The sequence below is a fragment of the Pseudomonas syringae pv. coryli str. NCPPB 4273 genome (assembly GCF_000972175.1).
Taxonomy (GTDB): Bacteria; Pseudomonadota; Gammaproteobacteria; order Pseudomonadales; family Pseudomonadaceae; genus Aquipseudomonas; species Aquipseudomonas syringae.
In genome coordinates this window covers 173,015-230,685 of sequence record NZ_AWQP01000019.1, presented here as the reverse complement: position 1 = coordinate 230,685, position 57,671 = coordinate 173,015, and the positions used below count along the sequence as shown (strand labels likewise).

The following is a 57,671-nucleotide window of genomic DNA, read 5'->3' as shown; positions in this document are numbered from 1 at the left end:
GCGCGCTGGCACCCGGCCTGACCCCGGAAATGGCCGCAGCCGTTTCAAAGATCATGCGCGTGCAGGATCTGGTGCTGGTGGCGCAGAAAATCCGTGTAGTGACGCGCTTCCGTAACACCATGGGCCTGCGCGGCCGGCTGTCGACACGCCTGCAACCCAATCACCCCACAGACGACCCGTCCGGCATTGCCGCCAGCGTGCTCGACGGTCTGCTGTATGGCAATGGCGATGCCATGATCGGCATCAACCCGGCCACCGACAGCACCTCGTCCATCGTCGCCTTGCTGGAAATGCTCGACGCCATTGTCCAGCGCTATGAAATCCCGACCCAGTCCTGCGTGCTGACCCACGTCACCACCTCCATTGAGGTGATCAACCGTGGCGTGCCGGTCGATCTGGTGTTTCAGTCGATCACCGGCACTGAGGCCGCCAACGCCAGCTTCGGCATCAGCCTCAAGCTGTTGCAGGAAGGCTATGAGGCGGGTCTGAGCCTGAACCGCGGCACCCTCGGGCAAAACCTGATGTATTTCGAGACCGGGCAAGGCAGCGCGCTGTCGGCCAACGCGCATCATGGCGTCGACCAGCAGACCTGCGAGACCCGCGCCTACGCCGTCGCCCGGCATTTCAACCCGTTTCTGGTCAACACCGTGGTCGGCTTCATCGGCCCCGAGTACCTGTACAACGGCAAACAGATCATCCGTGCCGGTCTGGAGGATCACTTCTGCGGCAAGCTGCTGGGCGTGCCGATGGGCTGTGACATCTGCTACACCAACCACGCAGAGGCCGATCAGGACGACATGGACACCCTGCTGACCCTGCTGGGCGTCGCGGGGATCAACTTCATCATGGGCATCCCCGGCTCCGACGACATCATGCTCAACTACCAGACCACCTCGTTCCACGACGCGCTGTACGCCAGGCAAAGCCTGGGCCTGCGTCCTGCGCCGGAATACGAAGCCTGGCTGGAGAAAATGGGCATCTTCACCCAGGCCGACGGCCGTGTGCGCTTCGGCGACAGCCTGCCGCCTGCCTTCCGTCAGGCGCTGGCGCATCTAGCATGAGTGACGAGCCGATGAACGAACTACAAGACAGCGCCGCCCCCGCCAATCCATGGCTGGAACTGCGCCGCCTGACCCCTGCGCGCATTGCGCTGGGGCGTACCGGCACCAGCCTGCCGACCTCTGCGCAGCTGGACTTTCAAGCCGCCCATGCGCAGGCACGCGACGCAGTGCATCTGGCCTTCGACCATGCCGCGATCAGCGCACAACTGACGGAAAAGGGTCGTGAAACCCTGCTGCTGCACAGCGCCGCCGCCGACCGGGACAGCTACCTGCAGCGCCCGGACCTGGGCCGTCGCCTGAATGATGAATCAGCGCAGACGTTGCGCGACTATGCTGCGGCTCATCCGGGCGGCCTCGATCTGGCGGTAGTGGTCGCCGACGGTCTGTCCGCCCTGGCGGTGCATCGGCACGCGGTGCCTTTCCTCATTCGCCTGGAAGAACAGGCCAGTGCAGAGGGCTGGTCGCTGTCGCCAGTGATCATGGTCGAACAGGGCCGCGTGGCCGTGGCCGATGAGGTCGGCGAACTGCTCGGTGCGAAGATGGTGGTCATTCTGATCGGCGAGCGCCCCGGCCTCAGCTCCCCGGACAGTCTGGGCCTGTACTTCACCTACGCGCCGAAGGTCGGGCTGAACGATGCGCACCGCAACTGTATTTCCAATGTTCGCCTGGAAGGCTTGAGCTACGGCATGGCCGCTCATCGGCTGCTGTACCTGATGCGCGAGGCCTGCAGGCGGCAGATTTCCGGGGTCAACCTGAAAGACGAGGCGGAACTGCAGACTCTGGAATCAGACGGCGCTGACGATCATTCAGACAAACCCATCGGCAACTTCCTGCTCGACGGCCCTGCCGCGCCACACTAGGCTCTGTACGAAAAGTCGGCGAGCGAAGGTCAGGCGAGGCAAAAACAGGCGAGGAACGGCCGGGGTCGCGTTCGACTCTACGTGTTGTAAATGAGCATTCCGATTGGACTCGCATCCGAGCCTGTTTTTAACGAAGCATCACCGAGCGCAGCCACTTTTCGTACACAGCCTAGGCACCACACTGGCTTATGCCGTTCACAGCCGCCGGGCAGATTCGCGTAATCATCCCGGCTTGCGGCATAAGCCCGGATGAACACTGCGGACTGCTCTTCCCTCCTCAAGGCTGTACCGCTCACGCCCCATTCAACCCCGCCGCTTATTCCAAAGCCCCTTCTGCGCATTCTGCTTCTATAATGCCGCGCAGTCGTTTCTTCCGCATGCGACCCCGGACAGGGTTCTCGCCTCAGGTGCCTTAATGGAATTCAACCCGCTCGACCTTATTCTGCATCTCGACGTTTACCTTGACCTGTTGGTGACCAACTACGGCACATGGGTCTACGCGATCCTGTTTCTGGTGATTTTCTGCGAGACCGGACTGGTGATCATGCCCTTCCTGCCGGGTGACTCGCTGCTTTTCATCGCCGGCGCCGTGGCTGCCGGTGGCGGCATGGACCCGGTCCTGCTGGCAGGGTTGTTGATGCTCGCAGCGATTCTGGGCGACAGCACCAACTACGTGATCGGCCGCACGGTTGGCGAAAAACTGTTCAGCAACTCGTCATCGCGAATCTTCCGCCGCGACTACCTGCTGCGCACTCAGGATTTCTACGCACGCCACGGCGGCAAGACCGTCACGCTGGCGCGCTTCCTGCCGATCATCCGCACCTTTGCGCCCTTCGTCGCGGGTGTCGGCAGAATGTCATATCCGCGCTTCGTGGGCTTCAGCGTGCTGGGCTCGGTGCTGTGGGTCGGCAGCCTGGTGACACTGGGCTTCTTCTTCGGCAACGTGCCATTCATCAAGCACAACCTGACCTTTCTGGTACTGGCAATCATCCTACTTTCACTGGTGCCTATGGTCATCGGCGTGGTGCGCAGCCGCACCGCGCGTCCGGTCGACGCGCGCTGAATCATGTGGTCATTCAGCCACTGGCGCAGGCAGCGCACGCTGGCCCGACACCCGGTTGCTGAAGAGCTATGGCAGAACGTCTGCGCACGTCTGCCGATCCTCGATGGCCTGAGCAGTGGGCAACATGCGCAACTGCGTGACGCCTGCGTGCTGTTTCTGCATGACAAACACCTCAGCGCGCTGCCGGGCGTTGATCTGGATGACGAGCAGCGGCTGTTCCTCGCCGCCCAGGCGCAGCTACCGCTGCTGAACCTCGGCGAACTGAACTGGTATCAGGGTTTTCATGAAATCGTGTTGTACCCCGACGACTTCGTCAGCCCGCAGCGCCATCGCGATGCCAGCGGCGTCGAACACGAGTGGGATGGCGAGCACAGCGGCGAAGCCTGGCTGCAGGGCCCGGTGATTCTGGCCTGGCCCGGCGTATTGAGCAGCGGCGGCTGGGAAGGCTACAACCTGGTGATCCATGAACTGGCGCACAAGCTAGACATGCTCAACGGCGACGCCAATGGCCTGCCGCCGCTGCACAGCGACATGCAGGTGACCGAATGGGCTCGCGTCATGCAAAGCGCGTTCGATGATCTCAACCGGCAACTGGACCATAACCCCGACGCCGAACCCGCCATCGATCCCTACGCCGCCGAAGACCCGGCCGAGTTTTTCGCCGTGACCAGCGAATACTTCTTCAGCGCGCCCGACCTGCTGCACGGCAGTTACCCGGCAGTCTACGAACAACTGAAAGCGTTCTACCGCCAGGACACCCTGGCGCGGCTCGACCTGCTGCGCCAACAGGACCCGGCTTACCGGGACAGCTGACGGCCGTCAAGGCCATGCGTGGCAACCAAAACAGAATATGCCTATAATCCGGACCACTTTATGGCGGTTCGCGCCACAATCTGTCTGTTCAACCAGGGGGGCAATGCCCAATGAGCTACAGCAAGATTCCGGCTGGTAAAGACCTGCCGAACGACATCTACGTCGCCATCGAAATCCCGGCCAACCACGCGCCGATCAAATACGAAATCGACAAAGATTCCGATTGCCTGTTCGTTGACCGTTTCATGGCCACCCCAATGTTCTACCCGGCCAACTACGGTTTCATCCCCAACACCCTGGCTGACGACGGCGACCCGCTGGACGTGCTGGTGGTAACCCCATACCCGGTTACCCCAGGTTCGGTTATCCGCGCACGCCCGGTCGGCATCCTGCACATGACTGACGACGGCGGCGGCGATGCCAAAGTTATCGCAGTGCCACACGACAAGCTGTCCCAGCTGTACGTCGATGTGAAAGAGTACACCGACCTGCCGCCGCTGCTGCTCGAGCAGATCAAGCACTTCTTCGAGAACTACAAGGATCTCGAAAAAGGCAAATGGGTGAAGATCGAAGGTTGGGGCAATGCTGACGCTGCCCGTGCCGAGATCACCAAATCGGTTGCAGCTTACAAAGGCTGATCATCGATTGGCGTTTCAGGGCACGCCACACCCGTGCCCTGAAACACGCGTCCCCCCTCCTCGCTGCACCTCCCCGCACACCTCGCTCGCCGAAACACAATCCATCTTTTTTGCAGCACGCACGTTTAAAAATGCGCCCGGCTTTTAGACATTCAATGAACAGTTCGTTAATGCCCGTATAGCGGGGGTAAACGCGCGATACCTCGTTTAGCGCCAAAAGCGCTATTACGGAATCCACCTACACGACATTCATTCCATCCGTAGTCCGGATAGCCACGCCCACCCTGGGATAACGTCGACGTCAACACCTCGTTCATTTAAACGCCCCGGCGACGCCCGTAGACTTCGACACTATGAATACATCAGGTGATCGACTCCGCATCCTCCTTCGGGAGTGCCATCTCACAGCGACTGATTTTGCCGCCAACCGCAAAATCACGCCGCAACACGTCAATAACTGGTTCAAGCGCGGCGTGCCCATGGCGCGGATTGACGAGGTGGCTGAACTGTTGACCGTCAACGCCCGCTGGCTGCGCACCGGCGAAGGCCCCAAACACCCTAACGAATGCGCCAATGAAAACACTGGCGGCGATACCCGCGTCATCATTCATCAGGCCAGAAACGTGTCGCGCGGCGACGTGGAAATCCAGATCTTCATGGAAGCCGAATCCACCCACGGCGTCGGCAAGACCGTCCTCGCCGAAGCCCCCGGACAGAAAATCCGCCTGCCCCTGCAAGTCCTGCAGAACATGGGCATCGACCCGAAAAACTGCATGTGCGTCGCCATGGTCGGCAACAGCATGGCCGACAAGATCCAGGACGGCTCGATCCTCGGCGTCGACCGCGAACTGACCCAGGTCATCGACGGCGAAATCTACGCCCTGGAACACGGCGGCATCCTGCGCGTCCGCTACCTCTACCGCCTGCCCAACGGTGGCCTGCGCCTGCGCAGCCACAACGACGCCGAATACCCGGACGAACTGTTCAGCGCCGAAGACATCGACCGGGAAAAAATAAGGATTCTGGGCTGGATATTCTGGTGGTCGACACTGAACAGCCGACGCAATGCCATGCTGCTGTTATGAGGTGTTTGCGGCTGAAAGGCATTCGGGCTGGGCATGGAAGGCGAAGTTCAGTATCCTGTTCGCCATCCAGAACACCTGACGCAGTCATGCGATGCGGTGTTTGAACGGGGCATGTGATCCGTTTGCCCTGTTGCCTATTCGCGCTTCTTCAAGAGGCGCATCTGTTGAAGGCGATTGCGGTCTATCAAAAATAGATCAGAACCGCCTACGAGAAGCCGGCCACAAGCCGGCTTTTTAATGTCTGCTGCTTTCTTCCTGCGGGTGGACAGTGAATATTCGCTATCTTAAGCAACATGAATCTCCGCCAGCACAAGGAAGCGTCCAGCGCAGCAGGCTTGACCTCCAATTTGCCGTGATCACGATTCATCGAAACTTCGCGCTCAAAAACCGCTGGAAGATCATCCCCCAACACCCCCAAGCTGATCATGCCATTCAGCTACCCGACTATGCCGAAGGTTTCGAAGCTATCAATTGGGCCGTCATGAATGTGAGGGACTATCATGATGCCGAATGTAAAAGCGTCTGCATGGCAGAGTGCCTATCGCCCAATATTGTTTCCCCTCAAGATTTCTTCAAGTTTTTTGTTTCGAATGCCGAGATTGAGGCGTTCTGCGGGGCTAAAATGCGCGACGCTGGTTTTAATGTGCAGCTCGGGGTGAACAGGGGAATGTTTCTTAGATGATTTATCGCAGTCTGAATCCAGCAAAGGCTCTGATTTGGCGGATCGTCCATCGCGATAATCTGCCCTGGATTCTGGATAACGGCCTACATTGCGCCAGCTCCGACGTGCAGGCACCGTATTATGTGAACATCGGCAACACCGACCTGATCGACAAACGCCGCAACCGCGTTGTTCCCATTGCTCCCGGGGGCGTATTGTCTGACTACGTGCCGTTCTACTTCACACCTTTCTCTGTGATGATGAAAAACATCCAGTCCGGGTGGAGCGTTCAGCAGCGTAGCAATGAAGAAATAGTGATTCTGGTCTCAAGCCTTCCCCGCGCCGAACATCTCGGTCTCGCTTTCGTCTTCACCAACGCACATGCCTATCCCGACTGGACCGACTACTACAGCGATCTGGCAGATCTTGACCGGGTCGACTGGTCTATAATCCAGCGACGCGATTTCAAGCGCGATGCTGATGATCCACGTAGGATGGAGCGTTATCAGGCCGAAGCGCTCATTCACCATCACCTACCGATCACAGGACTCCTTGGCATCATGTGCTACGACGATGCAACGAAAGAACGTATTGAGCAAGACGTTGCCGCCAGAGGTCTGACCTTGCCTGTCCACGCGCGCCCGGGATGGTATTTCCAATGATCAGATTCACCCAAGGCAATCTGCTGGAAGCAGATACCGAAGCTCTCGTGAACACGGTGAACACGGTAGGCGTGATGGGAAAAGGCATTGCACTGATGTTCAAGGAGCGCTTCACCGAAAACTACCGCCTCTATTCGGCGGCGTGCAAGGCTGGTGAGGTAGAGACCGGAAAGGTTCACGTAACGGCAGTCAACGAACTGGACGGGCCGCGCTGGATAGTGAATTTTCCTACCAAGCGTCACTGGCGTTCCCCCTCGCAGATGGCATGGATAACTGAAGGCTTACGGGACCTGCGCCGCTTTTTGATCGATAACCAAGTCAAATCCGTAGCAGTTCCACCTCTCGGTGCTGGTAATGGCGGTTTGAAATGGGTAGAGGTCCGTGAGCAGATTGTTGATGTCTTGAGTGATCTGGATGTCGATGTACTTGTCTTTGAACCCACCGATCAATATCTGAATGTCGCGAAGCGCAGCGGTGTCGAGAAGCTGACGCCTGCACGTGCACTCATCGCCGAACTCGTTCGGCGTTACTGGGTTTTGGGCATGGAATGTAGCCTGCTTGAGATTCAGAAGCTCGCTTGGTTTCTGGAGCGTTCGATAGAACAATTGCCAAGCGCAAAGAACCCCTTGGATCTCAAATTTGTAGCCCACAAATATGGGCCATACGCCAATCGCCTTGAGCATCTGCTCGACAATCTCGATGGCAGCTACCTGCATTGCGATAAACGCATCAGCGACGCAGGTATTAACGACGTGATCTGGTTTGACGAGGGCCGTAAGGCTTTTCTGCAAACCTATCTGAAAACAGAGGCCAAGGAATATTCCCAAGCTCTGGAGCGCACCGCAGAGCTGATTGACGGCTTTGAGTCGCCTTTCGGCATGGAGCTGTTGGCGACGGTTGACTGGTTATTGAGTAAGTCGGGAGTTTCTCCAACGGTTCCGGCAGTGCGTGAAGCATTGAAACATTGGGATGGAGGCGCAGGTGCGGCGGCTCGGAAAAGCAGGCTGTTCGATGATCAAGCTCTCGGCATTGCGTTAAAGCGGTTGACTGCCAGCAATCTCAGTCCAGAGATAGCCGCACCCTAGGTCTCATCTACTCTGTGTTTTGACTATCAAAATAGCAGTCCACTGCGAAGACAACGCTCATTTCAACTGGTAGGTTCGTGACGTTTTGCCCCAGCGTGCTGCAGCAGAGCAAAGCAGTCTGCCAGGCATAGCTATCGCGTTCTACGGCGCTGTTCAGTTTGGTCATCAGCTCGCTGACCAAATCGAAGATCCGGGTAATGCGGTGCACAGAAGCGCGGGTATTTGAGATTGCTGGCCGACCAGTCCCTCAGGTTCGAGAATAACTCTTTGAGATGTCGCGTTCGGCGCTCAATCACTTTCACTCCCCCAAACGCCTCCGCCGCGCCACCAGCGCCCTGCGCAGGGAAACATCCGCATACTCCATAAACAGCGTTGCCAATCGATTCAGCGCTGCCTCTTCCTCTTCACCGCCCACGATTGAATCGAAGCCAAGCGCACGCTTGTTCTGTTCGGGCAGTTCTTCCCAGCTGGTCATGAGATAGGCATACATTGCGCTGACGATTTGGCGCTGGGTCATGACATCAGGTACCGGGGCGGATGAGATGGCCTTAGAGCGTTGCTTTAGCGCACGACATTGTGGACATAGGTTTCGCGTAAGCGACAAGCCAAGGTAAAGACGCCTACGGCGCAGCAACTGGGGTTTTCTGATTTTCATAAGACCTCCGTGAACGTGTGCGTACATCCTTGAGGTACATATCTTAATCGAAAAACCTATTTTGGGATAATCCCAAATCAGGTTTATTTAGGTAGCCGGACTATTCAGACGGCGTGCCCAAGTGAAAACCATCCATAACGCTCGCTATCAGGTGTTGCTTGATCTTTTGCTGGAAGCGCGCAACGCAGCCGGTATGACGCAAAAAGAATTAGCCGTCAGGCTAGGGCGACCGCAGTCGTTTATCTCGAAGACAGAGAATGCCGAGCGCAGGCTCGATGTCATTGAGTTCATGGATGTCTGCCGGGGGATCGGGGCTGATCCATATGCGTTGCTCAGTAAGCTGGAATCGATGGCTCGCCCATGATCGAAAATCGCGACAGCAGCGCAATGGATCTGAGCAACGCAATCGGAGCGGCACTGAAAGAAGCGCGCGAAGCGAAGGGTCTCACGCAAGAGGATTTTGTTGGGGTCAGTGGCAGGACGTATCTATCCGAGATCGAACGCGGGTTGAAGAGCCCGACGCTTGAGAAGCTGGACCAGCTCGCGACCAGGATCGGAATTCATCCGCTTGAGCTGCTGGTCTCGTGCTATGCAAAGCAGGCTTCGATGAGTCAGCAAGCTTTGCTGGATATGCTGGATGAACGCTTGCGTAACGCGTGACGTATTTCGATACCTACACACGCCCAGCCCTCAAACCCGATAAGACTCCGCATGCGCTACCTTCCTGAGCGTGCGCCAGTACGAGCGGATGCGCTTGGCAAGGGTCGGTGAGGTGCTGAACAGTACGATGGTCGCAAAGGACACCCACCAGCCGGGGCGCAGGCAGGTCAGCAGGTATTGATTGAGCCAGATGCGCGCAATTCTCAGCCTGTAGCCCTTCGGGTCGAGCCTTTGCAATTGCTCTATCGCAGAGGCTTTGTAGAGCGTCGTCAGCACGCGGCGGCTGGTCAGAAAGCGTTCAGGGAAGTCGACGCCAGCCTCGCAGTGGTTCAGCACTCTGAAGTTGCGTCTCAAGACGTTGTCCCATAATTTCAGGTTGCTCAGCCCTACCTCGCAGGGTCGCGCAAGCCGGGCGTTGATGCCCTTCCTGTGCATGACACCCAGCATCAGTGCCTGCTCGCTGACTAGCCGCGCGGATGTGTAGCCAATGAAGTTGCCAAACGGGTTGCGAGACGGCCGGTCGTTGAAAAGCGCGTGCCTTTCGAACAGGGGTTGCTCCCACATGGCGAGCATCGCGTCGCGCGTGCCGAATTGAACGAGATCCGATATGTGGAACAACATCGGCAACCGTTCAGGGTCGCGAATATAAAGCGTCGTGGTAGTGATGGGTGTGTCGAACAGTTGGGTCTCGCCCGGCTCGGTATCATCAGACTGGCCTATGACAGCCAGTGACGCGCTGGTCAGATTGTGGTCGGCGCGCATTTTCATGACATAGGGTCTTGAAGCGCTTTGAATACCGCATAACGTCGATCGCAGCATGCGATTGATGTTGATCTGATTACCGGCATCATCGACGAAGGCACCCGGATCATCCGACATGACGATCTGGTCCGCCTTCACATCGGACGTATCTTCATGACGCCAGGTCGAAACGATGATTTCGGCATCCGGCAAGTGCGTCCGGATCGACGCGATGCAAGCGAAGATGTTTCGTTTGGAACTCAGGTTGCGATACAGGGGGCCCTGAATAACCACGCTGATTTTTCTGGAATCGACGGCCACAAGATGAGGCATGTGTTTAACCTTGTAATGAGAAGCGCCTGCTACCAACGGCTAGCGGCAGATCGGTCAATGGGATCTTGCAACACGCCGAAAGACGCGCAGAACAACACGCCGTATTCGACGCAGGATGCCCGCCAGCAATGGAAGACTTATCAGTACTCTCTCAAGACGAGTGACCATGAATAGCCTTCTAATCTGAACAGAACGGGCTGAGGCGGTTGTGCTTGCCGGTAAATTATTGAACGACGCATTGAGGGTTCGCGAATAAATGCCTAGATGCATGGCGGGCACCATGATCACGAGGTTTCGCTTTCGCAGCCTGGCGCTCAGATAGTTGTAACGAGCAATTTTCTGGATGAAGTCCATGCAGGTAGCCGAGTCATGCTGGCCAAAATCAATCAGCACCCAGTCGCTTTCGACTTTATCCATATGCTGGGCAATTCTGTTCGCCACAATGCCGCTCAGACCATTGTCGTGAAGAAAGTCTTCCAGGCTGAACTGGGCATGTTCCGCCGGCAGATCGCTGACGGGTAGTTCGGTCAGGTTGTAGCGGTCATCAATCACAAGCACGGGAACGGTCTTTCTGTGCTCGTGCTGAATGTGCGCCAGCTGACAGATCAACTGATGACTGGAGGGGCTGGGGCTCAGATGGGAAACGACGAATACCTTCACTTCGCCCCCTGGATGTAGGACTTGAAAGGTGTGGAGTTGTAGACCGCCCTCACGGCAGCCCACAGGCTTTCGAAATAGAAGATTTTTCCGTTATTTCTGTACACACGAATCGCAGAAATCAGAATGCCGGGGAGCGAAAGAAGATTGTGGTGAAAGTAGTCATCCTGCTGGCGGACGAACCAGGTCTGCGTGCTGCGTTGACGCAACATATTGCGTACCTCACAGCTTTGCGTGATCAGTGTCTGTTTGGCCAGCACAGGATCTGTGAGGAAGCGATTGACCAGATATTCCTGACGGGTTTCTGTCAATTGGTCGAACAGCATGAGCCTCTCGAAGTCGGCGAGAAATTCTCTGACTGCGTCGATATCATTTCTGAAGCTGGACTGCTGAGCCACGCGATCAATCAGTTCGACCCAGGCTCGAACAGAGATGCGCTCGAGACCGGTAGGAATGACAACTGTCGATGGATTGGCCAGGTATTTGTCCCCGAACTGTTGCAGTCTGGCCAATGCGGCCTCGGCAGACAGATTGAAAAGAGGTTTCTTTTGAAGCAGGGACACATAGCAAGGCCCGGACACCTCAAGGCGCCCGTTAGCCGATTCGACTGAACCCTTGCCACCCAGCAGCGCCCGGGAGGTCACCGACTGAGTGATGCCAAAGGGATTGATACGGTTTGGAATACCTGCCCGGGACGCGCGTAGTGCATGCTCGATGTCTTCGTACTCCACCCAGTGCAGGGACTCGTCCAGCGGGCAGGCATTCCAGACATCCTTGCGACAAATGTAGAGGCTGCCTGTCGGGTAGCTGGCGTCGCTGTTGTAGCGCATCGGGCTGGCGAAACAGAACCCGGTCCGGTCGACGTCCGGGAATATTGACGGCGCTATGGACTGAGCATTACCGCTGGTGCGGTGCAGCCCCAGCAGACCCTGAGCGACTTCGTCCATGGCCATGCCGTAATCCGAATAGCGACGCGGGTGCATGCTGATTCGGTTATCGAAAAACATGCTTTGCAAGGTCATCAACGGATAGCGCGGGCCAAAGCGGCGGACAACTTCCCCGAAGTGTTTTGGCAGAAAGACGCGGTCATGCAGGATCACCAGATTGCTGTGTCTGGCCTCCAGCGCGAGACGGTTTTTCTTCTTGCAGATCTGCACGGGCGGGGCAGTGATGTCCTCCCCCACGATGCGGACTTTGTCGAAATAGGCGAAATTACTTCCCGGTGTGCCGCACAGCAGTATCTCCTTGTGCGGGATGTCAATTTCCAGAATGCGCTTCACGACGGCATTGAGAACGGTGGCGTCGCCTGGACCGACAGGAATGCCGAAGGTCCAGCTGTCGAGATCGTCGTTAGATTCCGCAGTCAGCCTGGATACTTTCTTGTAAGTGACCGAGTTGGCCGAACGCGCTATCACCTTGAGTGATCCCGCAAAGTAATCACGATCCAGATAACACTCGATAGGCGTGTCTTCGATGACCGTTATTTTTTCGCCAACATTCAGAAAGTGCGCACCGTCCCACAGCAGCAGGGGTGCCAGCGGTGAATCACTCTGGACACCATAAAAACAGTAGCTACCCGCCCCATACAGACACAACGGACGCTGTGCGGCATGCAGTTTCCTGATCACCCGTTCAGGCTTGCGGAACGGATGCGCGCGGAACGAGATGAAGCTGGAACACTCATGGGGCAGCAGTAGTCCCACCGGGAGGCTGCGCAGACTACCCGGTGAGATGTAACAGAGGCTTGGGTGATGCTGCAGATGGGTCGTTTTCATGGTCAGACGACGTACTTGTCAGCAAGCGCACCCGGCACCTTCACGACAACGGTGGTCGCATCGGTGAGCGCTTCGAACGCCGTGATGTCGCCCGGTTCCAGAACGATGATGTCGCCGGCATGCCAGACCTGATCCCGCATGTTGACCGACCCGGCGATAAGCACGGTTATCTCGGTGGCGACCTTGTGGTAATGAGCCACTTCCTTTTCACCTGCCTTGTAGGTCTTGACCCCGACCTCACAGGACTCGGTACTGAAAACTGCAGGTTCGAATCCGCCCACGAACCAGCCTTTGACCATGTCTTCCAGTCTTGCCGTTTTCATCGCATTTCTCCTGCTTCGAAAGCGTGGAGCTGACTGTCGGTTTTCAATGGCCGGTACTGATTGGGTTCGATCCGGTAGGCGCCGATCCTCTTCTGCAACAGCACCAGCTCATTGAGGGCGGGGGCTATGTAGAAGTTGTCGTTGACCCTGGCGTCCTTGCGAATCATTTCTTTGGCCGCCGATACGAACAGCGAGCCGGACTTGAACCAGTACACACCTGCAATGGCGTTTGAGCTGATCGGATTTTTTTCGGCAGCTTCGATAACCCGGCAGTCGCTATCCAGGCGCGCGAATGAATAACGAGGGTGCAGAGAATTGAAGATGACTACTCCGGCATCCTCATGACTTTCACGAAACGTGCGCACTACATCCTGCAACTCGATATCCAGAAAGTCGCTGACACTGAGAATCAGCAGTTCGTCATCGTTGTCGATTTCTTCACTCGCCAGAAGCGCCGTGCACGCCGCGCCGCGGGTGATGTTGTGAACCGGTAGAACACTGGCCGACGGGTGCATCTGCGGAACCATGTTGCGAAGGTGCAACCGGGCGATATCGTGGTTCGAGAATGTGCAGATCATCCTGCGTGGCTGAAGTACCGCGCAGCTGTCTATCAGCGTATGAATCAGCGGCTTGCCGTTGTATTCACACAGGTAGTGCGGGTACTCGCCCTCGTCGTGCAGCGCCTCTGACTGCCTGCCGGTCAGAAGGATGATATTCAACGCGCTCACAGGACTGCCGCCTTGTCGAAGTTGATCTGTTCGACTTTGCCAAGAATGTTATTGAGGTTTACGTCGCAGGTTTCAGCCACGACCAGGACATGTGCGCCCGAGTCTCTGGCGGCCTTGATGCCATTCTCGTTGTCCTCGACGATGAGGCATTCTTCAGGCCGAAGACCCAGCTGGCTGATAGCCTTGGTATAGATGTCCGGCGCTGGCTTGGCATGCCTGACGTCTTCGTTGGAGAGCCGCAGATCGAGGTATCGGTCGAGATCTGCCCTGTTCATCATGACCTCCACGGTGTTGCGAATGGAGTTGGACGCCACTGCCAGCTTGTAACCCAGCGTTTTCAGTGATGACAGCGCGTACTGATGCACAAAGGTCGGTTTGCACTGGGCGTAAACGATCTCCATGGTGTACTGCTGCTTCATCTCGTTGATGAAGGCGTGCAACGCAACTGGCAGGTCGCGTTCGACACTCAGCATGTCGAGTTTGCGCGAAGTGGGCAGACCGTCGTAGGCGGTGAGGTGTTCGTGGCGACTGATGTTGTAACCGAACAGGCTGAGCGCTTTGTTCAATGCGTCGTAATGCCATTCTTTGGCGTCGATAAGGACACCGTCCATATCGAAAATCACTGCCTTGATCATGGTTGCCTCACGTGAAGAAAGTGGCTGCGTCTGCGGGAAGATCAGTGCACAGCGTCAAACGGTCCTGCGACCTGAACTCGAGCAATTGCTGCCACAGGGCGTCATGACCACGCCCGTGCAATTCGGGTGACACCACACAAATTCGCTTGCCCAGGGAAAGAAGATCGCCAATGACCTGGTTGGAGAACCACTCACCCTCGAAACCGTCAAGCCAGACGCCGGCTGCCTGTTCGAGCCAAGCTGGCGACGGCTCAACATCGCTGAGACGGGTGTAAGTGATGAGGTTGGCGTTGAGGTAACTGCGCATGTCCGGCACCGCCATATCAAAGGCGAACCAGTTGGTATGGCCGTAACGGGCGAAGGTTTCGGCGAGAGCCTGTGCCAGGCCATCCGCCTTGATGTTGATGGCCAGCGGCAGGTTGCGGCCCGCCATGATGTCGAGCAGGCCATCCAGCGTCAGCTCGCCGCCCGCGGGCATGTCGTGGGAAATGACCAGTTGGCCCGCCACATCACGGACATCGGTTTCGGTGCCGAAGCCAAGGTCGAATGATCGATGAAAGGCTTCGGGCAGATTGCGCTCCGGCTTTTGCAGCCAATAGCCGCGATGGCTGATGATCTGCATGTCAGGCCTCTTTTCCCGAGGCTGCCTGCCTGCTTAGCGGCAACGACAGGAACTGGTTGAGGTCTGCCGGGATGCCCAGGCCATACATGCCATGACCTTCTGCACCAATGCTGTAATGAATGACCTTGGCGCCCTGCCCGATGAGCTCGTTGTAAACCGGTGCGACATAGAACTCGCCATTGACGCGAAGATCTTTCGCGACCATCGCTTCGATGGCCGATATCAGTTGACCTGCGCGGCGAAAGTTATAGATGCCGACAGTGGCCTCGTCAGAGATAACCTCTTTTTCCACCACACGGTCGATCAGGCCTGCTGCACTGAAGCCCACGAACGACCATTTCGGATCGTTGGCTTTCATGGTCATGATCAAACCCTCTGCATCGCTCTCGCTCATTGCCTGCAGATAGGCGTTTATATCCACATCGACGTACTGGTCGCTGTTGGCGATCATCACTTGCTGGCTGTCGTCGAGCAGGTGCCTCGCTGCATACACCGAGCACGCAGCGCCCCCAGTCAGGCCACCGAGTTCGACGATCTCGCAGCCGGGCGCCCAGGCATTCAGTTTTTCCCTCAACCCGTAACGGGCGACCTGTTCCGCCTGACAGATAAAGATGAATCTGTGCGGGCACTCCGGCGTCAGGTTGTCGATCACGACCTTGATCATCGGTACACCATGTACAGGGATCAACGGTTTGGGATCGGTGTAGCCCGCAACCGCAAAGCGACTCCCGGCCCCGGCCATCGGAACGATAATTTGCAACATGGAAATACCTTTATGAATTGAGTGATGGCCAAGTTGATTGGAAGCATGGCATCGCGAAACAATGAATCAGTAATAACCGTGTTCGGTCATCCGGCCACGCTCGAGCGTCAAGTAACGCTGGCAAAACTCTTTACCTTCTTCTACTGCGTGGGTAACAAGAATCAAGGCCATCCCGTCATCCTGCATCATGCGAATTCGTTCGTGGCATTTGCGCTTGAAGTCTTCGTCACCTACCGCAAGTACTTCGTCAGCCAGTAACGTCTGAGGCTCGACATGAACGGCGACTGAGAAACCCAGCCTCATGTACATGCCTGACGAATAGTTCTTTACCGGCGTATCGATGAAGTTTCCCAAACCGGAAAAATCGACAATCTCGTTGAAGCGCGAACGCACTTCCTTGTTACTCAATCCAAACAGACTGGCATTGAGGTAGATGTTTTCCTCGCCGGTCAGTTCAGGGTGAAAACCCACCCCTATTTCGATTAGCGGTGCCACCCGGCCCACGCTGATCAGCCGCCCACTGGTGGGCACAAGAATGCGTGAAACCAGTTGCAACAAGGTACTTTTACCTGAACCGTTATGCCCCACCAGTGCAAGCGACTCACCTTTGTGCAAGGTGAACGATACATCGCTGACTGCGGTGAATGTTTCGGCACGCTCACGGTATTGAGCGTCAAACAGCCCGAGAAACTTCTTCTTCAAACCACCCCTGTTGTGGCGTAGAACAAACTGTTTGGTGAGGTTTTCTGCCTTGATGACGACGCGACTCATAGATATTCCACCACGTTGTCCACCTTCCTGAACATCAACAGACCCACAAGCAGCGACGCAGCGCCCATGAGCACGCACAGCAGCAGGTCACAGGTCTCCGGAACGACTCCGGCATGCAGAATGCTGGTGAACGTGTTGAAGTACAGGCCTATCGGGTTATAAGCCGCAATGCGGGCGATACCGTCGGGCAGCGATGAAGTCACCCATACAATGGGTGTGAGCCAGAACAGCAAGGGTAGAAACACGTCGATGAAGTGCTTGGCATCCCGTACGGTGACCTGAATGACACTGAGTGCCAGACCAAAGCCCATGATCAATGCCATGAATGCGATCAGCACAATCGGATAAAACAACAGCGCACGTGAAAAGACACCACCGAGCATGGCAAATAGCGATGCATAGACGAGCATGCAGCCGGCCCAGAACACTACAATTGCCAGCGCCCCGGAGATGGGTAACAACAAACGTGGGAAACGCAACTTTCGAATGAGGTTGCCGTTATTGATCAGCCACTCTCCGCTTTGCGAAACAATTTGTGCCAGAAGCATCCAGTGGACAACACCTGTCACCAGGTGCAGCGCGAAGCGGTCCTGACTACTGGGCAGAATATAGGTGAACACCGTGTAATACGTGAGTGTTACAACCAGCGGATTGCCCAATGACCAGACGAAGCCCAACGTTGCGCCCATGTAACGGATTTTTATTTCCTTGGAAACAAGATTGATGATCAGGTCACGCCACTTCATAACGCCCGGACTGCAAAAAGACGGCATACGGTATCCAGCTATTAATAGGTAAATCAGAGAGAGCGACTTTGACAACCAAGATTATAAATGGATAACCTTATGGCCTCATGCTGCGAACACATGTTCTCTTCTTTTACCCAGCTACAGCTATAGGACGCCGCCTTAGTTCCTGTAGGAATATTCTACAAGCTACCAACGGCAGCGAAATGCGCCCCTCGCCACACTCGTTCACGATCGCAAGGCACTTCCCTGCACGCGCGTTGATCTATAACGTCAATGGTCCTTTGCAACACGACCGTTCCAGCGATCACCCTTGAACAAGCGAGGCTCCTCATGACCCAAACGTCCTACACCCCGCCGAAGGTCTGGCAGCAGGAAACAAAAGCGGGCGGCACGTTCGCCAGCATCAACCGGCCCGTCTCCGGCCCCACTCACGACAAGGAGCTGCCGGTCGGCAAGCACCCGCTGCAGCTTTATTCGCTGGCCACCCCCAACGGCGTGAAGGTCACGATCATGCTCGAAGAGCTGCTGGCGCTCGGGCACAGCGGCGCGGAATACGATGCCTGGCTGATCCGCATCTCCGAGGGCGATCAGTTCTCCAGCGGCTTTGTCGAGATCAATCCCAATTCCAAGATCCCGGCATTGCTGGATCGAAGCCATGAAACACCTGTTCGGGTATTCGAGTCCGGCTCTATCCTGCTGTACCTGGCAGAGAAGTTTTCCAGCTTCCTGCCCGCCGACCCGGCAGGCCGCACCGAAACGCTGAACTGGCTGTTCTGGCAGATGGGCGCTGCGCCGTATCTGGGAGGTGGTTTCGGGCATTTCTATGCCTACGCGCCCGAGAAACTCGAATACCCCATCAACCGCTTCGCGATGGAAGCCAAGCGCCAACTCGATGTGCTGAACCGTCGTCTGGGCGAGCACCGCTACCTGGCTGGCGACACCTACACGATTGCCGATATCGCGGTCTGGCCATGGTATGGCGCACTGGTGCAGAACAAGGTGTATTCGGCTGCCGAATTCCTCTCGGTACACGAATACCCGAACCTGATTCGCTGGACCGAAGAAATCGCCGCACGTCCTGCCGTCATCAGAGGCCAGAAGGTCAACCGCACCTGGGGCGAAGAAGCCGATCAGGTTCCGGAGCGGCATCAGGCGTCCGATCTGGATAAATAAGGCACACGTCAAGTCCTTCGCGGACAGAAACCTGATGCTACAAACCCACAGGAAACTCTGGAACAGAACGTCCTGATCTGCACGTAAAGTAGCCGACCTTAGCCACCGCCCAAGGACGCGCCTTTATGAGCCGAACAACTGTTCTTCCAGACTTTCGCTTGCAATCGCCCATCAGGTTGCCACGCAGTGGAGTACTTTCAGTATGAGTACTCCCAACACACCGCATACGCCTGTACATGATCGCTTTGACGAAGTGCTCGCCATGATCCGGAGCGCTCGACAGCAGGCCGCACAGGCGGTGAACACCCAATTGATCGAGCTTTACTGGCAAGTCGGCGCTTACATCAGTCGCAAGCTTGAAAACGCTGAAATGGGGTGACGCGGTGGTCACCCAGCTTGCCGAGCATCTGGCCACCACCCAGCCAGGACTGCGTGGTTTCACACGTCGTAATCTGTTTCGCATGCGCCAATTCTTTGAGGTCTACCGCGATGATGAGATTGTGTCAGCGGTGCTGACACAATTGCCTTGGACCCATCACCTGATCATCTTCAGTCAAAGCAAGCGCCCCGAAGAGCGTGAGTTTTATCTGCGTATGGCAATCAGGGAAAAGTGGTCCAGTCGCGAACTTGAGCGCCAATTCAAGAACGCTCTATTCGAGCGCACTGTCACCCAGCCAGCCAAAGCCTCGGCGATGCTCAAGGAAACCCGGCCGGCCGCACTGGATATATTCCGTGATGCCTACATGGTGGAGTTTCTGGAGCTGCCACCGGGGCACGCCGAAGCGGACCTGCATGGCGGCTTGTTGAGACGCCTGAGGGACTTTCTGATCGAGCTAGGCCGCGATTTCTGTTTTGTCGGCTCCGAGTACGCGTTGCAGGTCGGCGGCCAGGACTTTGCTCTGGATCTGCTGTTTTTCCATCGAGGCCTCAACTGCCTCGTTGCCATTGAGCTCAAGGTCGGCCGCTTTGAGCCCGAATACCTCGGCAAGCTGGACTTCTACCTGGAAGCGCTGGACCGCAACGAACGCAAACCCCATGAAAACCCGGCCATTGGCGTTTTACTCTGCGCCAGCAAAAACGACGAAGTCGTCGAGTACGCTCTGAACCGCTCGCTTTCACCCGCGTTGATTGCCGAGTACCAGACCCGCCTGCCGGACAGACAGTTACTGCAAGCGAAACTGCATGAGTTCTACGCGAGCGCTGTGTTGAACGATCAGTGATACCTGCCAGGCGCACGATGCATTACGCTTGCGGGTACCTGAGCCGCAGCCTGCAAGCCTTTTCCACCCGGAGCCTCCAATGCCGCAAGACAAAGACCCTCGTGCCCACACCGCCCTGTCGCAAAGCGGCCGCAGTGCCAGCAGCGGGCCCGGGATTGCGGTCAACCCACCCGTCGTGCGCCTCAGTACGGTGCTGTTCGACAGTCTGGAAAGCTTGCGGCAGGCGGAAATTCGCACCGCGGGGCCTGAGCGCTCGCTGACTTACGGTGCCAACGGCAACCCGACTGCGTTTGCCTTGCAGGACCTGATCTCCGAGCTCGAAGGCGCACACGGCACCTGCCTGTACCCGACCGGGCTGGCCGCAGTGGCGCAGATGTTTCAATCGTTTCTGCGTCCCGGCGATCATGTCCTGATCACCGAATCGGTCTATGGCCCTGTTCGGCGGCTGGCGAAAACCATGCTGACCGCCTTCGACATCCAGTTCGATTTCTACGCGGCCGACGGCAGTAACGTGGAATCGCTGATCAAGGCCAACACCCGGATGATCTATGCCGAGGTGCCCGGCTCGCTGACATTCGACATGTGTGACCTGCCTGCCCTGTCACAGCTGTGCAAAGCAAGGAATCTGCTACTGGCTGTGGATAACTCCTGGGGCTCGGGGGTGTTGTTCAAGCCGCTGGAGCTGGGGGCGGACATTTCGCTGATGGCCCTGACCAAGTACGTGGCCGGCCACTCCGACGTCATGATGGGCAGCGTCAGCACCACCGAAGCGCACTGGCATACCCTGAAAACCATGAACACCGCCGTGGGCAATACCGTCAGCCCCGATGATGCCTATCTGGTGCTGCGTGGCGCCCGCAGTCTGGCGGCGCGCATGGCCATGCATGAGCGTCACGCGCTGCAGATCGCACAATGGCTGCAGGCCCAGCCTCAGGTTGCCCGCGTGCTCTATCTTGCGTTGCCGGACGATCCGGGGCACGCGATCTGGAAGCGCGATTTTCACGGCTGCAACGGTTTGCTCAGTTTCGAATTCAATACCACCGACCGGCAGGTGCTGGATCGCTTTACCGGCGCGTTGAAACTGTTCGGCGTCGGCTACTCCTGGGGTGGGTTTGAAAGCCTCATCACGGAAGTCGAACAACACGGGCCTGACCGCGGCGCTGGCCCGATGCTGCGGCTGCAGGTCGGCCTGGAAAGCCCGGAAGACCTGATCGCAGACCTGCGCAACGGGTTTGCCGCAGGTTGACCCTGGCAGCCGCTTGAAGAGCGCGGCTCCGTCGCCGCAATTTGCCCAGACGCCATCGCTCTGCTAGTGTCGCGCGGTTTAACCTCTACCGGAAATGCCCTCATGGCCCGCAAGAAAGCTGCACTGGATTTCGAACAGTCACTCGCTGATCTGCAAGCGCTGGTAGAGCGGCTGGAGAATGGCGAGTTGTCGCTGGAAGACTCCCTGACCGCCTTCGAGCAAGGTGTACGCCTGACCCGCGACTGCCAGAGCGCCCTCACCCAGGCCGAGCAGAAGGTTCAGGTATTGCTGGAACGCGATGGCGAGCTCAGCGAAGAGCCGTTCGACGATGCGGAACTCCCCGAATGATCGCGAGCTATCAAGCGCAAAGCCAGACTCGCGTCAACGCAGCACTCGACGGGCTGTTCAAGGCTCCGGGCCCTGAGCTCGAACGCCTCTACCAAGCCATGCGCTACAGCGTGATGAACGGCGGCAAGCGCGTGCGCCCGCTGCTCGCGTATGCCGCCTGCGAAGCACTGGGCGGTGTAGCCGAGGATGCCAACGGCGCCGCCTGTGCCGTTGAACTGATTCATGCCTACTCGCTGGTACATGACGATTTGCCGGCAATGGACGACGACGACCTGCGTCGCGGCCAGCCGACCACACACAAGGCCTTCGATGAAGCCTGCGCGATCCTCGCCGGTGACGGCCTGCAGAGCCTGGCCTTCACGGCTCTGCTCGCCCCTCACCTGACGTCACGCGATGCCGAGACGCGTCTGCAGATGGTCACGGCCCTCGCGACTGCGGCCGGACCGGCGGGCATGGTGGGTGGTCAGGCTATCGATCTGGGTTCAGTGGGGCTGAAGCTCGATCAGGCCGCGCTGGAATACATGCATCGCCACAAGACCGGTGCATTGATCGAAGCCAGCGTCCGGCTTGGCGCACTGGCCAGCGGGCACGCCGATCAGCCGCGGCTCGATGCTCTGCAGGTCTACGCGCGTGCAATCGGCCTGGCTTTTCAGGTTCAGGACGACATTCTCGATGTCGAAAGCGATACCGCGACCCTCGGCAAGCGCCAGGGTGCCGACATCGCCCGCGACAAGCCGACCTACCCGGCGCTGCTGGGCCTGGAAGCGGCCAAACACTACGCACTGGAACTGCGTGATCAGGCGCTGCAGGCGCTGAGCCCGTTCGATGCCGCCGCAGAGCCGCTGCGCCAGCTGGCACGTTACATCGTCGAACGTCGCCACTGATCACTATCACCGGGCCGGAAAATCCACTGAATCAACCACGCTTTATGATGGTCTCAGTCATTACACATGTCAGTCGGCAGATCATCCGCCGACTCACTTCATGGGCAGCGTACGATGCATAAGGTAAACTGCCGCCTCTTTTACTTATAACGATTCGCCTGATGCCCACGACGTTCAAAGAGATCCCCCGCGAGCGCCCGGTCACGCCGTTGCTCGACCGAGCCGATACCCCGCACGGCCTGCGCCGTCTGGGCGAAGCCGAGCTGGAAACCCTGGCCGATGAACTGCGCCTGGAATTGCTGTATTCCGTTGGCCAGACCGGAGGTCATTTTGGTGCCGGTCTCGGGGTCATCGAGCTGACCATCGCGCTGCATTACGTTTTCGACACCCCGGACGACCGTCTGGTGTGGGACGTGGGTCATCAAGCCTATCCGCACAAGATCCTCACCGGCCGTCGCGCGCGCATGTCCACCCTGCGCCAGAAGGACGGGGTTGCGGCCTTTCCGCGTCGCAGCGAAAGCGAGTACGACACCTTTGGTGTCGGGCACTCCAGCACCTCGATCAGCGCCGCGCTGGGCATGGCGATTGCCTCGCGTCTGCAGGGCTGCGAGCGCAAATCGATTGCCGTGATCGGCGACGGAGCGCTGACTGCCGGTATGGCCTTCGAAGCGCTGAACCACGCGCCGGAAGTGGCCGCCGACATGCTGGTGATCCTCAACGACAATGACATGTCGATCTCGCGCAATGTCGGCGGGCTGTCGAATTACCTGGCCAAGATTCTTTCCAGCCGCACCTACAGCAGCATGCGTGAAGGCAGCAAAAAGGTCCTTTCGCGCCTGCCCGGTGCCTGGGAAATCGCGCGGCGCACCGAAGAGTACGCCAAAGGCATGCTGGTCCCGGGCACGCTCTTCGAAGAGCTGGGCTGGAACTACATCGGTCCTATCGACGGCCACGACCTGCCGACCCTGATCGCCACCCTGCGCAACATGCGTGACCTGAAGGGCCCGCAGTTTCTGCATGTGGTGACCAAAAAGGGCAAGGGTTTCGAGCCGGCCGAAGTCGATCCGATCGGCTATCACGCCATCACCAAGCTCGAGCCGCTGAATGCGCCTGCCGCGCAGAAAAAGATCAGCGCACCGAAATACTCCGGCGTGTTCGGCCAGTGGATCTGTGACATGGCCGACGCTGACGCACGGCTGGTAGGCATCACGCCCGCGATGAAGGAAGGTTCGGATCTGGTCGCGTTCAGCGAACGCTTCCCCGAGCGCTACTTCGACGTGGCCATCGCCGAACAACACGCAGTGACCCTGGCAGCCGGTATGGCCTGCGAAGGCAGCAAGCCGGTGGTGGCGATCTATTCGACCTTCCTGCAGCGTGGTTACGATCAGCTGATCCACGACGTCGCGGTACAGAACCTCGACGTGCTGTTCGCCATCGACCGCGCCGGGCTGGTGGGCGAAGACGGTCCGACTCACGCGGGCAGCTTCGACCTCTCTTACCTGCGCTGCATCCCTGGCATGCTGGTGATGACGCCGAGCGATGAAAACGAACTGCGCAAGCTGCTCAGCACCGGTTACCTGCATACCGGCCCTGCGGCAGTGCGCTACCCACGCGGCACCGGCCCTAACGCGGTGATCGAGGCCAGTCTTGACCCGGTCGAGATCGGCAAGGGCGTTGTGCGGCGTCAGGGCCAGGGCGTTGCGATACTGGCGTTCGGCGTGCAACTGGCCGAAGCACTGGTGGTGGCCGAGAAGCTCGATGCAACGGTGATCGACATGCGTTTCGTCAAGCCACTGGACGAAGCTTTGGTGAGCGAAGCTGCCGCCAATCACGAGTTGCTGGTCACACTGGAAGAAAACGCCGTCATGGGCGGCGCCGGTGCTGCGGTCAGCGAGTTCCTGGCACGCGCCAATATCCTCAAGTCGGTATTGCACCTGGGCCTGCCGGATGTCTACGTCGAGCACGCCAAGCCTGCGCAGATGCTCACCGAGTGCGGCCTGGATGCCCAAGGGATCGAAGCCGCGATCAACGAGCGACTGGCGCTGATTGGCTGACTGCCAGAGGTTCCTCACGCGCCTGGCGTGAGGAACGATCATCACCCGCCCTCGTGCAGCAATCCTGATAACATGCTGCGCACTTCGACACTGCCGCGATGCCAGCCGATGCCTCATGTGACCCGCTCCGCCTCCACGCCTGAATTGACCTCGTTGTTCGCCGCCTTGCAGCAGCACTTCATGCAGGTGGTCGTTCCGCTGTGGCAGGGTCCTGGCTGGAACGCGAAACTGGCATTGCCCTACGAAGCACTCGACGCGAGTGATCAACCGTTGCCGCCGCAACGCTATCGCGCCATGGCCTGTGCGCGTCAGCTGTTTCTGTTTTCCAGCCTCATCGGTCACGCACAAGTGCCGGGGGCACGGGCGCGGGCCGGTGAATTGTTCCGTTCTCTGCAACAGCACTTCCACGATGCCGAGCATGGCGGCTGGTTCTACAGCATCGATCCACAGGGCAAGCCGCTGGATCGCCGCAAGGACCTCTACACCCACGCCTTCATTATTTTTGCCTGCGCGCATTACTGGGCGAAAGTGCAGGACCCGCTGGCAGAGTCGGTGCTCAACGCAGCGCTTAACGTTGTGGTAGAACGCTTTGCCGACGACGACGGGCTGTACGAGGCGCAGCTCGATGAAGACTGGTCGGTATTGGGCACCGGACCGTTGCAAAATCCCTTGATGCACCTGGCAGAGGCCTTTCTGGCCACCCTGTCGGTGCGTGCCGACCCTGCCACGCAGGCGGCACTGGACGCGCTGGTTATCCACATGCAACGCCGTTTCGTCGATACGGCAACCGGCGTGATGCTGGAGAAGCCTCTGGGCGCTGTGGATAACTGGTACGAGCCAGGTCATCAGTTCGAATGGTTCTTCCTGCTGCAATCGTCGCCGGAACTGCATGGGCGCGAGCTGCATGAATCCATGACCCGCGCGTTCGCCTACGCACAGGCGCAGGGCGTCGATCCACACAGCGGGGCGGTGACGGCGATGCTGGCGCTCGAGGGTACGGTGCGCGATGCCACCCAGCGTATCTGGGCCCAGGCGGAATACTTGCGGGCCATGGCCCTGCGCCCGGACTGCGAAGCGGCCTTGACTCAGCAACTGTCGGCCTTCGAGCAGCGCTTTCTGCATGCCAGGGGCTGGAACGAGTGCGTCGAGCCCGATGGCAGGGTCAGCCGCAGCGACATGCCGTCGACCACGCCCTACCACTTGGCCACTTGCTACATCGGCCTGGCGGATTTCGTCGAAAATCGCTTCGTCAGCGCATTCCCGCCGCCAACGCCGGCAGACAGCTGATCGGGCCGCAGCTGCGCGGCCCGATCAGCAATCAATCAACCGCGGTTGCGGTCAATCGCAAAGCCGGCCCAGGTCTGGCTGACCGGCATCAGTTCCAGGCTGTTGATGTTGACGTGGGCGGGTGTGTTCATGATCCAGAAGATGGTGTCGGCGATGTCCTGAGGCTGAATCGGCTCGGCACCTGCGTAGGTGGCGTCGTACTTGGCCTGATCACCACCGAAACGTACCAGCGAAAACTCGCTCTCGCACAGCCCCGGCTCAAGGTTGGTGACGCGCACGCCGGTGCCGATCAGGTCGTTGCGCAGGTTCAGCGAGAACTGCCCGACAAAGGCCTTGGTGCCACCGTAGACGTTACCGCCCGGATACGGGTAGTTACCGGCGACCGAACCCAGGTTGACGATGCTCGCGCCGCGACCATGCGCGATCAGGCGTGGCAGCAGCAGACGCGTGGTGTACACCAGACCTTTGACGTTGGTGTCGATCATGGTGTCCCAGTCATCCAGATCGCACTTGGGCGCAGGATCGATTCCCAGCGCCAGGCCGGCATTGTTGATCAGCCCGCGAATGCTGCCGAACTCTTCAGGCAAACCTGCAATGCCGCTCTCCATGGCCTTGCGGTCACGCACATCCAGCACCAGCGTATGCACCTTGGTCTGCTTCGACAGCTCGGCGCTCAAGGCATCCAGACGGTCCTTGCGTCGACCGGTCAGCACCAGCGACCAGCCTGCCTCGGCGAAACGGCGGGCACACGCCTCGCCAAAACCGGAAGTGGCGCCCGTGATGAATACAGTGGAAGTCATTTCATTCTCCTGACATGGCGCACAAACAGCGCTGCCTGTTAATAAGTTTCTGGCAAGGGCAGCAGAATGCCCGTCAGCGGGACATCGATGCAACAACCGAGTGTATTTGTACAAAAAACAACCAACCCGAAGCAAGCCTTGCGCCACGGGCCTCACGGGCACTTTTGCCCACCTTATCCACAGTCAGACCCACAATCTCTGGGGGCAAGTCAGTGACGCTGAACATCACGTGTTTCGGGGCCTGCAGCGTATCAGGCGAAGTTTTTTCCTTGACTTTGCCCGACACTGTCAAGAGGGTTGAAAGCGTCAGAAAACGGTGATGGCCTGTAGCCCAGACCCTATAACGTCCGGGGCAGTCTTTCCAAGGCTTGTTAACAGACTTATCCACAGGCTGTTCGCCTGTAAAACCTGTATGAACGACCAGCCCCAATACAGTTGACAAATGCCCTATATAGCCGTCCGAAAACCTCTGTACGAAATTTAACCACTCTTCTACAGGCCTTATGCATAAAGGCCTGCAGGTAAATACTCCCAAGTTATTAACAGCCGGTTCCACAGTAAACCTGAACAAGTCAAAACGGTGACAAAACAACCATTTGCAGCGGTTTTATGTCGCACTTATGAGACGCGCCAAAATTGTTTTCCACAATTGCATACGACTGCGCCCCGGATGTTTGAGCATCCGGGGCGCGCGAAGAAAACGGCAGGGTTTTGACGAATTCAGTGCCCGCCCAGATAAGCGTTCCTTACCTCTTCATTTACCAGCAATTCCTGCCCCGTGCCGGACAGTCGAATCTCGCCGTTGACCATGACATAGGCCCGGTCAGACAGCTTGAGCGCATGGTTGGCGTTCTGCTCGACCAGGAATATCGTCATGCCCGTGGCTGCCAGTTCACGCAGGGTCGAGAAGATCTGTTTGACGATGATCGGGGCCAGACCCAGGCTTGGCTCATCGAGCAGCAGCAGTTTCGGACGACTCATCAGCGCGCGGGCGATGGCGAGCATTTGCTGCTCGCCTCCGGACATGGTCATGGCGCGCTGATTGCGACGTTCCTTGAGCCTGGGGAACAGCTCGAACATGCGCTGCATGTCTTCGGCCGAATGCTTGTCGCCAATCGGAATGGTGCCCATCATCAGGTTTTCCTCGACCGACATGTCGGGAAAGACCCGCCGCCCCTCCGGCGACTGCGCAATGCCGTTGGAGGCGATGTAATGCGAGGACTTCTGGGTGATATCGGTGCCCTGATAGATGATCTGCCCGCTGGCCGCGCGCGGCTGACCGAAGATCGACATCAGCAGCGTGGACTTGCCCGCGCCGTTGGAGCCGATCAGGCTCACTGTTTCGCCCTCGTTGATGTGCAGCGAGACTTTCTTCAGGGCCTGAATCGGCCCGTAAAACACATCGATCTCTTTCAGTTCGAGGATCGGCTTGCTCATACCAGCTCCTCTTCATCAGCGCCCAGATACGCGGCGATCACCTTCGGATCGTTACGGATCTGTTCCGGCCCGCCCATAGCAATTACGTTGCCATGGTCGAGCACCACAATATCGTCGGAAATCCCCATGACCATGCCCATGTCGTGCTCGATCAGCACGATGGTCATGTCGTGCTCGTCACGCAGCAGGCGGATCATGCCGCTGAGTGCCTCGGTTTCCTGCGGGTTGAGACCGGCAGCCGGCTCATCCAGGCAGATCACCTGCGGCCGCGTGCACATGGCTCGCGCAATCTCCAGGCGGCGTTGCTGCCCGTAGGACAATTCGCCAGCCAGACGGTTGGCGCAGTCCACCAGATCGACCACCTCCAGCCAGTAGAACGCGGTATTCAGCGCGTCCTCTTCGGCCTTGCGATAGCCCCTGGTATTCAGAATCCCGCTGATCAGGCTGCGGTTGACCCACATGTGCTGGGCGACCAGCAGGTTTTCGACCACCGACATTTCCTTGAACAGACGAATGTTCTGGAACGTGCGCGCCAGCCCCGCCCTGTTGACCAGATGGGTGCCGCCGAACATTTTGTAGTACACCCGGCTGAGGAAGCTTTTCGGCGACACGAAGTCGGTCGCCTGGAACGGTTCGCCCAACAGCCTGATCACGTTGGTGGTCTTGCCACGGGTGTGCAACTCGATGCGTCCGCCAGTGGCCTTGTAGAAACCGGTCAGGCAGTTGAAGACCGTGGTCTTGCCCGCACCGTTGGGGCCGATCAGGGCGAAAATCGAATTGCGACGGACCTTGAGGCTGACGTCGCTGAGGGCCTTGATGCCGCCAAAGTGCATCATCAGGTGCTCGACGGAGAGAATCACTTCAGTGCTCATCGCGCAGCCCTCTCTGTCACCAGCGCGCCTTTGCGCGGTTTCACCCCGGTGCGGCTGATGCGAATCAGGCCGCGTGGTCGCCAGATCATCATCAGCACCATGAGAATCCCGAACAGCAGCACGCGGTACTCGGAGAAACTGCGCAGCAGTTCAGGCGCAACGGTCAGCACGAACGCGGCGATCACTACACCGACGGTCGAGCCCATGCCGCCCAGCACCACAATCGCCAGAATCAGCGCCGACTCGAAAAAGGTGAACGAGGTCGGGTTGACGAAGCCTTGGTAGCTGGCAAAAAACACTCCGGCAAGGCCTGCGGTCGATGCGCCAATCGTGAACGCCGACAGTTTGACCAGCACGTGATTGAGGCCCATCGAACGACAGGCGATCTCGTCCTCGCGCAAGGCTTCCCAGGCACGCCCGATCGGCATGCGCGTCAGGCGATGCTTGATGAACAACACCGCCAGCACGACCAGGAACAGCACGGCGTAGATGAAGATGAATTTCAGGTCCGGGTTGTAATCGAAGCCGAAATATTCATGAATCGGCACCCCGCCATCCTTGGCGCGTCGGCCGAATTCCAGCCCGAGGAAGGTGGGCGCGGGCACCGGCACACCGTTCGGGCCGCCGGTGAACGACAGCCAGTTGTTCAGCACCAGGCGAATGATCTCGCCGAACCCGAGGGTCACGATGGCCAGATAGTCGCCATGCATGCGCAACACCGGGAAGCCGAGAATGCATCCGGCCAGCGCCGCCGCAATCGCCGCCAGCGGCAAGGCCGACCAGAAGCCCAGGCCCAGATACTGATAGCCCAGCGCCAAGCCATAAGCACCGATGGCGTAAAACGCCACGTAGCCAAGGTCGAGCAGCCCCGCCAGACCGACCACGATGTTCAGACCCAGGCCCAGCAGCACGTAGATCAGACCGAGAATGACCACAGTCAGAATGTACTTGTTGGCGAAGATCGGGAACACGATGGCAATCACGATCAGCAGCGGAATGATCCAGTACAGGCTCGATCGATGATCCGGTTTGAGCACATGCACGCCGGAGTCGGAGCTTTCGAAGCTCTGGGAAACACGCAGGCCTCTGGGTGTTTGCAGAAACAGACTGATGAGAAAGCGACCGATCATGACCACGCCCACCAGCCAGGCCACGCGGGTCGGCTGCAGGTTGAAGCTGTAGCCATCGAGCACGATCCCGACGATGGGGCCGAACACGATCAGCGCCAGCAACCCGGCAACCACGGCATCGATCAGACTTTTCTTGATTTCAACAGGTTTGGAAACAGGAACAGCAACAGGAGCGGACATACTTATACCTTCGCCACGAGTGGGCGACCCAGCAGGCCTTGGGGACGGAAGATCAGAATCAGCACCAGCAGGCCGAAACTGAACACGTCTTTGTAATCGGAGTTGATCAGACCGGAGAACTGCGACTCGGCAACCCCCAGGATCAAACCGCCCAGCATGGCACCCGGCAACGAGCCGATCCCGCCCAGCACGGCCGCAGTAAACGCCTTGATGCCGATGATGAAGCCGGCATAGAAGTCGAACGTGCCGTAATTCATGGTGATCAGCACACCGGCCAGCGCAGCCATGGCCGCGCCGATGATGAACACATAGGAAATGACCCGGTCGGTGTTGATGCCGAGGATCGAGGCCATCTTGCGGTCTTGCTGCGTGGCCCGGCACATGCGGCCCAGCTTGGTGTACTTGATGATGTAGGTCAGCACGCCCATGCCGACAAAGGCGGCAATGAGGATGAAGATCTTGGTGTAGGTGATCTGCACGAAGCCGCTGCCGACTTCAAAACGCCACGCACCCTCGAGCAGCGTAGGCACGCCTTGCTGGCGCGCACCCTGGCTGATCTGTGCATAGTTCTGCAGGATCAGGGAAATGCCGATGGCGCTGATCAGCGGCGCCAGACGGGTCGAGTTGCGCAGTGGCTTGTACGCCACACGCTCGATGACGAAGCCGTAAACGCCAGTGACCACAATGGTGAAGATCAGCGTACCGAGAATCAGGAATGGAAAGGATTCCACGCCGAAGAAAGACAGAACCGCTAGGCCGATGGCGGCCAGGTAGGCGGAAATCATGTACACGTCGCCATGGGCGAAGTTGATCATGCCGATGATGCCGTAGACCATCGTATAACCGATGGCGATGAGGCCGTAGACAGACCCGAGAGTGAGTCCGTTGACCATTTGTTGCAGGAAGATTCCATCCATCACGCACGCTCACACAAAAAGGCAGCTCAGCACCCCGTCAGTCACGCCCTTGTGAGGCATGACCGACAGGTCCGAAAACGATAAAAGAGATGCAGGCTCGCTCCTGGGCGAGCCCATCATCGGGTCAGCGCCTGACGCGCAGGGCCGACGCGAGGTCTATCTCACTTCTGCTTTTCGAGTTGCTTGTATTTGCCGGCGGCGTCCCACTGGTAAACCACGTAGTCGGAGACTTTCAGGTCACCTTTGGCATCCCAGGCTTTTTCACCCATGACAGTCTTGACCGGGTTGGCCTTGAGCCAGACGGCGGCTGCGTCACCCTTGTTGGACTTGGCACCATTGAAACCGGCAGCCAGGGCCTGTACCGAAGCGTAAGCGTACAGCGTGTAGCCTTCAGGCTCGTAACCGGCCTTGCGGAACTGATCCACGACAGCCTTGCTGTCCGGCAGTGCGCGCGGGTCAGCGCCGAAGGTCATGTACACGCCATCGACGTACTGTGCGCCACCTGCAGTGGTCACCAGCTCATCGGTCACGACGCCATCATCGGACATGAACTTGACGTCCTTGAGGCCCTGCTCGCGCATCTGCCGAACCAGTGGACCGGCTTCCGGGTGCAGACCGCCGAAGTACACGACATCAGCGCCTACCGAACGAATCTTCGTCACCAGCGCACTGAAATCCTTCTCGCCACGGGTCAGACCCTCTTCGAGGATCGGCTTGACGCCACGCTTGGTCAGCTGCTTGGCCGTCGCGTCCGCGAGGCCCTTGCCGTAGGTGTCCTTGTCATTGATGACAGCGACTTTCTTGCCCTTGAGCACGTCGACGATGTAGTCCCCCGCAACGACGCCCTGCTGATCGTCACGACCGCACATGCGGAACATTTCTTTCATGCCTCGCTCGGTCACGGTCGGGTTGGTCGAGCCTGGCGTGATGGCAATCACACCTGCATCGCTGTAGATATCCGAAGCCGGAATGGTCGACGATGAACAGAAGTGTCCGACCACGCCAATCACCTTGTCCTGATCCACCAGGCGGTTGGCAACCGCCACGGCCTGCTTGGGCTCACAGGCATCATCGCCCGCGACCAGTACGATTTTCTCCCCGTTGACACCACCTGCCGCATTGATCGCATCGGCTGCTGCCTGTGCGCCCTTCATGTATTGCTGACCAAACGACGCGTTCGCGCCGGTCATTGGGCCCGCTACGCCGATTTTCACGTCCGCCTGTGCAAACGAAGACACGCCCAATGCAGTAGCCACTGCGATTGCCAGAAAACCTTTCCTGTAAAACGTATGCGACATAAGTGGTGCTCCTGAGGATATTTTTTTAGTTGGCACTTTCATGATCAAGCAGATACAGAGTTGCTCAGAGCAAGGCGCGTGCCATCGCTTTTTAGTTGAGGAAGATGTCGTGTTCTTCGTGTCGATCCATCATGCAACGCCGCGCAACAGGGCACCCTGGTTGCTTCGAGCGCGCAAGGTGCAACCACGAACGAAAAAAGAGCAACCCGTGCTCACTCGAGTAGCAACCAGTACATGCCTTGATGGGCAACCCACCTGTAACAGCACACGTCACCGAATTGCACACGCCCGGTGCGTGAACGCTACGAGACGCACCATTTGAGGCTAGCGGATTAAACGAGACCTGCCGCAGCCATCGTCAGATTCTGAAAAGCGCGTCACGCGACGCCAGTAATAACCTCCCTGCATACGCCCGACAAACGACCTTTAAGCGAGATATCATTCCGATAATTCATATCGCTTACGCCAGCCCCTTCGCGCCGCAAACAGAGAAGTCATCATGCTGAACAAACGTCATCTGCCCTCGATAGCCGCATTGCAATGCTTTGAGGCAGTGACCCGGCACCTGAGCTTCACGCGCGCAGCAGAAGAACTCAACCTGACCCAAAGCGCCGTCAGCAAGCAGGTCGCGCAACTCGAAGAGCTGGTTCAGCACCTGTTGTTTCAGCGCGTGCGTCGCCGTCTGCAACTGACCCCAGCCGGGGCGCTGTACCTGGCCGAAGTGCGCAAGATCCTGACCCAGATCGAGATGTCCACCCACTTCCTGCGCTCCTATGGCGGAGAGACCGAAGTGCTGCGGGTGTCCACCCCTTCGACATTCGGCGCCCGCTGGCTGGTGCCGCGCCTCAAGGGCTGGCGCTTGCGTCACCCGCACATTCACCTGGACCTGATCAACGAGCAGGAGTCAGATGACCTGATCAAGGGCCGCTGCGACGTGTCGTTCTATTTTGGCCAGGCGGCCATGCCCGGTGCAGAAAGCGTGAAGTTGTTCGGCGAGGAACTGGTGCCGGTGTGCGCCCCCGAAAGCCTGCCCGACGAGCCGCTCGGCGACCCGACGCAACTGAGCGAGCTGGTCCTGCTGCAGAATGCCTTCCGCCCCGAAGCGTGGCATGAATGGTTCGAAAGCCAGGGCTATCACACCGACCACAGCTATCACGGGCCACGCTTTGAAACCTTCTATATGTGCATCCGCGCGGCCCAGGTCGGCTGCGGCGTTGCGCTGCTGCCACGCTTTCTGGTCGAGGAGGAACTGGCCGAGGGCAAACTGGTGATTGCCTGGGATTACGCATTGCCCAGCACTAACAGCGCCTACTACCTGTCCTATCCGGAACACACCGCCGACGTGCCCAAAATCCGGGTTTTTCTGCAGTGGATGCTGGAACAGTTGGATCAACCCCCCGCTTAAGGGCGACAATGCACACCCATCCGGCCGTGAGCCTTCCATGGTGACAGACAGGAAGTCACGCGCCCCACTTTATCCGGCTGCTCTGGAGAGCCTGATTCAATGAGCGAGAGCGCCTTTTCCAATCGCATCGTGCAAAGCCTGCTCGATACCGATTTCTACAAGCTGACCATGATGCAGGCCGTCCTGCACAACTACCCGAACGTGGACGTCGAGTGGGAATTTCGTTGCCGCAACGGGGAGGACCTTCGCCCCTATCTGGATGAAATCAAGCACCAGATCGAGCTGTTGTGCGAGCTGTCGCTGAGCCCCGAACACCTGGCTTTTCTGGAGCGCATCACCTTCATCAAACCGGATTTCCTGCGCTTTCTCGGGCTGTTCCGCTTCAATACCCGCTACGTGAAAACCACCATCGAGAATGATGAACTGTGCATTCGCCTGCACGGGCCGTGGCTGCACGTCATCCTGTTTGAAGTGCCGCTGCTGGCCATCGTCAGCGAAGTGCGCAACCGGCATCGTTATCCGGACACCCTGCTCAGTCAGGCGCGGGATCGTCTGTATGACAAGTTCGAATGGCTGACCACGCACGCCACGACGGACGAACTGGCCGAGCTGAAAGTGGCGGACTTCGGCACGCGCCGGCGGTTTTCCTACCGCGTGCAGGAAGAAATGCTTGGCGTCCTGAAAAACGACTTCCCAGGTCAGTTCGTCGGCACCAGCAATGTGCATCTGGCCCGTCAGCTGGACCTGAAACCCTTGGGCACCATGGCCCACGAATGGATCATGGCCCATCAGCAGCTGGGACCGCGCCTGATCGACAGTCAGATCGCCGCGCTCGATTGCTGGGTCCGCGAATATCGCGGCCTGCTGGGGATCGCACTGACCGACTGCATCACCACCGATGCTTTCCTGAACGACTTCGATCTGTACTTCGCCAAGCTGTTCGACGGTCTGCGCCATGATTCGGGCGACCCGGTGAAGTGGGCCGAAAAATGCATCTCGCATTACCAGAAGCTCGGTATCGACCCGATGAGCAAGACTCTGGTGTTTTCCGATGGGCTTAACCTGCCCAAGGCGCTCGATATCTTTCGTGCGTTGCGCGGACGCATCAATGTCAGCTTCGGGATCGGCACCAACCTGACGGCCGACATCCCCGGCATTGCGCCGATGAACATGGTATTGAAAATGACGGCGTGCGCCGGTCAGGCCGTGGCGAAAATCTCTGACGAGCCCGGCAAGACGCAGTGCAAGGACCCGAACTTTGTCGCCTACCTGCGGCATGTGTTCAAGGTGCCGAATTTGCCGAGCCCGGAAAAACCCGCTTGAATTGTCCTATTTACGAGGAGTGAATCATGCACGCCGTACAGCGCCAGATTGCTGAACAGCTCAAGGTCCAGCCACCTTTCGCGGACCAGAACGCGCTGCAGGCCGAGGTCGCCCGCCGCGTCAACTTCATCAAGGAGTGCCTGCAGAACGCACGGCTCAAGACGCTGGTGCTCGGCATCAGCGGCGGGGTCGACTCGCTGACGTCCGGTCTGCTCGCCCAGCGTGCGGTCAAGGAACTGCGTGAAAGCACGGGGGACAACGCCTACCGCTTTATCGCCGTGCGCCTGCCTTATGTGGTGCAGGCCGATGAGCACGAAGCCCAGGCCTCTGTCGACTTCATCGAGCCGGACGAGCGCCATACCATCAACATCGGCAGCAGCGTCAAGGCCCTGGCCGCCGAGGTGAAGGCCTTCGACGGGCTTCCAGCGACCTCGGTGGACTTCGTGCTCGGCAACACCAAGGCGCGCATGCGCATGGTCGCGCAGTACACCGTCGCCGGTGCTTACCATGGGCTGGTGATCGGCACCGATCACGCGGCAGAAGCGGTGATGGGTTTCTTCACCAAGTTCGGCGACGGCGCCTGCGATCTGGCACCGTTGAGCGGTCTGGTGAAAAACCAGGTGCGCGCCATCGCCCGCCATTTCGGCGCACCTGAATCACTGGTCGAAAAAGTGCCGACTGCGGACCTGGAAGACCTTTCACCCGGCAAACCGGACGAAGCCTCGCACGGCGTAACCTACGCCGAGATCGACGCCTTCCTGCACGGCGAGCCGGTACGCGAGGAAGCCTTCCGGATCATTTGCGAAACCTACGCCAAGACCCAGCACAAACGCGAATTGCCTTACGCACCATGAGTGATCTGCGCGGCACGGATTTGTGACGCTCATTGCTGGCTATCGTGCCGACGCTCTGCGTCGGCATGCAGTTCTGGACGCTCCGCGTCCGATCCTGAATGTGCGCAGCGGCTCAGATCTGTGACAAAGAGCGTCACGAACGGCATTCCCACGCGGAGCGTGAGGAACGATACTCTCAGACGCTCCGGAGACCTGTCGTTACTTCAGCGTCACAGCGCCTTTCATCATGCTGATGTGCCCGGGGAATGTGCAGAAGAACTGGTATTCCTGTGCCGGGTCGAGCTTCGACACGTCGAACGTCACCGAATCCTTTTCGCCAGCGCCGATGACTTTGGTGTGGGCGATGACGCGGCTGTCGTCCGGCTTCAAATAGTCCTTGTCGATGCCCGCCGCCATGCCGTCGGTGACGATTGCCTGGGTGTCGGCTTTTTTGCCCAGCACCCAGTTATGGCCCATGACATTCTTCGGCAGGCTGCCGGAGTGAGTCAGGTTGACAGTGAATTCCTTGCAGCTCTTGTCGATCTCAATGGCTTTGGTGTCGTACATCATTTGATCGGTCGAATCGACTGTGACCGAGCACTCGGCAGCCAGCAATTGACCACTGGCCAACGACAACAGCGAAATCGCTAAAAGCTTGCGAATCATTTGAATCTCCAGGGCAGGACTTGATTAACGTAAAACTGATGTAAGAAGAGAGTGCCCGATCAGGGCCGGGGTTCCAAGAACGTGCGTCAAATGGTCCCGCGGACGCTCGCGACAGAGCGCCCTTTTGAAGAACGATTCACGGGACCCGGTAATTAGCCGCTGACCGGCATCACCGTCACCCGCACCTCAGGGTCATGTGTGCCGCCGCCCAGAATCACGCCGCGCAACGGTGAGACATCAGAGAAATCGCGTCCCCAGGCCAGGCTGATGTGCTCCAGCGCAGGCTGCACATTGTTGGTGGGGTCGAAGTCGACCCAGCCAGAGGCCGGGCAGAATACCGAGACCCAGGCGTGCGAGGCATCGGCACCGATCAGCCGGGGCTGGCCCGGTGGCGGCTGGGTGAGCAGATAGCCGCTCACATAGCGCGCGGCCAGGCCACGGGAGCGCAGACACGCCAGCATCAAATGGGCGAAGTCCTGACACACGCCCCGCCGCCGCTCCAGCACCTCCACCAGCGGCGTAGCGACCTGAGTGGCCTCTTCATCGAAGGTGAATTCCTCGAAAATCTTTTCCATCAACGCCTGTACGCATAGCAATAACGGGCGGCCCGGTGGGAAACAGACCTGCGAGAACTCGACGAACGAGCGCTTCAGGTGAACGTAGGGAGATTCGAAGCGGTAGCGGCAGGCCTCCAGAATGTCCTCGGTCATCGGCTTGGCGCTGTACGTCAGCGCACTGCGGGTCACTTCCCATTCCGGCGACAGATTGAAATCCAGAAACGGCTTCTCCATGACCTCGATACGCAACCGCGCATTGACCTGCAACTCATCGTGCGGACGCTCGAAGGCCAGACGGGTCAGCGGGTTACCGAACACATCCAGCTCATCGCGACGCGTAGTGGGTTCAGGAAGAATCTCCAGCGCCTGCTCGGTGCAACGCTGCCAGGGACTGCTGCGCGGCCACAGGTGCGCCAGTTGCTGGGCCAGCGAAACCGGGCTGTCGTACTTGTAATGCGTGTCATGGAAAATCTGGTAGGAAGCGCTCATCAGACAGACACCGTGCGTTGGCTGACATCATCGACGTGGGCAAAATGGCGCAACGCCAGGCGATCGGACGCCAGGCCACTGCTGTCGCCAATGCTCTGCAGCAAGTCCGCCAGCCCGTCGAGTACGGCATCGATACTGCTCTGGCCAAACAAAGGATTCTCCAGGCTGCCCAGGTCGAACGCGGCAAGACGCTGCGCCAACACCGACAGGCTGCTGTCGCGTGGCGCATCGAACTCGTCGTTCAGGCGGCGCAACGAGCGCTGCACCAGCTTGAGCTGAAACAGCACCGCATGCGGGTTCTGCTCGTCGAGCAGCAACAGGTCGAGCACCGGAATCAGGTGCGGCACGGCCATGTAGCGCGAGCGATAGGTGATACTGCTGTTGCCCAGCTCCAGCAACCACTCCAGCCCGGCCCGCTCGAAAACCACCAGCCCGCGCAAAAACGCCGACAGACTGGTGCTGAGAAACTTCAGGCGCTCGATCCGTCGCCCGATCATCAGGAAGCTCCAGCCTTCATCGCGGGTCATGTCGTCCAGCGCAAAACCGGACAGCGCCGCCAGCGACATCACCAGACGGTTGAGAAAATCCAGCAGCTCGCCGAAATCCGGCTCTTCGCTTTCCAGGCTCAAGGCTTCGCGCTGCAACTCGACCAGCGCCTGCCAGTTTTCCTTGGATAACTTGCCACGCACTTGCGAAGCGGCCCATTGCAGGCGCTGCAAATTGGCCCGAAGGCTGAACGGCCACTCGTCGCCCATCAGCGCGACAAGCAGGCGATCCTTCAGCTCTTCGCCCTCCTGCGCCTCGGGCAGCATGCCCAGGCTCTCGGCCAGCGCAACGGCGGCTTGCAGCGCGAGAGGGTCATCATCGTCGACGTAGCGCGTCAGCATGATGCGCAGCAGGCGCGCACTGTCGTCACAGCGCTCGCAGTAACGTCCGAACCAGAACAGGTTTTCCACCACCCGTGACGGCAGATAAGGGTCACGACGGATCAAGTCGTAGACACCCAGCTTACGCTGGCCCTTCCACGGTTCGCCGAGGTGCGAGCGCTCGCCCAGCACCCAGGTGTCTTTGCTCGCCCCGCCACGCTGCATCGATACCACGTCGGCGTCGGCTTCAGCGGCCACTCGGGTCAGGCCGCCCGGCAGCACACGATAGCCATCAAGGCTGGCCACTGCATACACCCGCATGCCGATGGCGCGCGGCTGCAAACCTGTGCCATCGGCCTGCAGCACCGGAGCATGGGACAATTGCGCCAGTTCCTGAGCGACATAGGCATAGGGCCGCGACTGCATGCGCTGGGCAAGTGCGAGGCGCTGTTCCTCATTCAGATCACGGCCGAACACCGGCGCGAAGTGTTGTGAGGGGAACGCCGGCTTGATCAACAGATCCGGCAGTTTTTCCAGCGCCTGGGCCAGCACTGGCGGCTCTCCACACCACCAGGTCGCCACCGAGGGCAGGATCAGATCCTCGCCGAACAGGTACTGACTGATTTTCGGCAAAAAGCCCAACAGCCCCGGCGACTCCAGCACACCACTGCCCAACGCGTTGGCGACCAGCACATTGCCCTGACGCACCGCCTCAAGCAGCCCCGGCACACCCAGCGCAGAGTCGGTACGCAATTCCAGAGGGTCGCAGAAGTCATCGTCCAGACGGCGCATGATGGCGTGAACCCGACGCAAGCCGCTGAGGGTTTTCAGGTAGACAGTGGCATCGCGCACCGTCAGATCGCCCCCCTCGACCAGCGGATAGCCCAGTTGCCGCGCCAGGTACAAGTGTTCGAAGTAGCTTTCGTTGAAACGGCCCGGCGTCAGCAGGACGATCAGCGGCGCCTCGTTGCTGGTTGGCGCCTGACGGGCCAGTGTTTGCTGCAACGCGTCGAAGAAACCCGACAGGTGCCGGACCTGCAGGTCGCGATAGGTTTCCGGCAGGGCGCGCGCGACGCTTTGTCGGTTTTCCAGTGCATAACCGGCACCCGAAGGCGCCTGGGTACGGTCGGCAGTGACCCACCAGCGCCCGTCCGGGGTGCGCGCCAGGTCGACGGCGTACATGTGCAGGAACGTGTCTTCAGGGGGCTTGACGCCCTGACATGGCCAGAGAAAGTTGTTGTGGCCAAACACCAGTTCGGCGGGCAACAGGCCATTGGCGATCAGCGTCTGCGGGCCGTAAAGGTCCGCGAGCACTGCGTTTAGCAGCCGCGCACGCTGGGCAATCCCTGCCGCCACGTGCTGCCATTCATCCGCTGCAATGATGTGCGGCAACAGGTCCAGCTCCCACGGGCGGTCAGCGCCCTTGGGGTCGGCATACACGTTGTAGGTGACACCGTTTTCCTGAATCTGCCGGGTCAGCAGGGCTTGACGCTGGATCAGTTGCGCAGCGCTGCTGCGCCGCATGTGCTCGTACAGACGACGCCAGTGCGGGCGAACGGCTCCGTCGGCGTCGAGCATTTCGTGGTAAGTACCCTCGGACAGCGGGTAGTGGTCAAGCAGGTCGGGCATGGAAGGCTCGGCAGGCAACGTAAGGACTTCAGATTAGTGCAGTCAGATGTCACGTCCGTGTGCATCTGACGCACAGAGCCACTGTTTTTTAATGCAGACGCATATCCAGCGTCATCGGCAGCTCGTCGTTAATGTTGAGCGACGGAACGTCCAGTTTGCCGGGGGTATGGCCGATGCGGAAGAAACGTGACAGGCGACGGCTTTCCGCTTCGTTGGCGTTGACCGGCAAGGTTTCGTAGTTACGGCCGCCCGGATGGGCGACATGATACTCGCAGCCGCCCAGCGAGCGATGCATCCAGGTGTCGAGCAGATCGAAAACCAGCGGCGCATGCACGCCGATGGTCGGTTGCAGGCAGTTGGCCGGCTGCCAGGCGCGATAACGCACCCCGGCAACGAACTCACCGGCCCGTCCGGTCGGCTGCAGAGGCACTGCCACACCGTTACAGGTCAGCACGTAGCGCTGCGGCGGTAGCCCGCTGACATGCACTTGCAGACGCTCCAGCGATGAATCGACGTAGCGTACCGCGCCACCAGCCGAGCCCTCTTCACCCAGCACATGCCAAGGCTCAAGCGCCTGACGCAGTTCCAGTTCGATACCGTTGACGGCGTAATCGCCCACTTTCGGAAAGCGGAATTCCAGGTGCGCAGAGAACCAGTCGGCCTGCACCGGGTAGCCTGCCGCGTTGAGGTCGGCGACCACATCGGCAAAATCCTGCTCGATGAAGTGCGGCAGCATGAAGCGGTCATGCAGTTGCGTGCCCCAGCGCGCCAGCTTCGTGGGTGCGTAGGGTTCACGCCAGAAGCGCGCCACCAGCGCGCGCAGCAGCAACTGCTGCGCCAGGCTCATGCGCGCATGCGGCGGCATCTCGAACGCACGCAGCTCCAGCAGCCCCAGACGTCCGGTCGCGCCATCGGGCGAGTAAAGCTTGTCGATGCAGAACTCGGCACGGTGGGTATTGCCGGTGACGTCGATCAGCAGGTTACGCAGCAGACGGTCAACCACCCACGGCGCAACCTCCTCACCCGGCGCCGGCATCTGCGCAAAAGCGATTTCCATCTCGTAGAGCGAGTCGTTGCGCGCCTCGTCGATGCGCGGTGCCTGAGACGTCGGGCCGATGAACAGGCCGGAAAACAGGTACGACAGCGAAGGATGGTTGTGCCAGTAGCCGATCAGGCTGCGCAGCAGGTCCGGACGCCGCAGAAATGGCGAATCCGCCGGCGTCGCGCCGCCCAGCACGAAATGGTTGCCCCCGCCGGTGCCGGTGTGACGGCCGTCGATCATGAATTTCTCAGTGGTCAGACGCGTGAGGCGCGCCTGTTCATAGAGAAACTCGGTACGCTCAACCAGCTCGTCCCAGCTCGCCGAAGGCTGCACGTTGACCTCAATCACACCAGGGTCCGGGGTGATCCGGAAATTGCACAGCCGCGGATCGCTTGGCGGCTCGTAGCCTTCCAGCAGGACCGGGCACTGCAGCTCTTCGGCGGTCGCTTCGATCACGGCCACCAGTTCAAGGTATTCCTCAAGCTTTTGCAGCGGCGGCATGAACAGGTACAGCCGCCCTTCGCGCGCTTCGGCACACAACGCCGTGCGGGTCAGCCACTCGGCCGATTCATCGATCTTCGGCGCGCGCTCGGCGTCCGTGTCTGTGGACTTGAGCGCCGAGGCCAACGAGTCGCTGTCGGCCAGTTCGGGAAAGTCCTGGTTATGGTCGGTCGGGTGAATGAACGGGTATTCCGCAGCCTTGACCCAAGGCTGCGACGCCAGCGGCAATCGATAGCCCAGCGCAGAATCCCCCGGCACCAAGCGGCAATGCTCGTCACGCAGGTACCAGCGGCCACTCTGCCAGCTGTCACCGTCCGCGTTGCGAGCCAGCGGCAGGACCTGACCGATCATCTTGTCCAGCCCCTGGGCAAAGACCTTGCGCAGACGGGCACGCTCCAGCTCATCGCCAAGTCGCGAATCTTCGGCCGTGACGTTGACCGGCAACGCACCTTCGCGCCACAAGTAGTAGAAATTGTCTTCGTAAGCCGGGAAAACGAAGCGCGCCGGCAGCTTCAGCCGCTCGGCAACACTGGCAAGAAAACGCCCCGCCAGTTCGCCGGTAGCGCCGTAGTCACGGGTTTCATCGGCGATCAGCGCGTTATTGCGCCACACCGCCTGGCCGTCCTTGCGCCAGAAGCAGTTCAGCGACCAGCGCGGCAACTGCTCACCCGGATACCATTTGCCTTGCCCGAAATGCACGATGCCCAGCGGCGCGTAATGCCCGCGCATGCGCTGGAACAGCTCGGCGGACAGCTCACGCTTGCGCGGCCCCAGCGCAGCGGTGTTCCATTCGGCGCCATCGCGGTCGTCGATGGACACGAAGGTCGGCTCGCCGCCCATGGTCAACCGCACATCATCGCGCAGCAGATCGGCGTCGATCTGTCGGCCAAGCGCCTGAATGTCCTGCCATTGCGCTTCGGTGTAAGGCTTGGTGACGCGTGGCGCCTCCCAGATGCGCTCGACCGACATTTCGTGGCTGAAATCGGTTTCGCACGGCTCGACCAGTCCACTGATCGGCGCTGCCGAGGAAGGCTCGGGGCTGCACGCCAGAGGAATGTGTCCTTCGCCAGCGAACAGACCGGAAGTGGCATCCAGCCCGACCCAGCCCGCGCCCGGCAGATAGACCTCGCACCAGGCGTGCAGGTCGGTGAAGTCGACATCCGTACCCGACGGCCCGTCGAGCGCCTCGACATCGGCCTTGAGCTGAATGAGGTAGCCCGACACGAAACGCGCCGCCATGCCCAGATGACGCAGCAGCTGCACCAGCAGCCACGCGGAGTCACGGCACGAACCCGATGCGTTTTCCAGGGTGAATTCCGGGGTCTGAACGCCCGGTTCCATGCGGATCAGGTAAGCGACGTCCTGGCTCAGGCGCTGGTTGAGGCCGACCAGAAAGTCGATGGCAGGAATCGACTCGCGGCTGATGCTGTCCAGATACGCCTGAAACCTCGGGGTCAGCGGCAGTTTTTCGAGGTACGGCGCCAGCTCGCGCTGCTCTTCGCTGGCGTAGGTGAACGAGATGTTCTCGGCGTAAGGTTCGAGGAAGAAGTCGAACGGATTGAACACCGCCATCTCGGCGACCAGATCGACTTCGACGCGGAATTCATCGGTCTTTTCCGGAAAGACCAGACGCGCGAGGTAATTGCCTTGAGGGTCCTGCTGCCAGTTGATGAAGTGGTTTTCAGGCAGGACTTTCAGCGAATACGACAGCACGCGTGTGCGGCTATGGGCGGCCGGGCGCAGGCGAACGATCTGAGGACCCAGTTCGACCGCGCGGTCGTAGCGATAATGCGTGACATGGTGCAAGGCAATATGAATCGACACGGCGTGCCTCCTGCGAGCCTGAACGGTAATTGAGCCGCGCAAGACTTATGCCATCCGGTCAAAGTCGTGCGCCAACGAGAGTGGCATTCCCCGCCTGGACAGGCGCAGCACCAAAATCGTGCCAGCCGAAGCCAACGGTGCAAGGGTCGCACAGTAATAAGGCAGACAGTGTGGCAGAGGGATCGAATGGGAGGTGAAGAATTGTGAGCGGCGTGGGCGTGTGGCGTTGATGGAGAGAGCGGCGCGGCAGGAGTGGTGTGACGCGGAGCGTCACGAACGGCATTCCCACGCTGGAGCGTGAGGAACGATGATCTCAACTATCGTGCGACGCTCCGCGTCAACATGCCGTTCTGGACGCTCTGCGTCCGCCCCTCTACGAGCAGGCGGCGCTATCGCTGAGCGTTAGCGTGGCACCACTGGCTTGCGCTTGGGCGGTTTGGTGCCTTTGCCTTTGGCTGCATCCATGCGCTCCTTGGCAGCCTGCTTGTTGCGCGCCATGGCGGCAGCCTTGGCCTCTTCGCGCTTGTCCCACGGCTTGCTGCCATCGCTTCCGCGTGGCGGCAGGCCGGTGTGCTGGGTCTGGATCAGCGTGGTCTTGGCATTTTTCGCAACCTTGTGGCTGCCCGCCGGTGTCGAGTTCTTGCGGCGCGCACTCTGGTAGCTGTCAGTAGCCGGCTGATGCAACGGGATCAGTTGATCCTTGCCCGGCCCGATCAGATCGGTACGGCCCATGCGCTCCAGCGCCTCACGCAGCATCGGCCAGCCTTTCGGGTCGTGATAGCGCAGGAAAGCCTTGTGCAGACGACGCTGCGCTTCGCTCTTCACGATGGTGACCGCATCGCTCTTGTAGGTGACCTTGCGCAACGGGTTCTTGCCCGAATGATACATGGCCGTGGCCGTAGCCATCGGCGACGGGTAGAACGCCTGCACCTGATCCGCGCGGAAACCATTGCCCTTGAGCCACAGCGCCAGGTTCATCATGTCTTCATCGGTGGTGCCAGGGTGGGCGGCGATGAAGTAAGGAATCAGGTACTGCTCCTTGCCGGCTTCCTTGGTGTACTTCTCGAACATGCGCTTGAACTTGTCATAGCTGCCAATGCCCGGCTTCATCATCTGGTTGAGCGGACCTTCCTCGGTGTGTTCCGGGGCGATCTTCAGGTAACCACCTACGTGGTGCGTGACCAGTTCCTTGACGTACTCCGGCGACTCGACCGCGAGGTCATAGCGCAGGCCGGAGGCGATCAGGATCTTTTTCACGCCCGGCAAGGCGCGCGCGCTGCGATACAGCTGAATCAGCGACGAGTGATCGGTATTCAGGTTCGGGCAGATGCCGGGGAATACGCAGGACGGCTTGCGGCAGGCCGACTCGATCTCCGGGCTTTTGCAGGCGATGCGATACATGTTCGCGGTCGGCCCGCCCAGGTCGGAAATGACCCCGGTAAAGCCCGGCACCTTGTCGCGGATCTCTTCGATTTCGCGAATGATCGACTCTTCTGAGCGGTTCTGAATGATCCGCCCTTCGTGCTCGGTAATCGAGCAGAAGGTGCAGCCACCGAAGCAGCCACGCATGATGTTCACCGAGAAGCGAATCATGTCGTAGGCAGGGATCTTTTCCTTGCCGTACGCAGGATGCGGGACGCGCGCGTAAGGCATGCCGAACACGTAGTCCATTTCTTCAGTGGTCATCGGAATGGGCGGCGGGTTGAACCAGACGTCCACCTCGCCATGCTTCTGCACCAGCGCGCGAGCGTTGCCCGGGTTGGTTTCCAGGTGCAACACGCGGTTGGCGTGGGCATACAGCACAGCGTCGTTACGGACCTTCTCCACCGATGGCAGGCGGATGACCGTCTTGTCACGGGTCATGCGCGGGCTGGCAAGAATCTGCACCACCTTGGCTTCGTTGGGGTCCTCGACGTTGCCTTTTTCCTGCTCGATGGCGCAGGCCTGCGTGTCCTGGGTGTTGACGTACGGGTTGATGATCTTGTCGACCTTGCCCGGACGGTCGATACGCGTGGAATCGACCTCATACCAGCCCTGCGGCGTGTCACGACGAATGAACGCCGTACCGCGCACGTCGGTGATGTCTTCGATCTTGTGACCATAGGACAGACGCTGGGCGACTTCGACAATCGCGCGCTCGGCGTTGCCGTACAGCAGGATGTCGGCGCAGGCGTCGATCAGGATCGAGTTGCGAACCTTGTCCTGCCAGTAGTCATAGTGCGCGATGCGGCGCAACGAAGCTTCGATGCCACCCAGCACGATCGGCACATGCTTGTAGGCTTCCTTGCAGCGCTGGCTGTAGACCAGACTTGCGCGGTCCGGACGCTTGCCGGCCATGCCGCCCGGGGTATAGGCGTCATCGGAGCGAATCTTCTTGTCCGCGGTATAGCGGTTGATCATCGAGTCCATGTTACCGGCCGCGACACCGAAAAACAGATTCGGCTCGCCAAGCTTCATGAAGTCGTCTTTGGACTGCCAGTTGGGCTGCGCGATGATCCCGACCCGAAAGCCCTGGGACTCGAGCAGACGACCGATGATCGCCATGCCGAAAGACGGGTGATCCACGTACGCATCACCGGTCACGATAATGATGTCGCAGGAATCCCAGCCAAGCAGATCCATTTCTTCCCGGCTCATGGGCAGGAAAGGTGCTGGTCCGAAACATTCGGCCCAGTACTTGGGATAGTCAAATAACGGCTTGGCTGATTGCATGTTCAGGACCTACGTTTGCACGTTGGAAAAATCGCGGGCGCGGAATATAGCACGTTTTTTGATCAAGTCCGACGGCAATGGTCGGAATAGCAAGATCATTCGCCTGGCACGCCCCACTGCTATTTATGACAGTACCGCGACTTGTCGAGTCGGAATACCCTGATTCCGCGCTCTGATGGAAATCTACGACCATGGCTGATGCCCTGCACCGACATACACCCACGCTGATAGTGACTGATAGCCGGAGGCTGCCAATCCGCAGTGTGAGTTATTACCGCGGCACACCGGGTGATAGTTCGCAGGCGCGCCCGGAACGCCAGCAGTATGATGCAGCGGCAAGACCCGTCGCCAGATGGGACGCCAGGCTATTCAGGCAATTGACCACCGAGCCACTCACTCGCCCGAACCTGAGCACGGTATTCAGCCTCACCGGCGCGCCCTTGGCGGTAAACAGTGTCGACGCAGGCTGCCAGGTTTCCCTCTATGGCGAGGCGGGTCAGTTGCTGGAACACCATGACGCACGCGGTACCCACTGGACAAACCGTTACGACGAACTGCTTCGCCCCTTGGCGATCAACGAAAAGCCCCGGGGCCAGCCCTGCCGAACATCAGAACGTTTCTCATATGCCGATAGTTCAGAGCTGGCCGCTGCCAACAATGTCTGCGGCCGCCTGATTCAGACTTACGACGGATCGGGTAGCGATTTTATCGATGCCTGTGGCGTATCAGGGCAGATTCTCCAGCAGACACGACGCTTTCTCCGGACGAACGACCTACCGAACTGGCCTGCAGACGCTCTGCATCAAGAATTGTTGCTGGAGCCCGGCCCTGGCTTCTCAAGCAAAGCACGCTTCAACGCTATGGGCGAGGTACTTGATCAAACCGATGCATCAGGCAATCGTCATACATCGGCCTATGACGTATCGGGCCAGTTGAAGGCTAACCGCCTGAAGCTGATGAACGGGAGCGATCAGGTACTGCTGCATGGATTGATGTACGACGCGCATGGCCGTATCGAGTCGCAAACAGCCGGTAACGGAGTCATCAGCCGCGTAAGCTTTGATCCTGCCGATGGTCGCATGGCTGAGCTAATCACCTACCGTCCGGGAGTCAAGCAACTGCAGCACCTGCTGTACGACTACGATCCAGTGGGGAATGTAACCAGGATTCGGGACGAGGCACAGCCTGCACGCCACTGTTCAGGCCAGCGCATTGATGCCGTCAATGAATACGAATATGACAGCCTTTACCAGTTAATCAGGGCCAGCGGTCGCGAAACCGCCCTGGCGGGGATTCGCCCTGAATTACCGGAGCTCGCCCGGCTCCCAGTGGATGAAAGTCAGCTACTCAATTACACCCAACGTTATTCCTACGACGATGCAGGCAATCTCTTAAAGCTCATTCACAAGGGTGCGCAAGCGTATACACGCCACATGATCGTCGATACCCAAAGCAACCGGGCCTTGCCCTGGAGCGAGGGTGACGCGCCACCAGACTTCGATAAACAATTCGACGCCAATGGCAATCAGCAAGCGCTGGTTGCGGGACGAGCGCTGCACTGGGACTCGGGAAACCGCCTGATCAAGGCGGATGCCGTTACTCGTTCCGAGCAACCAGACGACGGCGAACACTACGCTTACGACGCTAGCGGCCAGCGCCTGCGTAAAACAGCGAAGGCCATGACCCGGACATTCCAGCACCAATGCGACGTGCGCTATTTGCCAGGCCTGGAAATCCGTACAAACAGTGCAACCGGCGAGCGACTGGAAGTCATCACAGTGTACGCCGGACGGACTAACGTGCGCTGCCTGCACTGGCTAGAGGGCAAACCGGATGCGATAGACAACAATCAGTTCCGCTACAGCATCGGTGACCACCTGGGCTCGAGCACACTTGAGCTGGACGCCCAGGCAAAGCTGATCAGCCATGAAGGGTATTACCCGTTCGGAGGGACCGCATGGTGGGCTGCGCGCTCGGCTGTTGAAGCGTCTTATAAAGTCGTCCGCTACTCTGGCAAGGAGCGGGACAGCACGGGTCTTTATTACTACGGCGTGAGGTATTACGCGCCTTGGTTGATGCGCTGGATGAGTGCAGACGCGCTAGGCGATGTAGAGGGGCTGAACCTTTACCGAATGACCAGAAACAACCCCGTCAGCAGAGTCGACCCAGAGGGTGGCCAGAGCATTAATTTTGACGGCATGACGCTCATTTCCACAAACATTGCTATTGGGATAGTCCTTATGGGACTCGCCACATGGGTACTTCTAGCCCGCAGCTCGCGGGCACGGAAAAACGCCAAACTAAAGGCCTATAGTGATTTTCTTGACAGTGCGGCCAGTGAGTTTGGGCTTGACACCGAAGAGATTAAAGAACTTGGCGGCTTCATGAGCAGCATCAACGCGAGAACCAGGGATGTATATCTTCGGCACGACGGCATGACTGGATCGATATATGCGTATTACCTCACCAGACCAGGCCAGCAAGACTTTTTCAGAGCACAAAGCGCATCGCCTGAATTCTTAAGCCATTCAAAAAACCTCATCCGCATGGAGCTTAGGGCCGCAAAGGATCGCGATACGTCACGCCGCGAGAGCAATGTGAGTAATGTGAGCAACTTCAGCAATGTGAGCAACTTGAGCGGCCGGACATCTTTTCCTGAGACGTCAGAACCCACCGCATCTACTGCAGAAAAAGAGTTTTATCGCAGCTTTGCAGGAACAAGTACATACACGCCTGCAGCCCCCAGCCCTGATACCCCAGTAAAAAAGAACCGAGCGACAACATTCGCTAACGTTGCTATCGGCGACTTTTTTGAATCCGCCGTATTCGAGACTGCCCAAAATAAATATAGCCAGGATGATCTGAGATCAGCCGTCACCAAAGCGATCGACAGTTACAATGAGCGAGGCTCAAGGGGCGCATCAGCACACAAGATAAACGACGAAATCTCCCTGGATCTTACCGGGGTCGCCGGCGCCAAAGGTAGAGGTAAAATCCGCTTGCTACTGGCAAAAAATCAGGACACTGGGGCATGGTATCCACACCGGATCGGGGATACGCACTGATAGATGCTGCTACCGTCTCAGCAAGAGCGGTGATGAAACGGCAACAGCATCGGGCGGCAAAATCAATCGTCGTCAAAGTTGTAACTGCCCGGCGCCAGGTTCTCGAAGCGCGTGTATTTGCCGATGAACGCCAGACGCGTGGTACCGATGGGGCCGTTACGCTGCTTGCCGATGATGATCTCGGCAATGCCCTTGTGCTCGGTTTCCGGGTGGTACACCTCGTCCCGGTAGACGAACATGATGACGTCGGCGTCCTGCTCGATCGCTCCGGATTCCCGGAGGTCGGAGTTGATCGGGCGCTTGTTGGGACGCTGCTCAAGGGAGCGGTTGAGCTGCGACAGGGCAATCACCGGGCAGTTGAATTCCTTGGCCAGTGCTTTCAATGAGCGCGAGATCTCGGAAATCTCGTTGGTACGGTTGTCACCGCTGGAACCAGGGATCTGCATCAGCTGCAGGTAGTCGATCATGATCATGGCGATGTCGCCATGCTCACGCACGATCCGCCGCGTCCGCGCACGCATTTCGGAGGGGCTGATACCGGCCGTATCGTCGATGAACAGCTTGCGGTCATTGAGCAGGTTGACCGCCGATGTCAGACGCGGCCAGTCATCGTCATCAAGCTGGCCGGCCCGCACCTTGGTCTGATCAATGCGCCCCAGCGAAGACAACATACGCATGATCAGCGATTCGCCTGGCATCTCCAGCGAGTAGACCAGTACAACCTTGTCACTGCGCAGCACCGCGTTCTCGACCAGGTTCATGGCGAAGGTGGTCTTACCCATCGACGGACGTCCGGCAACGATGATCAGGTCGGAGGGTTGCAGTCCGCTGGTCTTTTCATCGAGATCGGTATACCCGGTCGACAGGCCGGTAATGGCGTTGTCGCTGTTGAACAGCGTGTCGATTCGGTCGATGGCCTTGGTCAGCAGGTCGTTGACGCTGACCGGACCGCCGGTCTTGGGGCGCGCTTCGGCGATCTGGAAGATCTGCCGTTCAGCCTCGTCAAGAATCTCTTCGGCGGTCCGGCCTTCGGGGTTGAACGCACTGTCGGCGATTTCGGTACTGATGCCGATCAATTGCCGCAGCGTGGCCCGGGCCCGGACGATCTGCGCGTAGGCCTTGATGTTGGCGACAGAAGGCGTGTTTTTCGCCAGCTCGCTGAGGTAGCCCAGGCCGCCTACTTGCGAGGTCTGCCCTTCCTTGTCCAGCTGTTCAGCCAGGGTGACCACGTCGATCGGGCTGTTCTGATCGGCCAACCGGGCGATGGCGCGGAATATCAGGCGGTGGTCATGTCGATAGAAATCACCATCGGACACTTGATCGAGCACCCGCTCCCAGGCGTTGTTGTCCAGCATCAGACCACCGAGCACGGCCTGTTCGGCCTCGATGGAATGCGGCGGCACCTTCAGGGCAGCGGTTTGCAGATCGTATTGTTCGGGGGCGGAAATATCGTTCATGGCCACTTCAATTCGAGGTTTGCAGAATGGGGATGGCACAAAGACAAAGGGCACGACCTGTAAACAGGATCGTGCCCGATGTTAATCCTCTGGCGACAATGCCACCAGACGATTACGTGTTGCTTAAGCAGCCACTACGACAACGCGTACGGTTGCTTCTACGTCGCTGTGCAGGTGCACGGCTACGTCGAATTCACCAACGTTGCGGATAGTGCCGTTCGGCAGACGAACTTCGCTTTTTGCAACTTCAACGCCAGAGGCGGTCAGTGCATCAGCGATGTCGTGGGTGCCGATCGAACCGAACAGCTTGCCTTCGTCACCAGCGGTGGCAGTGATAGTCACTTCCAGCTCAGCCAGTTGGGCAGCGCGAGTTTCGGCAGATGCTTTCTTGTCTGCAGCCAGTTTTTCCAGCTCGGCACGACGCTCTTCAAACGCAGCCACGTTGGCAGCGGTTGCAGCGGTTGCTTTGCCGTAAGGCAGCAGGTAGTTACGACCGTAGCCGGCCTTAACGTTTACTTTGTCGCCCAGGTTGCCCAGGTTGGCGACTTTTTCCAGAAGGATCAGTTGCATGTGGAAATCCTCTTAACTTTTAACCTTCACCGTTCGCAGGACCATTGCCGGAATCTTTCGAGCTCCGGCGACCGCGAAAATCAATCAGGCTGTCGACAATGGCAATTACCACGAGCAACGGATAAATCAGCTGCATGAACACCAGCAGCGTGATGTACATCCCCACCAGCCAGAACCTGGACAGACGCTTTTCAGCGACCAGTCCGTGAATCAGGGCCAGCCCCGCAAAGACCAGCGGTACGCTGCACAGCGGTGTAAGCATCGCTATCTGCGGACCGAAATTCGGCCCCACCAGCATGCACACCACCAGCACCAACGCAGGCACCAGCGGGAGTTTCACGGCGCGAAATTCACGCCCGAAACCACCAGGGTTGTACATCATCGCTTGCCAGTACCGCCCAAGAATCAGGCACAGCACACTGACGATTTGCAGCACAGCCGCTATCAGGCCATTCAGGACGGGTGCAATCAGTGCCCCCAGACGCGCTCGCTCTTCTACGTTCAACTGCTCGTAGAGCCCGGCCAGCATTGTCGGCAGATGTTTCTGCAACTCCTGCGACATTGCTTCCAGAGGTTCGCGAAAAACCGTGCCCAGAATTACTGCATACACCACACCCAACGCTACGCTGACCAGCAGCACACGGACCCAGGACTCGCTGGCACGCAAAACCATTGCCAAACTCAGTGAACCCGCCAGCACCATGGTTGTACGAGGTTCACCGAAATACCACCAGACCAAAGCCGGCAGCAGAGCCCAGGACAGGACACCAACGGCATCACTGAACCCGCGTCGCAGGAGCACAAGGCACCCTGCGGCAGCACTCAACCAGAACAACAGCGGCAATGCCGCACATCCAGCCACTACGAGAGTGGCCTGCATACGGCCGCGCATGATGAATTCAGCCAGGGCACGCATGCTTTCTATCCTTTGTTACGTTTTGTCGACTACCTGGTCTCAGCGGCCGTGGCTGTCGGTGTAGGCCAGCAGGGCCAGGAAGCGGGCACGCTTGATAGCGGTGGCCAGCTGACGCTGATAACGTGCTTTGGTACCAGTGATACGGCTTGGAACGATTTTGCCGGTCTCGGATACGTAGGCTTTCAGAGTGTTGAGATCTTTGTAATCGATCTCTTTGACGTCTTCAGCGGTGAAGCGGCAGAATTTACGACGACGGAAGAAACGTGCCATGTAATTGGCTCCTCAAAAGGTCCGTGGATTACTCGTCAGCGTTATCGCTAACGTCGCTGTTGTCGCCGTCATCGCCATCGGCGCTGTCGGAGTGCTCAGGACGGTCACGACGCTCACGGCGCTCACTGCGGTTCTCTTCAGCCTTGAGCATCTCGGACTGGCCGGTTACGGCTTCGTCGCGACGGATGACCAGGTTACGGATCACAGCATCGTTGTAACGGAAGTTGTCTTCCAGCTCGGCCAGAGCCTTGCCAGTGCACTCAACGTTCAGCATCACGTAGTGAGCCTTGTGAACATTGTTGATTGCGTAAGCCAGTTGACGACGGCCCCAATCTTCCAGACGGTGGATTTTGCCGCCGTCTTCTTCGATCAGCTTGGTGTAACGCTCTACCATGCCGCCGACTTGCTCGCTTTGATCCGGGTGGACCAAAAAGATAATTTCGTAATGACGCATGAATGCTCCTTACGGGTTGTAGCCTGCCGCTCAAATAGCGGTCAGACAAGGAGTGAATGACACTGTTGGTCTTGCTCAGGGACAGGCACATGCGCGCCTGCCGTGACAGCAAGGGGCGCAATTGTAGAGAAGGGTCGAGGGAGGCGCAAGGCAATTGGTGAATTAATGAGCAGATCGCATGGCGCGACCTGCTCACTCTGGCCAGGCGCCGAAATCAGGCCTTTTTGCCGGCAGCCTTGACACTGCGCTGGCGCAGCGCTTCAAACAGACACACGCCGGTCGCAACCGACACGTTGAGACTGCTGACACTGCCCGCCATCGGCAGGCGCACCAGATAATCACAATGCTCACGGGTCAGGCGACGCATGCCCTTGCCTTCGGCGCCCATGATAATGATGGTCGGCCCGGTCAGGTCCTGCTGATACAGCTCGACCTCGGCCTCGCCCGCAGTACCTACCACCCACAATCCGCGCTGCTGCAGTTTTTCCAGCGTACGCGCCAGGTTGGTCACCGCCACGAGCGGAATGACCTCGGCGGCACCGCAGGCGACCTTTCGCACGGCTGGCGTCAGGGTTGCGGACTTGTCCTTGGGCACGATGACCGCCAGCGCACCTGCCGCATCGGCGGTACGCAGGCAGGCGCCGAGGTTGTGCGGATCGGTCACGCCGTCCAGCACCAACAGCAGCGGCGAGCCTTCACTGCGGTCCAGCAGCTCGTCGAGCATTGCCTCGCCCCAGACCTGACTCGGGCTGACATCGGCAACCACGCCCTGATGCACACCCTCGACCCAGGCATCCATCTCGCGGCGCTCGGCCTGCCCGATGGTCACGCGACTCTCGGCGGCCAGTGCCACCAGCGTCTGGACGCGAGGGTCGTTACGACCCTCGGCCAGCCAGATGTGCTTGACGCGTTTCGGATGATGACGAAGTAACGCTTCTACGGCGTGAACGCCGTAGATTTTTTCCAGCTGACTCATGACTTGGCCTTGGGTTTACGAGCGCCACTGCTTTTCGCAGCTGGCGCGGAGCCCGTTTTTGACGAGCCTTTACGGTGTTTGCTGGCCGGCTTGCCCGATGAAGGCGCAGAGCCCGACCTGTCAGACTTTCCCGACGATGCCTTGCTACCACCCTTCGCGTCTGCCAGAAGCGCTTTTTTCAGCTCGCGGCTTTTACGCACTTCTGCGTTTTTAGCGGCGGCATCGCTCGGGCGATACGCTTCGGGACTGCTTTCCTTGGTCAAAGCGCTACGGCGTCCGGACTTGGCCGGCGCCTTGTCCTTTTCAGCCGTGGTGGTGGCAGCAGGTGCCGCGGTGTCGTTACCACGACGCTTGCGAGCCGCTGGCTTCGCAGCCGCTGCCGCTTCGGAGATCTCGAAATCGATCTTGCGCTCGTCCAGATCGACGCGCATGACCCGCACTTCAACGGTGTCGCCCAAGCGGAAGTTACGCCCGGTACGCTCGCCGGCAAGGCGGTGGTGCAGCGGATCGAAGTGGTAGTAGTCACCCGGCAAGGCGGTCACGTGGACCAGGCCTTCGACATAGATGTCGGTCAGCTCGACGAACAGACCAAAGCCGGTTACCGCGGTGATCACGCCCGGGAACGACTCGCCGACGCGATCTTTCATGTATTCGCACTTGAGCCAGTTGACCACGTCGCGCGTAGCCTCGTCGGCACGGCGCTCGCTCATCGAGCATTGTTCGCCCAACTGGTCGAGCAGCGCATCGTCGTACGGGTAAATGCGCGCCTTCGGAATCGTGGCAGCGCCGGCACGACGGACGTGCGGCGTATCCTGCTTGGAGCGAATGACACTGCGAATCGCACGATGGGTCAGCAGGTCCGGATAACGACGGATCGGCGACGTGAAGTGCGTGTACGCTTCGTAATTCAGACCGAAGTGACCGTTGTTGTCCGAGCTGTAGACCGCCTGGCTCAACGAACGCAGCATCACGGTCTGGATCAGGTGGTAGTCAGGACGGTCGCGAACGGTTTCAAGCAGCGCCTGATAATCCTTCGGTGTCGGACCTTCCTTGCCTTTGTGCAAGGTCAGACCCAGTTCGCCGAGGAACGCACGCAGTTTTTCCAGGCGCTCTGGCGGCGGACCATCGTGGACGCGGTACAACGCAGGAATTTCGTGCTTCTTCAGGAACTGCGCGGTGGCCACGTTGGCGGCCAGCATGCATTCCTCGATCAGCTTGTGGGCATCATTACGGGTGGTCGGACGGATTTCGGCAATCTTGCGCTCGGAACCGAAGATGATCCGGGTTTCCTGAGTTTCGAAATCGATCGCACCACGCACATGACGCGCGCCCAGCAATACCTTGTACATGGCATAAAGCTGTTTGAGGTGCGGCACCACATCGCCGTATTCGCCGCGCAGGCTTTTCGCCTCGGCGGTTTTCGGCTGCTCAAGGATCGTGCTGACCTTGTTGTAGGTCAGGCGAGCGTGGGAGTGGATGATGCCTTCGTAGAACACATAGTCAGTCATCTCGCCGGTCTTGGAGATGGTCATCTCGCAGACCATGGCCAGACGATCGACATGCGGGTTCAGCGAGCACAGGCCGTTGGACAATTGCTCAGGCAGCATGGGCACGACGCGCTCGGGGAAATACACCGAGTTGCCGCGCACCTGGGATTCGGCATCCAGCGCCGAGCCGATCTTCACGTAGCTCGATACGTCGGCAATCGCCACGTAGAGCTTCCAGCCGCCGGAGAACAAACGCAGCTTGCCCGGCTTGGCTTCGCAATAGACCGCATCGTCGAAGTCGCGAGCATCTTCACCGTCGATGGTCACGAACGGCAGATGGCGCAGATCGACGCGGTGTTCCTTGTCCTTCTCTTCGACTTCCGGCTTGAGCTTGGCAGCCTCTTTGAGCACTGCCTCGGGCCATACATGCGGGATATCGTAGGTACGCAGCGCGACATCGATCTCCATGCCGGGCGCCATGTAGTTGCCCACCACTTCGATCACGTCGCCTTGCGGCTGGAAGCGCGGCGTCGGCCAATGGGTGATTTTCACCTCGACGAACTGGCCGATCTTGGCGCCGTTGTTGCGACCCGGCGTCACCAGCACTTCCTGCTGAATTTTCGGGTTATCAGGCACCACGAAGCCGATGCCGCTTTCTTCGAAATAGCGACCCACGATGCTTTCGTGAGCACGCGAGATCACTTCGACGATCACGCCTTCGCGACGGCCGCGACGGTCAAGACCGGAAACACGCGCCAGTGCCCGGTCACCGTCGAACACCAGGCGCATTTGCGCCGGGCTCATGAACAGGTCGTCGGAGCCGTCGTCCGGCACCAGAAAGCCGAAGCCATCGCGATGCCCGGAGATGCGACCCAGGATCAGGTCAAGCTTGTCTACCGGTGCATAAGTGCCGCGACGGGTGTAGATCAACTGGGCATCACGCTCCATCGCCCGAAGGCGGCGGCGCAGAGCCTCGAATTGATCTTCGGTGGTCAGGCCGAACTCTTCGACCAGTTGCTCGCGACTGGCCGGCGAACCTCGCTCGGCAAGGTGCTGCAAGATCAGCTCGCGGCTGGGAATAGGGTTTTCGTATTTTTCCGCTTCACGAGCGGCCTCGGGATCGAGGGACTGCCAATCGGCCATTAGATAGTTTTCACCTTGTATATATAGGGGTTAGTTTGGCATAGACCTCATGAAACGGGAAATTTCACGCTCAATCCACTGGACAAAAAGCCTCCTGGACCCCGCTGAAACACCCGAAACACGCCGTCCGCGATTTTTTTCGGTTTTTTTGCACTGCCGGGCTTTACAGCCTAAAAGACGCTCCGTATAGTGCGCGCCATCGACAGGTTGATGCCTGTCGATACTGCCCAGATGGTGAAATTGGTAGACACGCCAGCTTCAGGTGCTGGTGACCGCAAGGTCGTGGAAGTTCGAGTCTTCTTCTGGGCACCAATTCAGGCAACAGACTACAACAGTCTCAAGCCTCACAAAAACCCGCGAAAGCGGGTTTTTGCATTTTCAGGGTTTCGATTATTAAATCAAAACAGGGGTTTACAGAGTAAAACGATCGCCGTATAGTGCGCCCCATCAACGGCGTATACGCTGCTGATGCTGCCCAGATGGTGAAATTGGTAGACACGCCAGCTTCAGGTGCTGGTGACCGCAAGGTCGTGGAAGTTCGAGTCTTCTTCTGGGCACCAATTCAAAAAAACCGAGCCAATGGCTCGGTTTTTTGCTTTCAGACTCCCGAAAGCTCTCCTCCTGCAGACAGTGCAGCGCCACATTTGCAGCGCCGCACCTGACACTCAAGCCCGAAACTGCCCCAAGCTCGCCTTCAACTGTGCAGCCAGCCCATCGAGCACCTTGCCGCTGGCGGTCGTCTCCACCACCGCCTTGGCAGTACGCTCGGCCTGAGCATGGATCACCTCTACCCGACCACGCACCGCCTGGGCGCCTTCGGCCTGATGAACGGCCGCCTTGGTCGCCAGACCAATGGCCGCATGCACCTGCTCCACCGAGGCCTGCACCGTCTGCTGTCGCTTGGCGCTGTCTCGCAGCACTTCCAGACCTTCCTTGGCCTGGCGTCCGGCGATGCCGATGGCAGCGACCGCCTCTTTCGCGCCGCGCTGCAAGGCCACGATGTGTTCCTGAATATCGCCCGTCGAGCTTTGGGTCTTGCTGGCCAGTGCACGTACCTCGTCAGCCACCACGGCAAAGCCCCTGCCCGTCTCACCTGCGCGGGCCGCTTCGATGGCTGCGTTCAGCGCCAGCAGGTTGGTTTGCTCGGCAATACCATGAATGACTTCCAGCACCACCTCGATCTGCTGGCTTTGCTGCGCCAGGCGCTCGATCACTTGCGCCCCCGTCTCGACCTGCCCGGCCAACGCCTCGATCAGCCCGCCAACCTGACTGGAGGTACGGGTGTTTTCATCGGTGGCCT

At 59.0% G+C, this 57,671-nt stretch carries 51 protein-coding genes, 2 tRNA genes and 1 pseudogene (2 of these 54 running past the window's edge); 24 read left to right on the top strand and 30 right to left on the bottom strand.

Going from position 1 to position 57,671, the window contains the following annotated elements; genetic code table 11:
• The 9 genes from P406_RS10075 to darG form a co-directional block, all read left to right on the top strand.
• Positions 1 to 1,061: the 3' portion of an ethanolamine ammonia-lyase subunit EutB gene (locus tag P406_RS10075; RefSeq protein WP_004407936.1), read on the top strand. It extends 334 nt beyond the left edge of the window; 1,061 of the gene's 1,395 nt are visible here — the last part of the coding sequence; its start codon lies off the left edge, out of view; its stop codon occupies positions 1,059 to 1,061.
• Complete coding sequence (eutC, locus tag P406_RS10070) at positions 1,058 to 1,921, top strand: ethanolamine ammonia-lyase subunit EutC (protein WP_046236097.1); 864 nt, start codon at positions 1,058 to 1,060, stop codon at positions 1,919 to 1,921. The genes P406_RS10075 and eutC overlap by 4 nt, the downstream gene beginning before the upstream one ends.
• 415 nt (positions 1,922 to 2,336) lie before the next feature.
• Positions 2,337 to 2,984, top strand: a complete 648-nt coding sequence (locus P406_RS10065; protein ID WP_003366404.1) for a DedA family protein — start codon at positions 2,337 to 2,339, stop codon at positions 2,982 to 2,984.
• Positions 2,985 to 2,987: 3 nt separating this feature from the next.
• Positions 2,988 to 3,797 carry a M90 family metallopeptidase gene (locus P406_RS10060; RefSeq protein WP_046236096.1) on the top strand — a complete coding sequence of 270 codons (810 nt, stop codon included), beginning with the start codon at positions 2,988 to 2,990 and terminating at the stop codon, positions 3,795 to 3,797.
• 110 nt (positions 3,798 to 3,907) lie between these two features.
• Positions 3,908 to 4,435 carry an inorganic diphosphatase gene (gene ppa / locus P406_RS10055; protein WP_003317259.1) on the top strand — a complete coding sequence of 176 codons (528 nt, stop codon included), beginning with the start codon at positions 3,908 to 3,910 and terminating at the stop codon, positions 4,433 to 4,435.
• A 353-nt stretch (positions 4,436 to 4,788) separates the two neighbouring features.
• The gene (locus P406_RS10050; RefSeq protein WP_004409537.1) at positions 4,789 to 5,520 is read left to right on the top strand and encodes a LexA family transcriptional regulator; all 732 of its coding nucleotides are present in this window, start codon (positions 4,789 to 4,791) and stop codon (positions 5,518 to 5,520) included.
• A gap of 268 nt (positions 5,521 to 5,788) precedes the next feature.
• Positions 5,789 to 6,202, top strand: a complete 414-nt coding sequence (locus tag P406_RS10045) for a DarT ssDNA thymidine ADP-ribosyltransferase family protein (RefSeq protein WP_052735675.1) — start codon at positions 5,789 to 5,791, stop codon at positions 6,200 to 6,202.
• A complete protein-coding gene (gene darT / locus P406_RS10040; RefSeq protein WP_046236095.1) occupies positions 6,199 to 6,843 on the top strand; it encodes a type II toxin-antitoxin system toxin DNA ADP-ribosyl transferase DarT in 645 nt (214 codons plus the stop codon). The genes P406_RS10045 and darT overlap by 4 nt, the downstream gene beginning before the upstream one ends.
• The gene (gene darG / locus P406_RS10035; RefSeq protein ID WP_046236094.1) at positions 6,840 to 7,928 is read left to right on the top strand and encodes a type II toxin-antitoxin system antitoxin DNA ADP-ribosyl glycohydrolase DarG; all 1,089 of its coding nucleotides are present in this window, start codon (positions 6,840 to 6,842) and stop codon (positions 7,926 to 7,928) included. Before darT ends, darG begins: the two co-directional genes overlap by 4 nt.
• Positions 7,929 to 8,226: 298 nt before the next feature.
• Here the strand turns inward: darG and P406_RS29780 are convergent, their stop codons facing one another.
• Positions 8,227 to 8,445 (bottom strand): hypothetical protein, encoded by a 219-nt coding sequence (locus P406_RS29780; RefSeq protein ID WP_003414556.1) that lies wholly within the window; start codon positions 8,443 to 8,445, stop codon positions 8,227 to 8,229.
• A gap of 259 nt (positions 8,446 to 8,704) precedes the next feature.
• On the opposite strand from P406_RS29780, the gene P406_RS10025 reads away from it, so the two are divergent.
• Both P406_RS10025 and P406_RS10020 read left to right on the top strand, forming a co-directional pair.
• Complete coding sequence (locus P406_RS10025) at positions 8,705 to 8,947, top strand: helix-turn-helix domain-containing protein (RefSeq protein WP_046236093.1); 243 nt, start codon at positions 8,705 to 8,707, stop codon at positions 8,945 to 8,947.
• Positions 8,948 to 8,970: 23 nt separating this feature from the next.
• Entirely contained in the window at positions 8,971 to 9,243 is a 273-nt protein-coding gene (locus P406_RS10020) for a helix-turn-helix domain-containing protein (protein WP_003317245.1), read from the top strand.
• A gap of 30 nt (positions 9,244 to 9,273) precedes the next feature.
• Here the strand turns inward: P406_RS10020 and P406_RS10015 are convergent, their stop codons facing one another.
• The 10 genes from P406_RS10015 to P406_RS09970 all read right to left on the bottom strand — a co-directional run bounded on the left by P406_RS10015 (position 9,274) and on the right by P406_RS09970 (position 17,364).
• Positions 9,274 to 10,317, bottom strand: a complete 1,044-nt coding sequence (locus P406_RS10015) for a WavE lipopolysaccharide synthesis family protein (protein ID WP_046236092.1) — start codon at positions 10,315 to 10,317, stop codon at positions 9,274 to 9,276.
• A 54-nt stretch (positions 10,318 to 10,371) separates the two neighbouring features.
• Positions 10,372 to 10,977, bottom strand: a complete 606-nt coding sequence (locus P406_RS10010; RefSeq protein WP_046236091.1) for a hypothetical protein — start codon at positions 10,975 to 10,977, stop codon at positions 10,372 to 10,374.
• The gene (locus tag P406_RS10005; RefSeq protein WP_046236090.1) at positions 10,974 to 12,749 is read right to left on the bottom strand and encodes a hypothetical protein; all 1,776 of its coding nucleotides are present in this window, start codon (positions 12,747 to 12,749) and stop codon (positions 10,974 to 10,976) included. The genes P406_RS10010 and P406_RS10005 overlap by 4 nt, the downstream gene beginning before the upstream one ends.
• Positions 12,750 to 12,751: 2 nt before the next feature.
• On the bottom strand, positions 12,752 to 13,072 hold the full coding sequence (locus P406_RS10000; protein WP_003431896.1) for a hypothetical protein: 321 nt from the start codon (positions 13,070 to 13,072) through the stop codon (positions 12,752 to 12,754).
• On the bottom strand, positions 13,069 to 13,800 hold the full coding sequence (locus tag P406_RS09995; protein ID WP_046236089.1) for a glycosyltransferase family 2 protein: 732 nt from the start codon (positions 13,798 to 13,800) through the stop codon (positions 13,069 to 13,071). Before P406_RS09995 ends, P406_RS10000 begins: the two co-directional genes overlap by 4 nt.
• The gene (locus tag P406_RS09990) at positions 13,797 to 14,435 is read right to left on the bottom strand and encodes an HAD family hydrolase (protein WP_003414540.1); all 639 of its coding nucleotides are present in this window, start codon (positions 14,433 to 14,435) and stop codon (positions 13,797 to 13,799) included. Before P406_RS09990 ends, P406_RS09995 begins: the two co-directional genes overlap by 4 nt.
• 7 nt (positions 14,436 to 14,442) lie before the next feature.
• Positions 14,443 to 15,057: a PI-PLC domain-containing protein gene (locus P406_RS09985; protein WP_004409521.1), complete on the bottom strand. Its 615-nt coding sequence runs from the start codon at positions 15,055 to 15,057 to the stop codon at positions 14,443 to 14,445.
• A gap of 1 nt (position 15,058) precedes the next feature.
• A complete protein-coding gene (locus P406_RS09980) occupies positions 15,059 to 15,820 on the bottom strand; it encodes a glycosyltransferase family 2 protein (protein ID WP_046236088.1) in 762 nt (253 codons plus the stop codon).
• Positions 15,821 to 15,886: 66 nt separating this feature from the next.
• Positions 15,887 to 16,591, bottom strand: a complete 705-nt coding sequence (locus tag P406_RS09975; RefSeq protein WP_004409516.1) for an ABC transporter ATP-binding protein — start codon at positions 16,589 to 16,591, stop codon at positions 15,887 to 15,889.
• A complete protein-coding gene (locus P406_RS09970) occupies positions 16,588 to 17,364 on the bottom strand; it encodes an ABC transporter permease (protein ID WP_046236087.1) in 777 nt (258 codons plus the stop codon). Before P406_RS09970 ends, P406_RS09975 begins: the two co-directional genes overlap by 4 nt.
• 306 nt (positions 17,365 to 17,670) lie before the next feature.
• Between P406_RS09970 and yghU the strand changes: the two genes are divergently transcribed.
• The 7 genes and pseudogenes from yghU to P406_RS09935 all read left to right on the top strand — a co-directional run bounded on the left by yghU (position 17,671) and on the right by P406_RS09935 (position 25,552).
• Positions 17,671 to 18,513, top strand: a complete 843-nt coding sequence (gene yghU, locus P406_RS09965; protein ID WP_004409514.1) for a glutathione-dependent disulfide-bond oxidoreductase — start codon at positions 17,671 to 17,673, stop codon at positions 18,511 to 18,513.
• Between the two features lie 202 nt (positions 18,514 to 18,715).
• Positions 18,716 to 19,733 (top strand): annotated as a pseudogene (locus tag P406_RS09960) (PDDEXK nuclease domain-containing protein).
• A gap of 79 nt (positions 19,734 to 19,812) precedes the next feature.
• Positions 19,813 to 20,979, top strand: coding sequence for a cystathionine beta-lyase (gene metC, locus P406_RS09955; RefSeq protein ID WP_046236086.1), 1,167 nt, complete (start codon positions 19,813 to 19,815; stop codon positions 20,977 to 20,979).
• 102 nt (positions 20,980 to 21,081) lie between these two features.
• Positions 21,082 to 21,327: an exodeoxyribonuclease VII small subunit gene (locus tag P406_RS09950; protein ID WP_002551852.1), complete on the top strand. Its 246-nt coding sequence runs from the start codon at positions 21,082 to 21,084 to the stop codon at positions 21,325 to 21,327.
• Entirely contained in the window at positions 21,324 to 22,211 is an 888-nt protein-coding gene (locus P406_RS09945) for a polyprenyl synthetase family protein (protein WP_004407877.1), read from the top strand. The genes P406_RS09950 and P406_RS09945 overlap by 4 nt, the downstream gene beginning before the upstream one ends.
• A 161-nt stretch (positions 22,212 to 22,372) precedes the next feature.
• Positions 22,373 to 24,265: a 1-deoxy-D-xylulose-5-phosphate synthase gene (gene dxs / locus P406_RS09940; protein WP_046236085.1), complete on the top strand. Its 1,893-nt coding sequence runs from the start codon at positions 22,373 to 22,375 to the stop codon at positions 24,263 to 24,265.
• A gap of 72 nt (positions 24,266 to 24,337) precedes the next feature.
• Entirely contained in the window at positions 24,338 to 25,552 is a 1,215-nt protein-coding gene (locus tag P406_RS09935; RefSeq protein ID WP_046236084.1) for an AGE family epimerase/isomerase, read from the top strand.
• A gap of 35 nt (positions 25,553 to 25,587) precedes the next feature.
• Here the strand turns inward: P406_RS09935 and P406_RS09930 are convergent, their stop codons facing one another.
• The 6 genes from P406_RS09930 to P406_RS09905 form a co-directional block, all read right to left on the bottom strand.
• A complete protein-coding gene (locus P406_RS09930) occupies positions 25,588 to 26,352 on the bottom strand; it encodes an SDR family oxidoreductase (RefSeq protein WP_003317227.1) in 765 nt (254 codons plus the stop codon).
• A 720-nt stretch (positions 26,353 to 27,072) separates the two neighbouring features.
• Positions 27,073 to 27,789: an ABC transporter ATP-binding protein gene (locus tag P406_RS09925; RefSeq protein WP_004407872.1), complete on the bottom strand. Its 717-nt coding sequence runs from the start codon at positions 27,787 to 27,789 to the stop codon at positions 27,073 to 27,075.
• Entirely contained in the window at positions 27,786 to 28,661 is an 876-nt protein-coding gene (locus P406_RS09920) for an ABC transporter ATP-binding protein (RefSeq protein ID WP_003317225.1), read from the bottom strand. Before P406_RS09920 ends, P406_RS09925 begins: the two co-directional genes overlap by 4 nt.
• Positions 28,658 to 29,971: a high-affinity branched-chain amino acid ABC transporter permease LivM gene (gene livM / locus P406_RS09915; protein WP_003414503.1), complete on the bottom strand. Its 1,314-nt coding sequence runs from the start codon at positions 29,969 to 29,971 to the stop codon at positions 28,658 to 28,660. Before livM ends, P406_RS09920 begins: the two co-directional genes overlap by 4 nt.
• A gap of 2 nt (positions 29,972 to 29,973) precedes the next feature.
• Positions 29,974 to 30,888 carry an ABC transporter permease subunit gene (locus P406_RS09910; protein ID WP_003317221.1) on the bottom strand — a complete coding sequence of 305 codons (915 nt, stop codon included), beginning with the start codon at positions 30,886 to 30,888 and terminating at the stop codon, positions 29,974 to 29,976.
• 161 nt (positions 30,889 to 31,049) lie between these two features.
• Entirely contained in the window at positions 31,050 to 32,186 is a 1,137-nt protein-coding gene (locus P406_RS09905) for a branched-chain amino acid ABC transporter substrate-binding protein (RefSeq protein WP_046236083.1), read from the bottom strand.
• A gap of 499 nt (positions 32,187 to 32,685) precedes the next feature.
• Between P406_RS09905 and P406_RS09900 the strand changes: the two genes are divergently transcribed.
• From P406_RS09900 to nadE, 3 genes are all read left to right on the top strand, one after another.
• The gene (locus P406_RS09900; RefSeq protein WP_003393513.1) at positions 32,686 to 33,591 is read left to right on the top strand and encodes a LysR substrate-binding domain-containing protein; all 906 of its coding nucleotides are present in this window, start codon (positions 32,686 to 32,688) and stop codon (positions 33,589 to 33,591) included.
• Between the two features lie 99 nt (positions 33,592 to 33,690).
• A complete protein-coding gene (gene pncB, locus P406_RS09895; protein ID WP_004409500.1) occupies positions 33,691 to 34,914 on the top strand; it encodes a nicotinate phosphoribosyltransferase in 1,224 nt (407 codons plus the stop codon).
• Positions 34,915 to 34,940: 26 nt separating this feature from the next.
• Positions 34,941 to 35,768, top strand: coding sequence for an NAD(+) synthase (nadE, locus tag P406_RS09890; RefSeq protein WP_003414496.1), 828 nt, complete (start codon positions 34,941 to 34,943; stop codon positions 35,766 to 35,768).
• A gap of 198 nt (positions 35,769 to 35,966) precedes the next feature.
• Here nadE and azu read toward each other — a convergent pair whose 3' ends face one another.
• From azu to P406_RS09865, 5 genes are all read right to left on the bottom strand, one after another.
• On the bottom strand, positions 35,967 to 36,413 hold the full coding sequence (gene azu, locus P406_RS09885) for an azurin (protein ID WP_003414493.1): 447 nt from the start codon (positions 36,411 to 36,413) through the stop codon (positions 35,967 to 35,969).
• Between the two features lie 152 nt (positions 36,414 to 36,565).
• The gene (locus tag P406_RS09880) at positions 36,566 to 37,459 is read right to left on the bottom strand and encodes a transglutaminase family protein (protein ID WP_046236082.1); all 894 of its coding nucleotides are present in this window, start codon (positions 37,457 to 37,459) and stop codon (positions 36,566 to 36,568) included.
• Positions 37,459 to 39,954: a circularly permuted type 2 ATP-grasp protein gene (locus P406_RS09875; RefSeq protein WP_003414488.1), complete on the bottom strand. Its 2,496-nt coding sequence runs from the start codon at positions 39,952 to 39,954 to the stop codon at positions 37,459 to 37,461. Before P406_RS09875 ends, P406_RS09880 begins: the two co-directional genes overlap by 1 nt.
• A gap of 88 nt (positions 39,955 to 40,042) precedes the next feature.
• Entirely contained in the window at positions 40,043 to 43,321 is a 3,279-nt protein-coding gene (locus P406_RS09870) for a transglutaminase family protein (protein WP_046236081.1), read from the bottom strand.
• A 402-nt stretch (positions 43,322 to 43,723) separates the two neighbouring features.
• Positions 43,724 to 46,033 (bottom strand): YgiQ family radical SAM protein, encoded by a 2,310-nt coding sequence (locus P406_RS09865; protein WP_046236080.1) that lies wholly within the window; start codon positions 46,031 to 46,033, stop codon positions 43,724 to 43,726.
• A gap of 191 nt (positions 46,034 to 46,224) precedes the next feature.
• Between P406_RS09865 and P406_RS09860 the strand changes: the two genes are divergently transcribed.
• On the top strand, positions 46,225 to 49,098 hold the full coding sequence (locus P406_RS09860) for an RHS repeat-associated core domain-containing protein (protein WP_046236079.1): 2,874 nt from the start codon (positions 46,225 to 46,227) through the stop codon (positions 49,096 to 49,098).
• 62 nt (positions 49,099 to 49,160) lie between these two features.
• Here P406_RS09860 and dnaB read toward each other — a convergent pair whose 3' ends face one another.
• The 7 genes from dnaB to rnr all read right to left on the bottom strand — a co-directional run bounded on the left by dnaB (position 49,161) and on the right by rnr (position 56,371).
• Positions 49,161 to 50,555: a replicative DNA helicase gene (gene dnaB, locus P406_RS09855; RefSeq protein ID WP_003317209.1), complete on the bottom strand. Its 1,395-nt coding sequence runs from the start codon at positions 50,553 to 50,555 to the stop codon at positions 49,161 to 49,163.
• Positions 50,556 to 50,678: 123 nt separating this feature from the next.
• Positions 50,679 to 51,125 (bottom strand): 50S ribosomal protein L9, encoded by a 447-nt coding sequence (rplI, locus tag P406_RS09850; protein WP_003317208.1) that lies wholly within the window; start codon positions 51,123 to 51,125, stop codon positions 50,679 to 50,681.
• A gap of 19 nt (positions 51,126 to 51,144) precedes the next feature.
• A complete protein-coding gene (locus P406_RS09845; RefSeq protein WP_046236078.1) occupies positions 51,145 to 52,041 on the bottom strand; it encodes a YybS family protein in 897 nt (298 codons plus the stop codon).
• A gap of 39 nt (positions 52,042 to 52,080) precedes the next feature.
• Complete coding sequence (rpsR, locus tag P406_RS09840; protein ID WP_002551829.1) at positions 52,081 to 52,311, bottom strand: 30S ribosomal protein S18; 231 nt, start codon at positions 52,309 to 52,311, stop codon at positions 52,081 to 52,083.
• Positions 52,312 to 52,339: 28 nt separating this feature from the next.
• Positions 52,340 to 52,765, bottom strand: coding sequence for a 30S ribosomal protein S6 (rpsF, locus tag P406_RS09835; RefSeq protein WP_002551828.1), 426 nt, complete (start codon positions 52,763 to 52,765; stop codon positions 52,340 to 52,342).
• Positions 52,766 to 52,979: 214 nt separating this feature from the next.
• Positions 52,980 to 53,741, bottom strand: coding sequence for a 23S rRNA (guanosine(2251)-2'-O)-methyltransferase RlmB (gene rlmB / locus P406_RS09830; protein WP_046236077.1), 762 nt, complete (start codon positions 53,739 to 53,741; stop codon positions 52,980 to 52,982).
• Positions 53,738 to 56,371 carry a ribonuclease R gene (rnr, locus tag P406_RS09825; protein ID WP_046236076.1) on the bottom strand — a complete coding sequence of 878 codons (2,634 nt, stop codon included), beginning with the start codon at positions 56,369 to 56,371 and terminating at the stop codon, positions 53,738 to 53,740. Before rnr ends, rlmB begins: the two co-directional genes overlap by 4 nt.
• 225 nt (positions 56,372 to 56,596) lie before the next feature.
• Between rnr and P406_RS09820 the strand changes: the two genes are divergently transcribed.
• Both P406_RS09820 and P406_RS09815 read left to right on the top strand, forming a co-directional pair.
• Positions 56,597 to 56,683, top strand: a tRNA-Leu gene (locus P406_RS09820).
• 161 nt (positions 56,684 to 56,844) lie between these two features.
• Positions 56,845 to 56,931 (top strand) — tRNA-Leu (locus tag P406_RS09815).
• 105 nt (positions 56,932 to 57,036) lie between these two features.
• On the opposite strand, the gene P406_RS09810 is transcribed toward P406_RS09815, so the two are convergent.
• On the bottom strand, positions 57,037 to 57,671 hold the end of the coding sequence (locus tag P406_RS09810; protein WP_046236075.1) for a methyl-accepting chemotaxis protein. Its footprint extends 1,300 nt past the window's final position; only the last 635 of its 1,935 coding nucleotides appear in the window; the start codon falls outside the window, past its right edge — the gene reads right to left on this strand; its stop codon occupies positions 57,037 to 57,039.

What these genes read in the sequence shown, in the direction of transcription:
- P406_RS10000 (WP_003431896.1), bottom strand. Translation starts at nt 13,072, where the DNA reads ATGAAAACGGCAAGACTGGAAGACATGGTCAAAGGCTGGTTCGTGGGC.
- P406_RS10050 (WP_004409537.1), top strand. Translation starts at nt 4,789, where the DNA reads ATGAATACATCAGGTGATCGACTCCGCATCCTCCTTCGGGAGTGCCAT.
- P406_RS09920 (WP_003317225.1), bottom strand. Translation starts at nt 28,661, where the DNA reads ATGAGCACTGAAGTGATTCTCTCCGTCGAGCACCTGATGATGCACTTT.
- yghU (WP_004409514.1), top strand. Translation starts at nt 17,671, where the DNA reads ATGACCCAAACGTCCTACACCCCGCCGAAGGTCTGGCAGCAGGAAACA.
- azu (WP_003414493.1), bottom strand. Translation starts at nt 36,413, where the DNA reads ATGATTCGCAAGCTTTTAGCGATTTCGCTGTTGTCGTTGGCCAGTGGT.
- P406_RS09980 (WP_046236088.1), bottom strand. Translation starts at nt 15,820, where the DNA reads ATGTTGCAAATTATCGTTCCGATGGCCGGGGCCGGGAGTCGCTTTGCG.
- P406_RS10060 (WP_046236096.1), top strand. Translation starts at nt 2,988, where the DNA reads ATGTGGTCATTCAGCCACTGGCGCAGGCAGCGCACGCTGGCCCGACAC.
- P406_RS09905 (WP_046236083.1), bottom strand. Translation starts at nt 32,186, where the DNA reads ATGTCGCATACGTTTTACAGGAAAGGTTTTCTGGCAATCGCAGTGGCT.
- P406_RS09930 (WP_003317227.1), bottom strand. Translation starts at nt 26,352, where the DNA reads ATGACTTCCACTGTATTCATCACGGGCGCCACTTCCGGTTTTGGCGAG.
- P406_RS09880 (WP_046236082.1), bottom strand. Translation starts at nt 37,459, where the DNA reads ATGAGCGCTTCCTACCAGATTTTCCATGACACGCATTACAAGTACGAC.
- metC (WP_046236086.1), top strand. Translation starts at nt 19,813, where the DNA reads ATGCCGCAAGACAAAGACCCTCGTGCCCACACCGCCCTGTCGCAAAGC.
- livM (WP_003414503.1), bottom strand. Translation starts at nt 29,971, where the DNA reads ATGTCCGCTCCTGTTGCTGTTCCTGTTTCCAAACCTGTTGAAATCAAG.
- P406_RS09875 (WP_003414488.1), bottom strand. Translation starts at nt 39,954, where the DNA reads ATGCCCGACCTGCTTGACCACTACCCGCTGTCCGAGGGTACTTACCAC.
- P406_RS09985 (WP_004409521.1), bottom strand. Translation starts at nt 15,057, where the DNA reads ATGCAGATCATCAGCCATCGCGGCTATTGGCTGCAAAAGCCGGAGCGC.
- P406_RS09900 (WP_003393513.1), top strand. Translation starts at nt 32,686, where the DNA reads ATGCTGAACAAACGTCATCTGCCCTCGATAGCCGCATTGCAATGCTTT.
- rplI (WP_003317208.1), bottom strand. Translation starts at nt 51,125, where the DNA reads ATGCAACTGATCCTTCTGGAAAAAGTCGCCAACCTGGGCAACCTGGGC.
- P406_RS09990 (WP_003414540.1), bottom strand. Translation starts at nt 14,435, where the DNA reads ATGATCAAGGCAGTGATTTTCGATATGGACGGTGTCCTTATCGACGCC.
- rpsF (WP_002551828.1), bottom strand. Translation starts at nt 52,765, where the DNA reads ATGCGTCATTACGAAATTATCTTTTTGGTCCACCCGGATCAAAGCGAG.
- P406_RS09910 (WP_003317221.1), bottom strand. Translation starts at nt 30,888, where the DNA reads ATGGATGGAATCTTCCTGCAACAAATGGTCAACGGACTCACTCTCGGG.
- P406_RS09860 (WP_046236079.1), top strand. Translation starts at nt 46,225, where the DNA reads ATGGCTGATGCCCTGCACCGACATACACCCACGCTGATAGTGACTGAT.
- P406_RS10005 (WP_046236090.1), bottom strand. Translation starts at nt 12,749, where the DNA reads ATGAAAACGACCCATCTGCAGCATCACCCAAGCCTCTGTTACATCTCA.
- eutC (WP_046236097.1), top strand. Translation starts at nt 1,058, where the DNA reads ATGAGTGACGAGCCGATGAACGAACTACAAGACAGCGCCGCCCCCGCC.
- P406_RS09950 (WP_002551852.1), top strand. Translation starts at nt 21,082, where the DNA reads ATGGCCCGCAAGAAAGCTGCACTGGATTTCGAACAGTCACTCGCTGAT.
- P406_RS10015 (WP_046236092.1), bottom strand. Translation starts at nt 10,317, where the DNA reads ATGCCTCATCTTGTGGCCGTCGATTCCAGAAAAATCAGCGTGGTTATT.
- nadE (WP_003414496.1), top strand. Translation starts at nt 34,941, where the DNA reads ATGCACGCCGTACAGCGCCAGATTGCTGAACAGCTCAAGGTCCAGCCA.
- P406_RS09970 (WP_046236087.1), bottom strand. Translation starts at nt 17,364, where the DNA reads ATGCCGTCTTTTTGCAGTCCGGGCGTTATGAAGTGGCGTGACCTGATC.
- P406_RS10065 (WP_003366404.1), top strand. Translation starts at nt 2,337, where the DNA reads ATGGAATTCAACCCGCTCGACCTTATTCTGCATCTCGACGTTTACCTT.
- ppa (WP_003317259.1), top strand. Translation starts at nt 3,908, where the DNA reads ATGAGCTACAGCAAGATTCCGGCTGGTAAAGACCTGCCGAACGACATC.
- P406_RS09935 (WP_046236084.1), top strand. Translation starts at nt 24,338, where the DNA reads ATGCTGCGCACTTCGACACTGCCGCGATGCCAGCCGATGCCTCATGTG.
- pncB (WP_004409500.1), top strand. Translation starts at nt 33,691, where the DNA reads ATGAGCGAGAGCGCCTTTTCCAATCGCATCGTGCAAAGCCTGCTCGAT.
- P406_RS09945 (WP_004407877.1), top strand. Translation starts at nt 21,324, where the DNA reads ATGATCGCGAGCTATCAAGCGCAAAGCCAGACTCGCGTCAACGCAGCA.
- P406_RS09845 (WP_046236078.1), bottom strand. Translation starts at nt 52,041, where the DNA reads ATGCGTGCCCTGGCTGAATTCATCATGCGCGGCCGTATGCAGGCCACT.
- P406_RS29780 (WP_003414556.1), bottom strand. Translation starts at nt 8,445, where the DNA reads ATGACCCAGCGCCAAATCGTCAGCGCAATGTATGCCTATCTCATGACC.
- darT (WP_046236095.1), top strand. Translation starts at nt 6,199, where the DNA reads ATGATTTATCGCAGTCTGAATCCAGCAAAGGCTCTGATTTGGCGGATC.
- rlmB (WP_046236077.1), bottom strand. Translation starts at nt 53,741, where the DNA reads ATGAGTCAGCTGGAAAAAATCTACGGCGTTCACGCCGTAGAAGCGTTA.
- P406_RS09925 (WP_004407872.1), bottom strand. Translation starts at nt 27,789, where the DNA reads ATGAGCAAGCCGATCCTCGAACTGAAAGAGATCGATGTGTTTTACGGG.
- P406_RS09975 (WP_004409516.1), bottom strand. Translation starts at nt 16,591, where the DNA reads ATGAGTCGCGTCGTCATCAAGGCAGAAAACCTCACCAAACAGTTTGTT.
- dnaB (WP_003317209.1), bottom strand. Translation starts at nt 50,555, where the DNA reads ATGAACGATATTTCCGCCCCCGAACAATACGATCTGCAAACCGCTGCC.
- P406_RS09865 (WP_046236080.1), bottom strand. Translation starts at nt 46,033, where the DNA reads ATGCAATCAGCCAAGCCGTTATTTGACTATCCCAAGTACTGGGCCGAA.
- rpsR (WP_002551829.1), bottom strand. Translation starts at nt 52,311, where the DNA reads ATGGCACGTTTCTTCCGTCGTCGTAAATTCTGCCGCTTCACCGCTGAA.
- P406_RS10020 (WP_003317245.1), top strand. Translation starts at nt 8,971, where the DNA reads ATGGATCTGAGCAACGCAATCGGAGCGGCACTGAAAGAAGCGCGCGAA.
- rnr (WP_046236076.1), bottom strand. Translation starts at nt 56,371, where the DNA reads ATGGCCGATTGGCAGTCCCTCGATCCCGAGGCCGCTCGTGAAGCGGAA.
- dxs (WP_046236085.1), top strand. Translation starts at nt 22,373, where the DNA reads ATGCCCACGACGTTCAAAGAGATCCCCCGCGAGCGCCCGGTCACGCCG.
- darG (WP_046236094.1), top strand. Translation starts at nt 6,840, where the DNA reads ATGATCAGATTCACCCAAGGCAATCTGCTGGAAGCAGATACCGAAGCT.